The sequence below is a fragment of the Phaeobacter sp. G2 genome (genome assembly GCA_025163595.1).
Lineage (GTDB): Bacteria > Pseudomonadota > Alphaproteobacteria > Rhodobacterales > Rhodobacteraceae > Pseudophaeobacter.
In genome coordinates this window covers 1,657,200-1,714,870 of record CP104100.1, presented here as the reverse complement: position 1 = coordinate 1,714,870, position 57,671 = coordinate 1,657,200, and the positions used below count along the sequence as shown (strand labels likewise).

General features: G+C 58.3%; 49 protein-coding genes and 1 tRNA gene (2 of these 50 cut by a window edge). 24 read left to right on the top strand and 26 right to left on the bottom strand.

What is annotated here, in order from left to right; translation table 11 throughout:
* From dnaG to N1037_08085, 7 genes are all read right to left on the bottom strand, one after another.
* A protein-coding gene (dnaG, locus tag N1037_08115) for a DNA primase (protein UWS80964.1) crosses the window boundary here: on the bottom strand, positions 1 to 1,014 show its 5' portion. The gene continues 1,017 nt to the left of window position 1, outside the view; 1,014 of the gene's 2,031 nt are visible here — the first part of the coding sequence; it begins with the start codon at positions 1,012 to 1,014; the stop codon falls past the left edge of the window.
* A gap of 1 nt (position 1,015) precedes the next feature.
* On the bottom strand, positions 1,016 to 1,354 hold the full coding sequence (locus N1037_08110) for a hypothetical protein (protein ID UWS80963.1): 339 nt from the start codon (positions 1,352 to 1,354) through the stop codon (positions 1,016 to 1,018).
* Between the two features lie 36 nt (positions 1,355 to 1,390).
* Positions 1,391 to 1,927 carry a sarcosine oxidase subunit gamma gene (locus N1037_08105; protein ID UWS80962.1) on the bottom strand — a complete coding sequence of 179 codons (537 nt, stop codon included), beginning with the start codon at positions 1,925 to 1,927 and terminating at the stop codon, positions 1,391 to 1,393.
* Positions 1,920 to 4,865, bottom strand: a complete 2,946-nt coding sequence (locus tag N1037_08100) for a sarcosine oxidase subunit alpha family protein (GenBank protein ID UWS80961.1) — start codon at positions 4,863 to 4,865, stop codon at positions 1,920 to 1,922. The genes N1037_08105 and N1037_08100 overlap by 8 nt, the downstream gene beginning before the upstream one ends.
* The gene (locus N1037_08095; GenBank protein ID UWS80960.1) at positions 4,862 to 5,131 is read right to left on the bottom strand and encodes a sarcosine oxidase subunit delta; all 270 of its coding nucleotides are present in this window, start codon (positions 5,129 to 5,131) and stop codon (positions 4,862 to 4,864) included. The genes N1037_08100 and N1037_08095 overlap by 4 nt, the downstream gene beginning before the upstream one ends.
* Positions 5,132 to 5,200: 69 nt before the next feature.
* Positions 5,201 to 6,454, bottom strand: coding sequence for a sarcosine oxidase subunit beta family protein (locus N1037_08090; GenBank protein UWS80959.1), 1,254 nt, complete (start codon positions 6,452 to 6,454; stop codon positions 5,201 to 5,203).
* Positions 6,455 to 6,789: 335 nt separating this feature from the next.
* Positions 6,790 to 8,220, bottom strand: a complete 1,431-nt coding sequence (locus N1037_08085; GenBank protein ID UWS80958.1) for a Glu/Leu/Phe/Val dehydrogenase — start codon at positions 8,218 to 8,220, stop codon at positions 6,790 to 6,792.
* 345 nt (positions 8,221 to 8,565) lie between these two features.
* On the opposite strand from N1037_08085, the gene N1037_08080 reads away from it, so the two are divergent.
* The 3 genes from N1037_08080 to N1037_08070 are packed head-to-tail and all read left to right on the top strand — an operon-like array spanning position 8,566 to position 11,513.
* A complete protein-coding gene (locus tag N1037_08080) occupies positions 8,566 to 10,368 on the top strand; it encodes a Tad domain-containing protein (protein UWS80957.1) in 1,803 nt (600 codons plus the stop codon).
* Entirely contained in the window at positions 10,365 to 10,910 is a 546-nt protein-coding gene (locus N1037_08075; GenBank protein ID UWS80956.1) for a pilus assembly protein, read from the top strand. The genes N1037_08080 and N1037_08075 overlap by 4 nt, the downstream gene beginning before the upstream one ends.
* Before the next feature lie 3 nt (positions 10,911 to 10,913).
* Positions 10,914 to 11,513, top strand: coding sequence for a pilus assembly protein (locus N1037_08070; GenBank protein UWS80955.1), 600 nt, complete (start codon positions 10,914 to 10,916; stop codon positions 11,511 to 11,513).
* Positions 11,514 to 11,517: 4 nt separating this feature from the next.
* Here N1037_08070 and N1037_08065 read toward each other — a convergent pair whose 3' ends face one another.
* A complete protein-coding gene (locus tag N1037_08065; GenBank protein ID UWS80954.1) occupies positions 11,518 to 11,997 on the bottom strand; it encodes a hypothetical protein in 480 nt (159 codons plus the stop codon).
* Between the two features lie 166 nt (positions 11,998 to 12,163).
* Between N1037_08065 and N1037_08060 the strand changes: the two genes are divergently transcribed.
* Positions 12,164 to 13,351 carry a 4Fe-4S dicluster domain-containing protein gene (locus N1037_08060; GenBank protein UWS80953.1) on the top strand — a complete coding sequence of 396 codons (1,188 nt, stop codon included), beginning with the start codon at positions 12,164 to 12,166 and terminating at the stop codon, positions 13,349 to 13,351.
* Positions 13,352 to 13,503: 152 nt separating this feature from the next.
* Positions 13,504 to 14,430, top strand: coding sequence for a pirin family protein (locus tag N1037_08055; protein UWS80952.1), 927 nt, complete (start codon positions 13,504 to 13,506; stop codon positions 14,428 to 14,430).
* A gap of 245 nt (positions 14,431 to 14,675) precedes the next feature.
* Here N1037_08055 and N1037_08050 read toward each other — a convergent pair whose 3' ends face one another.
* Complete coding sequence (locus tag N1037_08050; protein ID UWS80951.1) at positions 14,676 to 15,263, bottom strand: TetR/AcrR family transcriptional regulator; 588 nt, start codon at positions 15,261 to 15,263, stop codon at positions 14,676 to 14,678.
* A 186-nt stretch (positions 15,264 to 15,449) separates the two neighbouring features.
* On the opposite strand from N1037_08050, the gene N1037_08045 reads away from it, so the two are divergent.
* The 6 genes from N1037_08045 to N1037_08020 all read left to right on the top strand — a co-directional run bounded on the left by N1037_08045 (position 15,450) and on the right by N1037_08020 (position 23,711).
* Positions 15,450 to 15,713, top strand: coding sequence for a hypothetical protein (locus N1037_08045; GenBank protein UWS80950.1), 264 nt, complete (start codon positions 15,450 to 15,452; stop codon positions 15,711 to 15,713).
* A 272-nt stretch (positions 15,714 to 15,985) separates the two neighbouring features.
* Positions 15,986 to 17,272, top strand: coding sequence for a homoserine dehydrogenase (locus N1037_08040; GenBank protein ID UWS80949.1), 1,287 nt, complete (start codon positions 15,986 to 15,988; stop codon positions 17,270 to 17,272).
* 154 nt (positions 17,273 to 17,426) lie between these two features.
* Entirely contained in the window at positions 17,427 to 18,398 is a 972-nt protein-coding gene (gene glpX, locus N1037_08035; GenBank protein ID UWS80948.1) for a class II fructose-bisphosphatase, read from the top strand.
* 135 nt (positions 18,399 to 18,533) lie between these two features.
* Positions 18,534 to 20,279, top strand: a complete 1,746-nt coding sequence (gene recJ, locus N1037_08030; GenBank protein UWS80947.1) for a single-stranded-DNA-specific exonuclease RecJ — start codon at positions 18,534 to 18,536, stop codon at positions 20,277 to 20,279.
* 119 nt (positions 20,280 to 20,398) lie between these two features.
* Positions 20,399 to 20,473 (top strand) — tRNA-Glu (locus tag N1037_08025).
* Positions 20,474 to 20,819: 346 nt separating this feature from the next.
* Positions 20,820 to 23,711, top strand: coding sequence for a Hint domain-containing protein (locus tag N1037_08020; protein UWS80946.1), 2,892 nt, complete (start codon positions 20,820 to 20,822; stop codon positions 23,709 to 23,711).
* A gap of 159 nt (positions 23,712 to 23,870) precedes the next feature.
* Here the strand turns inward: N1037_08020 and N1037_08015 are convergent, their stop codons facing one another.
* The 7 genes from N1037_08015 to N1037_07985 form a co-directional block, all read right to left on the bottom strand.
* Complete coding sequence (locus tag N1037_08015) at positions 23,871 to 24,731, bottom strand: TauD/TfdA family dioxygenase (protein ID UWS80945.1); 861 nt, start codon at positions 24,729 to 24,731, stop codon at positions 23,871 to 23,873.
* Between the two features lie 33 nt (positions 24,732 to 24,764).
* The gene (locus N1037_08010) at positions 24,765 to 25,556 is read right to left on the bottom strand and encodes an SDR family NAD(P)-dependent oxidoreductase (protein UWS80944.1); all 792 of its coding nucleotides are present in this window, start codon (positions 25,554 to 25,556) and stop codon (positions 24,765 to 24,767) included.
* A complete protein-coding gene (locus tag N1037_08005; protein ID UWS80943.1) occupies positions 25,553 to 27,007 on the bottom strand; it encodes an AMP-binding protein in 1,455 nt (484 codons plus the stop codon). The genes N1037_08010 and N1037_08005 overlap by 4 nt, the downstream gene beginning before the upstream one ends.
* Entirely contained in the window at positions 27,007 to 27,594 is a 588-nt protein-coding gene (locus N1037_08000) for a thermostable hemolysin (GenBank protein ID UWS80942.1), read from the bottom strand. The genes N1037_08005 and N1037_08000 overlap by 1 nt, the downstream gene beginning before the upstream one ends.
* A 95-nt stretch (positions 27,595 to 27,689) precedes the next feature.
* Complete coding sequence (locus N1037_07995; GenBank protein ID UWS80941.1) at positions 27,690 to 29,054, bottom strand: ATP-binding protein; 1,365 nt, start codon at positions 29,052 to 29,054, stop codon at positions 27,690 to 27,692.
* Positions 29,051 to 29,728, bottom strand: a complete 678-nt coding sequence (locus tag N1037_07990) for a response regulator transcription factor (protein UWS80940.1) — start codon at positions 29,726 to 29,728, stop codon at positions 29,051 to 29,053. Before N1037_07990 ends, N1037_07995 begins: the two co-directional genes overlap by 4 nt.
* A 13-nt stretch (positions 29,729 to 29,741) precedes the next feature.
* Entirely contained in the window at positions 29,742 to 30,335 is a 594-nt protein-coding gene (locus N1037_07985; protein ID UWS80939.1) for a DUF6134 family protein, read from the bottom strand.
* Between the two features lie 403 nt (positions 30,336 to 30,738).
* On the opposite strand from N1037_07985, the gene N1037_07980 reads away from it, so the two are divergent.
* The 6 genes from N1037_07980 to N1037_07955 are packed head-to-tail and all read left to right on the top strand — an operon-like array spanning position 30,739 to position 37,390.
* Positions 30,739 to 32,439 carry an AMP-binding protein gene (locus tag N1037_07980; protein UWS80938.1) on the top strand — a complete coding sequence of 567 codons (1,701 nt, stop codon included), beginning with the start codon at positions 30,739 to 30,741 and terminating at the stop codon, positions 32,437 to 32,439.
* Between the two features lie 3 nt (positions 32,440 to 32,442).
* Complete coding sequence (locus tag N1037_07975; protein ID UWS80937.1) at positions 32,443 to 33,735, top strand: 3-hydroxyacyl-CoA dehydrogenase; 1,293 nt, start codon at positions 32,443 to 32,445, stop codon at positions 33,733 to 33,735.
* Complete coding sequence (locus N1037_07970) at positions 33,732 to 34,511, top strand: enoyl-CoA hydratase-related protein (GenBank protein ID UWS80936.1); 780 nt, start codon at positions 33,732 to 33,734, stop codon at positions 34,509 to 34,511. Before N1037_07975 ends, N1037_07970 begins: the two co-directional genes overlap by 4 nt.
* Before the next feature lie 23 nt (positions 34,512 to 34,534).
* Positions 34,535 to 35,851, top strand: a complete 1,317-nt coding sequence (locus N1037_07965; GenBank protein UWS80935.1) for an acyl-CoA dehydrogenase family protein — start codon at positions 34,535 to 34,537, stop codon at positions 35,849 to 35,851.
* Positions 35,848 to 36,615: an SDR family oxidoreductase gene (locus tag N1037_07960; protein UWS80934.1), complete on the top strand. Its 768-nt coding sequence runs from the start codon at positions 35,848 to 35,850 to the stop codon at positions 36,613 to 36,615. Before N1037_07965 ends, N1037_07960 begins: the two co-directional genes overlap by 4 nt.
* A gap of 1 nt (position 36,616) precedes the next feature.
* On the top strand, positions 36,617 to 37,390 hold the full coding sequence (locus tag N1037_07955) for an SDR family oxidoreductase (protein UWS80933.1): 774 nt from the start codon (positions 36,617 to 36,619) through the stop codon (positions 37,388 to 37,390).
* 326 nt (positions 37,391 to 37,716) lie between these two features.
* Here N1037_07955 and N1037_07950 read toward each other — a convergent pair whose 3' ends face one another.
* The 7 genes from N1037_07950 to N1037_07920 all read right to left on the bottom strand — a co-directional run bounded on the left by N1037_07950 (position 37,717) and on the right by N1037_07920 (position 45,103).
* On the bottom strand, positions 37,717 to 38,418 hold the full coding sequence (locus N1037_07950; protein ID UWS80932.1) for an ABC transporter ATP-binding protein: 702 nt from the start codon (positions 38,416 to 38,418) through the stop codon (positions 37,717 to 37,719).
* The gene (locus tag N1037_07945) at positions 38,415 to 39,176 is read right to left on the bottom strand and encodes an ABC transporter ATP-binding protein (protein ID UWS80931.1); all 762 of its coding nucleotides are present in this window, start codon (positions 39,174 to 39,176) and stop codon (positions 38,415 to 38,417) included. Before N1037_07945 ends, N1037_07950 begins: the two co-directional genes overlap by 4 nt.
* Complete coding sequence (locus N1037_07940; GenBank protein UWS80930.1) at positions 39,173 to 40,408, bottom strand: branched-chain amino acid ABC transporter permease; 1,236 nt, start codon at positions 40,406 to 40,408, stop codon at positions 39,173 to 39,175. Before N1037_07940 ends, N1037_07945 begins: the two co-directional genes overlap by 4 nt.
* Before the next feature lie 56 nt (positions 40,409 to 40,464).
* Entirely contained in the window at positions 40,465 to 41,421 is a 957-nt protein-coding gene (locus tag N1037_07935; GenBank protein ID UWS80929.1) for a branched-chain amino acid ABC transporter permease, read from the bottom strand.
* Positions 41,422 to 41,496: 75 nt separating this feature from the next.
* On the bottom strand, positions 41,497 to 42,741 hold the full coding sequence (locus N1037_07930) for a branched-chain amino acid ABC transporter substrate-binding protein (GenBank protein ID UWS80928.1): 1,245 nt from the start codon (positions 42,739 to 42,741) through the stop codon (positions 41,497 to 41,499).
* 322 nt (positions 42,742 to 43,063) lie between these two features.
* On the bottom strand, positions 43,064 to 43,903 hold the full coding sequence (locus tag N1037_07925) for an IclR family transcriptional regulator (GenBank protein ID UWS80927.1): 840 nt from the start codon (positions 43,901 to 43,903) through the stop codon (positions 43,064 to 43,066).
* Between the two features lie 294 nt (positions 43,904 to 44,197).
* Complete coding sequence (locus N1037_07920; GenBank protein UWS80926.1) at positions 44,198 to 45,103, bottom strand: LysR family transcriptional regulator; 906 nt, start codon at positions 45,101 to 45,103, stop codon at positions 44,198 to 44,200.
* Between the two features lie 142 nt (positions 45,104 to 45,245).
* Here N1037_07920 and N1037_07915 point away from each other — a divergent pair, with 142 nt between their 5' ends.
* The 7 genes from N1037_07915 (at position 45,246) to N1037_07885 (ending at position 53,602) form a co-directional block, all read left to right on the top strand.
* A complete protein-coding gene (locus N1037_07915; protein UWS80925.1) occupies positions 45,246 to 46,301 on the top strand; it encodes a C4-dicarboxylate TRAP transporter substrate-binding protein in 1,056 nt (351 codons plus the stop codon).
* Positions 46,302 to 46,817 (top strand): TRAP transporter small permease, encoded by a 516-nt coding sequence (locus N1037_07910; protein ID UWS80924.1) that lies wholly within the window; start codon positions 46,302 to 46,304, stop codon positions 46,815 to 46,817.
* A complete protein-coding gene (locus N1037_07905) occupies positions 46,814 to 48,124 on the top strand; it encodes a TRAP transporter large permease (GenBank protein UWS80923.1) in 1,311 nt (436 codons plus the stop codon). The genes N1037_07910 and N1037_07905 overlap by 4 nt, the downstream gene beginning before the upstream one ends.
* Before the next feature lie 18 nt (positions 48,125 to 48,142).
* Positions 48,143 to 48,913, top strand: a complete 771-nt coding sequence (locus N1037_07900; protein ID UWS80922.1) for a cyclase family protein — start codon at positions 48,143 to 48,145, stop codon at positions 48,911 to 48,913.
* Positions 48,914 to 49,152: 239 nt separating this feature from the next.
* Complete coding sequence (locus tag N1037_07895) at positions 49,153 to 50,130, top strand: fumarylacetoacetate hydrolase family protein (GenBank protein ID UWS80921.1); 978 nt, start codon at positions 49,153 to 49,155, stop codon at positions 50,128 to 50,130.
* Positions 50,131 to 50,681: 551 nt separating this feature from the next.
* Positions 50,682 to 53,153 carry an ATP-binding protein gene (locus tag N1037_07890; GenBank protein ID UWS80920.1) on the top strand — a complete coding sequence of 824 codons (2,472 nt, stop codon included), beginning with the start codon at positions 50,682 to 50,684 and terminating at the stop codon, positions 53,151 to 53,153.
* Positions 53,154 to 53,185: 32 nt separating this feature from the next.
* Positions 53,186 to 53,602: a hypothetical protein gene (locus N1037_07885; protein ID UWS80919.1), complete on the top strand. Its 417-nt coding sequence runs from the start codon at positions 53,186 to 53,188 to the stop codon at positions 53,600 to 53,602.
* Between the two features lie 369 nt (positions 53,603 to 53,971).
* On the opposite strand, the gene N1037_07880 is transcribed toward N1037_07885, so the two are convergent.
* From N1037_07880 to N1037_07870, 3 genes are all read right to left on the bottom strand, one after another.
* Positions 53,972 to 54,487 (bottom strand): DUF2478 domain-containing protein, encoded by a 516-nt coding sequence (locus N1037_07880; GenBank protein UWS80918.1) that lies wholly within the window; start codon positions 54,485 to 54,487, stop codon positions 53,972 to 53,974.
* A gap of 111 nt (positions 54,488 to 54,598) precedes the next feature.
* Positions 54,599 to 56,650 (bottom strand): ABC transporter permease subunit, encoded by a 2,052-nt coding sequence (locus N1037_07875; protein UWS80917.1) that lies wholly within the window; start codon positions 56,648 to 56,650, stop codon positions 54,599 to 54,601.
* Positions 56,647 to 57,671 carry the 3' portion of a betaine/proline/choline family ABC transporter ATP-binding protein gene (locus N1037_07870; protein ID UWS80916.1) on the bottom strand. Its footprint extends 58 nt past the window's final position, so 1,025 of the gene's 1,083 nt are visible here — the last part of the coding sequence; its start codon lies beyond the right edge, outside the window — the gene reads right to left on this strand; its stop codon occupies positions 56,647 to 56,649. Before N1037_07870 ends, N1037_07875 begins: the two co-directional genes overlap by 4 nt.

Sequence of the window (57,671 nt, the reverse complement as noted above, 5' to 3'; positions counted from 1 at the left end):
CAGGGATTTACCTGCCTGCAACAGTGGCAGGGCCAGATCAATCACCCGCATGGCGGCGCGCAGACCGGCGGTGTCGCCATCCAGCGCGATGATTGGCTCATCCGCCATCCGCCACATCAGCTGCAGCTGGGTCTCCGTCACCGCCGTACCCAAAGGCGCGACGGCGGACGGGAAGCCTGCCTCGGACAGGGCAATCACATCCATATAGCCCTCAGCCACGATCAGGGGCGTACCGCGACCAGCCGCTGCCCGCGCAGGGGCGTGGTTGTACAGGCTGCGGCCTTTGTCGAACAGCTCGGTCTCGGGCGAGTTCAGGTATTTGGCATTGTCGTTGGGATCCATGGCGCGGCCGCCAAAGGCAATGGCGCGGCCACGGGCGTCGCGGATCGGAAACATGATCCGGTTGCGAAAGGTATCATAGGACCGCCCGCCCTTGGTCGAGGGCTTGGCCAGACCGGCGGCCATGATCAGCTCTTCGGGCACGTTTTTGCCACGCAGGTGATCCCAGAGGTTCTGCCAGCCATCCGGCGCAAAACCGATCTCCCACCGATCCAGGGCCGGTGGGGTGAGGCCACGGCGCTGCAAATAGCTACGGGCCATTGCGGCGTTATTGGTTTTCAGCTGCAGGCGGAAGAACTGCACCGCCTGCTCCATCACCTCGATCAGCTGCGTGCGACGGTCCTGTTTCTGCTGCGCCTTGGGATCGCGGGCTGGCATCTCCATTCCCGCCTCCCGCGCGAGGATTTCCACCGCCTCCATAAAGCCGACATTTTCGGTTTCCTGGACAAATTTCAGCGCATCGCCTTTGGCCTGACAGCCAAAGCAATAGTAGTAACCTTTGCGGTCATCCACATGAAAGGACGCGCTTTTTTCATGGTGAAAGGGGCAAGGTGCCCACAGATCGCCCTTGCCGGTATTTGACTTGCGCTGGTCCCACATGACTTTGCGCCCGACAACATCAGAGATGCTGATCCGGCTGCGCAATTCATCCATGAATCCAGGTGTCAAAGACATATCAGTTTGATTTCAACTGTCGTTTCATTTCCTGAATCTGATCCCAGTTTTCCAGGCATTGCTGTTCCAGCAGCGGGCCAAATTCCGTCGCCTTCAGGTCCCGGCGCTTCATGGCATAGATGTGCTCGGCCAGCTGCGGGATCGCCTTGGAATATTGTTCTGGCCAGTCGGGTTCACTGTCAAGAATGACCTGTTCGACATCTGCCTTGCTGACACGGTCCAGACGGGCGGCCTGAACCGCGGCCATGACCTGGCCCTGATATTTACAGCTGTCTTCTTTTCTGTCGGCAGCAGAGGCAGGCGCTGCCAAGAGAACGGCGGCAAGGGTGATGCGGATCATGGATCGCTCCCGGAATCAGTTGAAGATCCCGGCAGATTACCTCCGCGCCGCCCAAGCTTCCATCGCTGTTTTAAGATCATGGTGCAATGTCTGCGCCATGGATCGGAACACCATGATCTGAAACCGATCTTTATCAAGACGACAAAGGGAAGCCATCATGTGTTTGGCCTCGGTGCGCACAGATGCCCCAACCGCAAACCGCAGATCCACCGGGCAGAGCCGCGCCAGGACATCCTCAGCCCCAGGCCCCGCCAGCTCCATCACCGCCCAGCCAGCACTTTGGTCCGTAAGGGCCGCATGTCTGGCCAGGCTTGGGTCCGGCTGTGGCCCCATCAATAGCGCCAGGTCGCGGCCAAACCACAAGACCCGCGCCCCCTTGCCAGAGGTCGAGTCATTCACTCCCGGAAAGCCAACCCCATGCGCCTTCGTCAGGGCCTTGTCGAGCGCCTGCTGCTCGCCTTGGTAGGGGGCCAGCGTGGTCAGGGTCTGTGGCTTGCTTTCGGTCAGGGTAAGCAAGCCGATCTTGAGCGATTCGAGGCCATCACAAGCGGTTTTGACAAGCAGTTCAGCCACGGGTCCGTTCTCCTTCTGGGTCGTAAAACACCGGCTCAACCACTTCGCAGAGCGTATCAATGCCGCGCATATGGTCCACCAGGCGGATCTCATCCCCGATCCGGCTTGCACCCCGTTTCAAAAAGCCAAGCGCAATCATATGTCCCAGCTCAGGTGAGAACCCGGCTGAAGTCACATAGCCCTGATCATGCACCCGCTCCACCGGGTCCTCAGGCGCAAAGAGATGCGCCCCAGCACTCAGCTCTTTTACCGCGCCAAGGGGTTTCAGCCCGATCATCTGCATACGGTCCGCATCAACCAACCCCGGACGATGGGCCATGGCCTTGCCGATAAAGTCCTTCTTCTTGGACAACATGCCCGCCAGCCCCAGGTCATGGGCCGTCACCGTGCCATTGATTTCGGCATGGGTGATAAACCCCTTTTCAATCCTCAGCACATTCAGCGCCTCCATGCCGTAGGCGCCACCACCCAGGGCTTCGGCGCGCGACAACAGGGTGCGGAACAAGCTGTCACCGTACCCCGCAGGCAGGGCCAGCTCATAGGCCTCCTCCCCAGAGAAGGAGATCCGGAACAGGCGCCCCTTTACCCCCATGACTGAGACCTCACCACAGGCCATAAAGGGCCAGCTGTCACCATCGATTGGAGCATCCAGCAAGCCATTCAGCAGCTCACGCGATTTGGGGCCTGCAACGGCAAACTGCGCCCAGTGCTCTGTGACGGAGGTAAAGCGCACATCCCACTGCGGGCGTAGCACCTGGGCGATAAATTCCAGATGCGCCATCACCTCACCCGCCGCTGCGGTGGTGGTGGTCATCACATAATGGGTCTCGCCCAGCCGCGCGCAGGTGCCGTCATCCATGACAAAGCCGTCTTCGCGCAACATCAGCCCATAGCGCACACGCCCCTGCTTCAGCGTGCTGAATGTATTGGTATAGACAAAATCCAGCAGCTTGGCCGCGTCCGGCCCCTGAATATCGATCTTGCCCAGCGTTGACACATCGCAAACCCCAACGGCGCGGCGCACCCACATGGTCTCACGATCACAGGACTGCCGCCAGTTGCTCTCGCCCTGCTTGGGAAAATAGGCCGCCCGGTACCACAGCCCAACCTCCAGCTGGCTGGCCCCGCGCTCCTCCGAAGCGTTGTGCGATGTCAAAAAGCGCTTCGGTTTGAAGCCCTGATCCGCCGCCCCGGCCCCCATGGCGCCAATCGACACCGGTACAAACGGCGGCCTAAAGGTGGTCGTCCCTGTTTCGGGGATCGAGCGCCCGGTCACATCTGCCAGCACCGCCAAGGCTGCCACGTTGGAATTCTTACCCTGATCCGTCGCCATGCCTTGGGTGGTGTAGCGCTTCATATGCTCGACCGAACGGAAATTCTCTCCTGCCGCCTGGGTGACATCCTTCACGGTGACATCGTTCTGAAAATCAAGCCAGGCACGGCCCTTCCCGGGCACCGCCCAAAGCGGCGCAATTTGATAGGCCGCATCCTCGGCAACAGGCACATCAGCCCGCGCGCCCGCCACGCCCAGCGCGTCCAGCACTTGACCGGCAGCCTCAGCCCCTTCGTTCAGCGCACCTTGGGTCGAGAACGTTCCGTTGCAAGCCCCCACAGCCCGCAACCCCGGCACCGCACCAGGGGCGGGCACAAAGGCCAGCACCTCGCGGCGCCAGACAGGCCGCGCATTCAGATGGCAGGTCAAATGCACCGAGGGGTTCCACCCCCCCGACATCGCCAGGCAATCTGTCTGGATCCGTTCTTCACCACGTACCGACCGCACCGTGATGCTTTCCAGCCGTCTGCCACCACTGGTATTGCAGATCTGCGCCCCCTTCATCACCGGGTACAGATCACTGTCTGGCGCGTCATGGCGACTGTCGATCACCGCCGCAACATGCACGCCAGCCTGTGCCAGATCACGGGCCGTCCGATGGGCATCATTGTTATTGGCAAACAGCGTCACCCGCTCTCCTGGCGCTACCCCCCAACGGTTCAGGTAGGCGCGCACCGCGCTGGCCATCATCACCCCGGGCCGGTCATTGTTGCGAAAGGCCACCGGGCGCTCAATCGCCCCAGCCGCCAGCACACAGTGTTTCGCTGCAATGCGCCAAAAACACTCACGCGGACGATGACACTCCTTCAAGGAGTGCCGCCGCATCTCATGCTGGCTCACCCGTTCCAGCGCCCCATAGGTGCCCTGATCATAGGCGCCCGTGACCGTCGTGCGCGCCATCAGGCGCACATTCGGCATCGCGCCCAGCTCTGCCAGCACTTCCTGCAACCAGACACCTGCGGGCTGGCCATCGATCTCTTCCTGCTCAACCAAAAGACGCCCGCCCAGACGGCTGTCCTCTTCCAGCAGCAAAACATCCGCCCCCGCGCGCCCCGCCGTCAGGGCCGCCATCAGCCCCGCAGGACCAGAGCCAACCACCAGAAGATCACAAAAGGCATAGGCCTTCTCGTAACAATCAGGATCTGCCTCTCCGGATAATGCCCCAAGCCCCGCCGCGCGACGGATCATCGGCTCATACAGCTTTTCCCAGAAGGCCGCGGGCCACATGAAGGTCTTATAATAAAACCCGGCCCCAAAGAACGGCGCCGCCAGATTGTTGACCGCCAGAATATCGTGCTCCACCGAAGGCCAACAGTTCTGACTGCGCGCCTCAAGCCCCTCATAAAGCTCCTGCGTGGTGGCGCGAATATTGGGGTCCTGTCCGGGGCCATGCCCCAGAGTAACCAGCGCATTGGGCTCCTCGCTGCCTGCCGTCAGAATGCCACGCGGACGGTGATATTTAAACGACCGTCCCACCAGATGAATATCATTGGCCAACAAGGCAGAGGCCAGCGTATCCCCCTCCAGCCCCATCAGATGCCGCCCGTTGAAGGTAAAATTGACGGTCTTGCCTTCAGCGCTGAACCCTTTCCCCGCGATCCTCATTCTGTCCCTCCCAATCCCGCAGCAGAGGCCAGCTCCACCTTCAGAATCTCATGTGTCGCAGTGTTGCGCGTCACACTGAGCCAGGCGCCACAGCCCATCTCGTGATACCACAGCTCCGCCAAAACCCCGGCAGGGTTCTTTCGCAGGTTCACATATGCATGCCAGTCGTCCAACTCGGCATCCAGCCCAGGGCGTTCCAACGCCGCGCCCTTGACATAAAACTCACGTCGGTCGCGTTCGCCACAATGGGGACAGTGGATCCTCATGCCTGACACTCCTGCTTCATCTTACCCAAAATACCTCCGCCGGAGGCATCCAGCCAGAGCCCCAAGGACCTAGTGGAGATTATGTTGCGCACCGGTTCCCTCCTCATCCATCATCCCGTAGCCACTGCGAAAGCGGTCCAGCTTGAACCGGGTCGCAGCCCCGTGGGGGCGATCCGTGGCAATCAGATGGGCATAGGCATTCCCCGACCCCGGCGTCGCCTTGAAGCCGCCATAACACCAGCCGCAATTCAGATAGAGACCCTCAATGGGAGAGTGATCAATAATCGGCGATCCATCCGGGGTCATATCCATAATGCCACCCCAGCTGCGCAGCAGTCGCGCCTTGCTGACGGCAGGCACCATGGCAACGCAGGTCTCCATGGTATGTTCCGCCATCGGCAGATTACCCCGCGCCGCATATGAGCTGTAAAAATCCAGATAGCTGCCAAAGACCAAACCGCCCTTGTCAGACTGGCTGATATAAAGGTGCCCCTCGGCAAAGGTGATCACCTGATCAACCAGCGGCTTCACCCCTTCGGACACAAAGGCCTGCAAGACGTGGCTCTCAATCGGCAGGGTCAGCCCTGCCATGGCCGCCACCTGACCGCTGCGTCCGGCTGCTGCCAGGGCGACCTTCTTGGCCCGGATCGGGCCGCGCGCAGTCTGCACCCCGGTCACCTTGCCGCCCTCCACGTCGATGCCGGTAACCTCGCAGTTTTGGATCAGATCCACCCCACGCCGATCCGCGCCCCGGGCAAAGCCCCAGGCCACGGCGTCATGGCGCGCAGTCCCGGCCCGGCGCTGCATCAGCGCGCCCATGATCGGAAAGCGGTTGTTGTCAAAATTCAGATAGGGGGCCAGCCTGCGCACCGCCTCACGATCCAGCAGCTCGGCGTCATCCCCCTGATTGATGATCGAATTCCCCCGCCGCACCGCCGCGTCCCGCTGACCGTCATTGTGATAGAGATTGAGCACACTGCGCTGGGACATCATCACATTGTAGTTCAGCTCCTGCTCCAGCCCCTCCCAGAGCCGCAGCGAGTGTGAATAAAATTCAGAGTTGCCCGGCAGGTAATAATTGGCCCGCACAATGGTGGTATTGCGCCCGACATTGCCACCACCGAGATAGCCTTTCTCCAGAACCGCAATATTGGTGATCCCATGTTCGGCAGCAAGATAGTATGCGGTGGCCAGCCCATGGCCGCCGCCGCCAATGATCACCACATCATATTCGCGCTTTGGGTCCGGATCGCGCCAATGCGGCCCCCAGCCCTTGTTGCCGGTCAGCCCTTCCTTAAGCACCCGCCATCCCGAAAAACCCATTGCAGCCCTCCCGCGTTTCATCCTGCCCGACACCCCCAGCTGCGGGGTGGTAAACCTGTGATATTGCTAGCGGCTTTGCCGCAGGACGCCTAGCCCCAGAGGGGAAAATTCCTGAGACAAGCGTGCTCTTGCCAGTCTTTGCACAGGAAATGTACACATATGTCTAGGCCATTTTGCGACTTTCCCTGCCGCTTCTGGGCCTTTGTGGTGCGCCCCCAGCGTGAATTGGGCCGCCTGCCCCGCAAGCCCGGTCCCTGCATGGAGCGCCATAAAAAATGGCGGGCACCAGGCCCGCCATCAAGATCAGAAAACCGATCCGTGCTTTGATTACACCCTCAAAGCCCCTTGGCCCGGTAGCTGGCAGCTACTTTGCCGATAGAGACCAGATAGGCAGCGGTGCGCAGATCGGTGACATCATCGCGGCTGTGCCAGACTTCACGCATGGACTGATAGGCAATCCGCATGGTGTCATCCAGCCCCGAGCGTACCAGCTCCAGCTCATCAGCGCCGCGCAGATACTTCTCTTTGAAGCCCTCGGTCAGCGTCCAGGTTTTCCCCATGCTGTCTGACAGGCCTTCCAACTCATCGACCACCAGCTGGTGGCGTGCCTCTTCCTGGCGACGCTGCATCCGGCCAAAGCGGATATGGCTCAGGTTCTTGACCCACTCAAAGTAAGAGACCGTCACACCACCAGCATTGGCATACATATCCGGGATGATAACGGTGCCTTTGTTGCGCAGGATCTCATCCGCACCCGCCGTCACCGGACCATTGGCGGCCTCGATGATCAGTGGCGCCTTGATGCGATCCGCGTTGGAGAGGTTAATCACCCCCTCCAGCGCCGCCGGGATCAGGATATCGCACTCCTTCTCCAACAGCTCCGCGCCATTTTCCAGCAAAGTCGCATCCGGGTAACCGGAAATGCCGCCATGTTTGACGATCCAATTGTGCACCGCCTCCACGTCCAGACCTTCGCTCCGGTACAGGGCACCATCGCGCTCGATCACACCGGTGATCAGCGCGCCATCTTCCTGGCTGAGGAATTTGGCAGCGTGGTAACCCACATTGCCAAGCCCCTGCACAATAATGCGCTTATCTTTCAGCTTCCCGCCAAGACCCGCTTTGGCCATGTCTTCGGGATGACGGAAAAATTCACGCAGCGCATATTGCACCCCACGCCCCGTCGCCTCGACCCGGCCGGCAATGCCACCGGCATTCAGCGGCTTGCCAGTGACACAGGCACGGGCATTGATATCGGTGGTGTTCATCCGCGCGTATTGATCCGCGATCCAGGCCATCTCGCGCTCGCCGGTGCCCATATCAGGCGCCGGCACGTTCTGGCTGGGGTGAATCAGGTCGCGTTTTGCCAATTCATAGGCAAAACGGCGGGTGATCAGTTCCAGTTCATGTTCTTCATATTTGCGCGGATCAATGCACAAACCGCCCTTGGATCCGCCAAAGGGGGCTTCGACCAGGGCACATTTATAGGTCATGAGCGCGGCCAGGGCCTCGACCTCATCCTGATGCACATTGATCGCATAGCGAATGCCGCCTTTGACCGGTTCCATGTGCTCGGAATGGACTGAGCGATAGCCTGTGAAGGTCACCATTTCACCACGCAGCCGCACCCCAAACCGCACCGTATAGGTGGCGTTGCAGACGCGAATTTTCTCCTCCAACCCAGGCGGCAGGTCCATCAAAGCGACTGCTCTGTTGAACATCAGATCAACACTCTCGCGGAAGCTGGGTTCTTGGGGGCTGCTCATTGGCGGTTCTCCGTGCTCTGTCAACGACTGATTCCTATCGTTAGAGCAACTCTATGCACGGAAGTTTAAAGAGTGCGACCTTTTTAACCATTCCATTTCGAAATTCACTAAAAACTGATCCTTACTCCGATTCGACTTTACCAAAGTCCCGCACCCCGCATTTTGGCAAGAAACCGTAAACAATCGCCCCGTTTGGCACTCAATTGCCTTTGTATTAAGAAAATTGAAACTAAATGGACTTGCGGCCGCCCCATTTCCGCCATCTTCCCAAATCAAATATGAATGAGACCAAAACCCGTTTCACTCCTATGCCCCCTCTGTGAGGGGCCGAAGAGGCTGTTGTTCATGACACTGCGCCACACGACCGTCACGGCTCTCCCCCTTAGCGTCCTGCACCAAGGCGTTAACCGGCTGCGAGCATTCCGCCGCGACGAAAGCGGCGTCATGGCCTATCCGACGGTTGCCTTTTTCCTGGCGATGCTGGCGGTTGGCGGCCTGGGTGTGGACCTGATGCGGATGGAGCGCGACCGGACAATGCTGCAATACACCCTGGACCGTGCGGTTCTGGCTGCTGCAGATCTGGACCAGACCCAACCCCCGGCTGTTGTGGTAAAGGACTACCTGAACAAGGCGGGCCTGGGCGAGCACTACACGCCACCAGTTGTGGAAACCGGGTTAGGCTATAAGCGGGTGCAGGCGACCATCAACTCCACCTTCGAGGCCCATCTGATGCGGTTCTCTGGCGGTACGGATCTGCCGATCTATGCCACGTCCAAAGCAGAGGAAAGCATCGACGGATTGGAGATTTCGCTGGTTCTGGATGTGTCCGGTTCAATGAACTCAAACAGCCGCCTGACCAACCTCAAGGTGGCAGCAAAAGATTTTATCGACACCATGGTGGCCAACACCACCGAGGGAAAGATGTCGATCTCGGTGGTGCCTTATGCGACGCAGGTCTCCATGCCGGAAAACCTGATGCTGCAGTATAACACCGAAGGCAACAACGACTATTCGTACTGCATCAACTTTGAAGGAGATCGGTTCAATACCACATCTCTGCCGACTAAAACGCCGCTCCCCACATGGGACATGATCCTGAAGCGCACGATGCATTTCACCCCTTGGGGATACAGCAATCGGGATATGCGGACCTATTACAACAGCCCCCGCCTGATCCAAGACCCGGTTTGTGACCCGCGGCAGTCGCGGCAAATCCTGCCGCTTCAGCAGGATGCGAACACGCTCAAAAACTTCATTCAAAACCTGTCCGCCGGGGGTAATACCTCGATTGATATTGGCATGAAATGGGGGACCGTCCTGCTTGATCCCTCCACGCGCCCAGCCATTTCTGCGCTGGCCTCCGGGACGGCTGCGGGCGCTGGTCCAAGTGTCCCGAACGGTTTTTCTGCCCGCCCGGCCGACTACACCGATGCTGATACCATTAAAATCATTGTTTTGATGACCGATGGGCAGAACACCTCGCAATATTATGTAAATGACGACCATCGTGACGGCCCCTCAGGGGCGCATTTTGCCATTCTCGAAGGACGCGATGACACAAGATACAACACCGGGACTGCCTCACTAAAGGTCTACTCCACCTATGATGCCTATAATGATCGCTATTACTGGCACCTTCCCTATTATCCAAAATGGTCTGACCACCCGATTGGCACAGGTAACAGCTCCTTTAAAGACTGCGATCGCTACGGAAATAACTGCCAATGGATTTCAGAACAGACCGCCGCAAACCACCCAGACGCCACTGTCTTTGACGACACTGGCAACGTCATCTCAGGGCTGAGCTATAATGAACTGTTTGCACGGACCTCGTTGAAGTACCTGTATCGCTACATCTTTGATGACTGGATGGATTTCTATCAAGCGCGAAATACCTGGTATTATGGGATCTATTCCAGCTACGGCAATGGGACCAAGAACAATCGCACACGCAGCGTCTGCGCGGCGGCCAAGGCCAAGGGCATTGTTGTCTACACCATCGGCTTTGAAGCCCCCAGCAACGGGGTCGCGGTTCTGCGCGACTGCGCCAGCACCGATTCCCATTACTTTGATGTGAACGGACTAGAAATCAAAGACGCCTTTGCCTCGATCGCCACATCGATCCGCCAGCTGAGGTTGACCCAATGATTTTATCCTCTGCAAAACGCCTGTTCCGGCGCTTTCGCGGCGACACAAAGGCCACCGTGACCGTCGAATTTGCAATTCTGATGCCGCTGTTCTTTATGCTGCTGACCTCGACCGTCGAGCTGGGCATGGTTGTCCTGCGCCAATCCCAGTTGGAACGCGCTTTGGACATCGCGGTGCGCAACATTCGCCTAACCACCGGGTCAGCCCCGCAACACGATGTCGTAAGGGATCAAATCTGTGACCTCTCAGGCTTCATCGACAATTGCTCGACCTCATTGCGACTGGAAATGGTGCAGCTCGACCCCTTTGCCTGGGTGGACGTCAATGAACAGGTCGACTGCATCAGCAAACCAGAAGAAGTGTTGCCGGTGCGTGGCTTTTCTAACACCGGCAGGTCTAACGACCTGATGCTGATTCGCGCCTGCATGCGTTTTAAGCCCTTGTTCTCAGGCTGGGGGTTTGGCGAAAGTCTCTCCACTGCCGACCCCGAAGGGCTGGTCAGCCTGGTGGCCGTGTCCGCCTTTGTGCAGGAGCCGAAGTAAACCATGTTTTCCCCACTGATCAAATGTCTGCGCGGCTTTTCCCGCAACACCAAAGGGACGGTAACGGTCGAATTTGCGATCTATATGCCGCTGCTTTTGTGGCTGTTTGTCGCCATCTACACTTACTTTGACGCCTTCCGTCAGGAAACCGTCAACCTGAAAGCCGCCTATACCATCTCGGATTTGATCTCTCGCGAGACCACAACGCTGAACGACACCTACATCGACAGCATGTACAAGATGAGCCAGCTGCTGATCCGCTCGGACTCGGCAATAACCCTGCGCATTTCTGTGGTGCGCTGGGACGAAGACAGCAACCGCTACTACGTGGACTGGTCAAAAGTTCGCGGCGGATCCTTGGTCGCCTGGACCAATGCAACCATCGGCGCAGTCGAAAGCGACCTGCCGACCATGCCGGATGAAGAACGGGTTATTCTGGTTGAGACCCGCAACGAAATGAGCCCTGCATTTAACGTCGGGCTGCCACAGCTGGACATCAACAACTTTGTCTTCACCCGGCCCCGTTTTGCGCCGCTGGTGCGTTTCGAAGGCGACCTCGGCAGCGGTGGCGGCCATGACGATGGCGCAGGATCCACGGATTAAGCCACTAGGAGCCCATGCTGCGTTGCGCAATCATCGCAGCCAGGATCTCTGACATGGTCTTGCTTTGCGACCCCGGTGTAACACCGCCAATGCCAATGCGGCGCCCAGCGCGCCACCACAGGCCCGGCAGCCAGACCCGCGCGCCCGGTGTCGCGGTGCGGATCAAAAAACCGTTGGACGGTTTAAACGCAAAGAAACCGCGATCAATGGCCTCAATATCACAAACCTGCGCAATCACAGTGCCATCGGTGCAGCGCAGGACCTTCTCTGTCAGCTCGATCTTATGGCTGGTCGCCTGCCACATGCGGACCGACAACCACAAGGCGCCAAGCCCGATCCCCAGCAAAAACGCCAGCCAGGCCAACGATGGCGGCTTTGACGCCGCAACATACAGCAGCAGCACGCCAATCACCGCAAGCATGGCCACCCCCATGACACGCCGCAGCCCCGAGGCCTCCACTGTAACCAAGACTTCGTCAGTCATTTGTCGCTCTCCTGCCATCCTCTGAGCCCCGCGCGGAGCCTACGTTGCGCCGGGACATAGCCTGATTTTGGCACCACGAACAGCCCCGGCAACACCAGCCGCCAAAACGCGCGACCTCCCGGAACCGCCCCTTGCCTGTCCCCACAGGAGCCAATACCGTCTTGCCATGCGTTGGCCCCAGAACACCCCACCCCGCCAGGACAGCGATGCCGCAGCCGGTATCGAGATTTCAGACGCGTTTGAACGGTTCAGCCAACGCAACGATATCTTCACCCGCGCCTTTTGGGATCCCAGGGTCAAATCAAAACACACCGAAAAATTCTTTGCCTCCTACCGGATGGAAGCAGCCCCGCGCCGTGGTGACGGCTTCACCCAACGCGACTTTGCCCTGCGCAATGCCGCCTGGCTGGTCTCGGATGTAATCGCCAACCGCCGGGGCGAGGACGGCATCCGCGAAGGTTTCCAAGCGGCTATTGAAAACGACACCCCCGTGGCGCCAGACCCTATCGCGATTGAGGACCCCGGCCAAATGAGCGCCGAAATCAAGCGTATTTCAAAATTCTTTGGCGCCGATCTCTGTGGTATTACCGATCTGGACGAGCGTTGGCTTTATAGCGCCCGCGTCGATACCCGTGACTTTTCCGAAGCGCCCCATCCGCTGCCCCAGGGGCTGAACAGCGTCATTGTTCTGGGCCACGAGATGGAGGCGGATCTGGTCGCCACCTATCCATCTGCGCTGGCCGGTGCTGCGACTGGACGGGAATACAGCCACGAGACCTCTGTGGTGATGCAGCTGGCCGCCTATATCCGCAATCTCGGCTACGAGGCGGTGGCCTCGATGAATGACACCGGGCTGGTGATCCCCTATGCGGTGAAGGCCGGACTGGGCGAATATGCCCGCAATCAAATGGTGATCACGCCGGAATTTGGCCCCCGCCTGCGGTTCTCAAAGATCTTTACCAACCTGCCCCTCACCCATGATGCCCCCAAACCCCAGGGCGTGCGCGCCTTTTGCGATATCTGCACCAAATGCGCCGATGCCTGCCCGGTCAAAGCCCTGCCCTTTGGCGCGCCACAAGAAGGCGGCAGCAATATCTCTGCCATCAAAGGCGTGCGCAAATGGACCTCTGACGCGGAGAAATGCTTCTCTTTCTGGGCCAAACTGGCCACGGACTGCGCCATTTGCATGCGGGTCTGCCCATTTAACCGCGACTACACCAAGGCGCAAAACCGTGTCTGGCTGCGCCTGGCGCTGTCCCGGTTTCGCAAACTTGCCCTGCTGCTGGCCAAGGATCACGGCACCCGCGTCAAGCCCGGCACCTGGTGGGCACAGGACAGCAACACAGACACCTGAAGATGGGCACCTAAAGACAGACACCTAAAGACGGGCACCTGGGAAAAGCGCTCTGTGCACCTGCGCACAGAAGCGGTGATCTCTTGGGGATTTTGCACTCTTTGAATGCGCCCTAACTATTAGAACACACCGCCACTCACAGGACGTCTCCCATGTCGCTTAGCCCCTCCTCTGCCAGATCCATTATGGAAACCCGCCAGGCCCGCCCAACTCTGGAAGGCGCCGGTGTCAAACTGCACCGCGCCTTTGGATTTCAGGATCCCAGCGAGCTGGACCCGTTTCTGCTGTTCGACGATTTCCGCAATGAAATCCCCGCCGACTACCTGCAGGGCTTTCCCTGGCACCCGCACCGCGGCATCGAGACCATCACCTATGTGCTCTCCGGCGAGGTCGAACACAGCGATTCCCTTGGCAACACTGGCAGCCTCGGCGCCGGCGATGTACAGTGGATGACCGCCGGATCCGGCATCCTGCATCAGGAAATGCCCCGCGGCAATGCCTCTGGGCAGATGCACGGGTTCCAGCTCTGGGGCAATCTGCCAGCGGATCAAAAGATGTGCGCGCCACGCTATCAGGACGTCGCCGCCCGCGAAATCCCCGAGATCACCGATGATGACGGCACCCATGTCCGGGTGATCACCGGAGAGTTCTGGGGCAAACGCGGCCCGGTGGATGGGATCGCTGCGGATCCACAGTATCTGGACATCTCGATCCCCGCCGGGGTCACCAAGCGGATCAAGATCGACACCTACAGACGCGCTTTTGCCTATATTTTTGAAGGCGCCGGCGCCTTTGTCGATGCCTCCGCCCCACAAGGTGTACTGCTGGAAAAAGAGGTGGCAGGCCAAGAGGTCAATATCCGCGACCTTTCCGGCAACCGTACTCTGGTGCGCTTTGGCACCGGGGATGAGATCACCGTGCAGGCCGGCCCCGAAGGTCTGCGGTTTCTGCTCATTTCCGGCGCGCCGATCCAGGAACCGGTGGCCTGGCACGGCCCCATTGTGATGAATACAAAGGCAGAGCTGCAGCAGGCCTTCAAGGATCTGCGCAACGGCACCTTTATCGCACCGGCCCACTGATCTGGCCCACTGAACCAGCGCGGGTCAAGGAGGCCGCAGGCCCCGCCTGAAAGGCGGCTTGTCCTTGACGCGCAAACCTTAGCATACTTGCAATCGGCTTTGAGGGGCGGACCCGCCCGTCAAAGCCATCTCAGCGCCTGTACCGCCCTATCCCCAAACAATGAAATCGCCCTTTGGCGTCACCCTGCCACTTGCAGAATAGCCGTGCGCGGTAGCGCTCCTTTTGGTCAGACCCCAGCCGGATCTCAGGCGGTGACAGATTTGCGCACCATATCCCAATAGACACTTTCCACCTCGTCGAGCGACAGGCGCCCGCCGCTGCGATACCAGGTCATCACACCGTTCAGCATGGCAATCACCGCCAGCGTGGCGATCTTGGTATCCGGCAGGGTGAACTGCCCCGCCTCGACGCCCTGTTTCAACACCGCCTCCAGCGCGTCCTCATAGGCCCGCCGCAGAGCTTCGATGGTTGCAAAATTCTCATCGCTCAGGTTGCGCAACTCCATATAGGCGATAAAAACCTCATCAGATCGCTGCATATGAAAGCCGATGTGAAAGCGCACAAACTGCTCCAGCAGCGCCAGGGCGTCCTGCGGTTTTTCCTGGGCTTGCCAAGCCGCCAACAGCTCACGCATGTGGCCCTGCATCAAGGAGTGCAGCAGGCTCTGCTTGTCCGGGATGTAATTATATAGGGCGCCGGCCTGAACGCCGACCTCTTTGGCAATCTGGCGCATCGAAACCGCCGCATAGCCATGCTGCGCAAACAGCCGCAGCGCCGCGCTGCGAATGCGCGGGCCGGTAATATCAGAATGTGAACCTTGTGTGCGTGCCATGTGGTCACGGTAACTGAACATTCGTTCAGAAAAAAGACCCTGCCGTAAGATACATGCGTCCAATCCTCCACCCGGTCTGCAACCGGTGCAAAATGAGGCAGATCGAAATTCTGCACCCACAGGGCTGCACTGCCTTGTACCGCGCCCGATGATTGTGCATCAAGGGGCAGGCCAAAGGAAAACCATATGACCCGCTCCCTGCCTCTGACCCTACTCTGCGCCAGCTTTGCCGTTGCGGCTCTTGCCGGGTGCAGCAATGACCCCGAGCTCAGGAATCAACTGACGCCAGAGCTGCGCAATGCCGACTACCCGCCGCTGTTGCCGATCGAGGATCTGGTGCCCCTGCAGCCTGCCCCCGAACAGCAAAGCACGCAACTGGAGCAAAACCTGAATGCGCGCAGCAACACTCTGCAACGCCGGGCCGATGCGCTGCGCCGCGCCACAAACTGATCACCCGCAGCCGCCCCCCTTGTATTGCGCAGGCCTGCTGTGACAGCCGTTGCTGTTAAACGGTGTGGCGCGCCGCATTTGGTTGCCCCGTATTCCCCTTTGACAGCCACCTCTCACAGCCTGCTCTAACAGGCACCTCTCACAGGCAAAAGAGCAGCATTCACGGCTCTTTCACTCGGGAATGTCCCTCCCCCTATACCACCGCCGTTGCACCCTTTCTCTGAACCCGCTAAGGCGGGACAACACAGATGGAACAAAAAGGATCTCCGGCTATGACAAAACCGCTTCGTCTTGGGATTGCAGGTTTGGGCACGGTAGGCGTCGGCGTGGTAAAAATCATCCGCCGCCAGGCAGAAATGCTGGAGATGCGCACAGGACGCCCGGTGGTGATCACTGCGGTATCCGCCCGCGATGCCAGCAAAGACCGCGGCGTCGCCCTCACAGGCTATGCCTGGGAGACTGACCCGGTGGCCTTGGCCAAACGCGACGACGTGGACGTTTTTGTCGAACTCATGGGCGGTCATGACGGTGCCGCCAAGGACGCAACTGAGGCGGCATTGGCTTCGGGCAAGGATGTGGTCACCGCCAATAAGGCGCTGCTGGCCATCCATGGTCAGGCCCTGGCCGAACAGGCCGAAGCTGCAGGACAGGTGATCCGCTTTGAAGCAGCCGTGGCCGGCGGTATCCCTGTGATCAAATCCCTGACCGAAGGCCTGGCCGGCAATCAGGTCACTCGGATCATGGGGGTGATGAACGGCACCTGCAACTATATCCTCACCCGGATGGAGGCCACCGGCGAGGGCTACAATACCCTGTTCGACGAATGTGGCCGACTGGGCTATCTCGAAGCCGATCCCAATCTGGACGTTGGCGGCATTGATGCCGGCCACAAACTGGCGCTGCTGTCCTCGATTGCCTTTGGCAGCAAGCCCGCCTTTGACGACGTGGTGCTGCAAGGCATCCAGCGCATTGCCATCGACGATATTCGCCACGCCGCCGATATGGGCTACCGGATCAAACTGCTTGGCGTGGCACAACGCACAGCGCGCGGGCTAGAGCAGCGGATGACCCCCTGCCTGGTGCCGGCGAATTCGCCCCTGGGCCAGCTGGAAGGCGGCACCAATATGGTGGTGATCGAAGGCGACGCGGTGGAACAGGTTGTGCTGCGCGGCCCTGGTGCCGGCGAAGGCCCCACCGCCAGCGCGGTGCTTGGCGATATCTGCGATCTGGCACGCGGCCTGCGCATTGCCACCTTTGGTCAGCCCGCCACCAGCCTACAAGAAATCCCCGCCGCCCAGACCGGCCTGCCTGCGCCTTATTATCTGCGTCTGGCCTTGCAGGACAAACCCGGCGCCCTGGCCAAAGTGGCCACCGCTCTGGGCGATGCCGGCATCTCGATCGACCGGATGCGCCAATACAGCCACTCCGAGCCCACCGCGCCGGTGCTCATTGTAACCCACAAATGCACCTCCGCCGCGCTGGATATCGCCATCGAGGCGCTGGACCAGGCCAGTGTTGTCGACGGCGCCCCCGTCGCCCTGCGTATCGAAGAGCTGTAGCTCTCCCCTAAAACGGCAGCGGCGCGCAAAATCTGCTCCCCTGAGGGCACAGCGCGCGCCTTCCTGCCATAGCTTGCGCTATCATCCCTTGCCCGTCCCCCCTGCAAAAGGCTATTCGACAGGCAGCCCGCCCGGATTAAACAGGATATTGAGTATGACCGAGACCTCCGCCGACGCCCCCTTCCACGACCGCATGCTGTCTCTGGGCCTTGCCCGGGTCGCTGAACAGGCCGCACTGGCCTCTGCCTCGCTGATTGGGCGTGGCGATGAAAAAGCCGCAGATCAGGCGGCGGTGAACGCCATGCGCGAACAGCTGAACCTGCTCGACATCAAAGGTGTCGTAGTCATTGGCGAAGGCGAACGCGACGAAGCCCCGATGCTGTACATTGGCGAAGAGGTCGGCACCGGCAATGGCCCCGGCGTTGATATCGCGCTGGACCCGTTGGAAGGCACCACGCTGACCGCCAAGGACATGCCCAACGCCCTGACCGTGATCGCCATGGGGCCGCGCGGCTCGATGCTGCACGCCCCCGACACCTATATGGACAAGCTGGCCGTTGGCCCCGGCTACCCCGATGGTGTTGTCTCGCTGGATATGTCGCCTCGTGAACGGGTTGAGGCCCTGGCCGCTGCAAAGGGCTGCGCCGCCTCTGACATTACCGTCTGCATTCTGGAACGCCCCCGCCACGAGGCAATGATTGCCGAGGTCCGCGAAACTGGCGCGGCCATTCGCCTGATCACCGATGGCGACGTTGCCGGGGTGATGCATTGCGCCGAATCTGAGACCACCGGCATCGACATGTACATGGGCCAGGGCGGCGCACCTGAGGGTGTTCTTGCCGCTGCGGCGCTGAAATGTATGGGCGGTCAGATTTTTGGTCGCCTGTTGTTCCGCAATGACGACGAAAAGGGCCGTGCCGCCAAAGCCGGCATCACCGATCTTGACCGGATTTATACCCGCGATGAAATGGTGACCCAGGATGTGATCTTTGCCGCCACCGGCGTCACCGGCGGCTCGCTGCTGCCCGAAATCAAGCGCCAGCCAGGCTGGGTTGAGACCACCACACTGCTGATGCGCTCCAAAACCGGATCGGTACGGCGGATGTCCTACCGCACCCCGGTTTAACACTCCGGTTTAAGCGCCCGCCCCCCGCCCCAGGCAAAAGCGGCTTGCGCCGCGGCCGTCGGCGGGGATATTTTAAGCCAAATGAAGGGCTGGATCCATTCGGGTCTGGCCTTTTTCCATAGATGAGGTAGAGCCATGAGCTTTCTTGGGGTTGAAAACTCGCTGACAGGACGCCGCTGGCTGGGGCTTGGCATTGATCTTGAACGCGCCGCCGAACATATGGCGCAGCAGACCGGCTTGCCCATGCCCCTGTGTCAGGTGCTGGCCCGTCGCGGTGTCCCCCCTCATGAGGCCCTTGGGTTCCTCAGCCCACATCTGAAAGACCTGCTGCCGGATCCGCGCCGCATGAAGGATATGGAGCAGGCCGCAGCACGTTTTCTGGACGCGGTTGAGACCCGCCAGCGTATCGCGATTTTTGCCGATTACGATGTGGATGGTGGCAGCTCGGCGGCGCTGCTGCTGGTCTGGCTGCGGGCCATGGGGCTACAGGCGACCCTGTATATTCCCGATCGCATCGACGAGGGCTATGGCCCCAACGACGCGGCCATGGCGGGGCTGGCACAGGCCCATGATCTGATTGTCTGCGTCGACTGTGGCACCCTGTCCCATGGACCTATCGCGGCGGCCAAGGGCGCCGATGTCATCGTGCTGGATCACCACCTGGGCGGTGAGACCCTGCCCGATTGTGTCGCGGTGGTGAACCCCAACCGCCAGGATGAAGACGGTGAACTGGGCTATTTCTGCGCCGCCGGTGTGGTGTTTTTGATGCTCGTCGAGGTCCGCCGTCAGGCCCGGGAAAAGGGTCTGGGCACCGGACCGGATTTGATGAGCCTGCTGGATCTTGTCGCACTTGCAACTGTGGCCGATGTCGCCCCGTTGATTGGGGCAAACCGGGCGCTGGTGCGCCAGGGGCTGAAAGTTCTGGGCGCACGCCAGCGCCCCGGTCTGGTGGCCCTGGCTGATGTTTCGCGCATGGATGCAGCGCCTTCGACCTATCATCTCGGCTTTTTGCTGGGGCCACGGGTCAATGCAGGCGGGCGCATCGGCAAGGCCGATCTGGGGGCTCGCCTGTTGGCAACGGAGAACCCCCATGAGGCCGCCGCGCTGGCAGAACGGCTGGATCAGCTGAACACGGAACGGCGCGACATTGAAAACGCGGTGCGCGCCGCCGCGATGGAACAGGCCGAAGCCCGCGGGTTTGACGCGCCTTTGGTCTGGGCCGCCGGCGAGGGCTGGCATCCCGGCGTGGTTGGCATCGTCGCCTCGCGCCTGAAAGAGGCCGCAGGACGCCCGGCGGTTGTCATCGGGTTGCACAACGGTGAGGGCAAGGGATCGGGACGTTCGGTGAGTGGTATCGACCTTGGTGTTGCCATCCAGCGCGCGGCCGCAGAGGGCCTGCTGATCAAAGGCGGGGGCCACAAGATGGCCGCAGGCCTGACGGTGGCAGAAGACAAGCTGGAGGCCGCCATGCAGCGTCTCAGCGACCTGCTGGCCAAACAGGGTGCGGGAAGCCTGGGACCGGCGGATTTGAAACTGGATGGCATGTTGATGCCGGGCGCTGCCAGCATTGATCTGATCGAACAGATCGAACAGGCAGGCCCCTTTGGTGCCGGAGCCGCAGCGCCGCGCTATGGTTTTCCGGATCTCGCCATCCGCTTTGCCAAACGGATTGGGGAAACCCACCTGAAGCTGTCGTTGACCGACGGGGTTGGCGGTAATCTGGATGCGATCTGCTTTGGCGCCTTTGACACAGCGCTGGGGCCGCGTCTGCTCGAACATGGCGGCGCACGATTCCATTTTGCCGGACGGCTGGAAATCAACAGTTGGGGCGGCCGTCAAAGCCCACAACTGCGATTGGAAGACGCCGCCGAAGCCAGTTGACCCGAGCCAAACCCTTTAAAACACACGCTCTCTGTGCAATCGCAAAAAATTCTCACCAAGAGGCATTTTTTACCTTGCGGCTTTGGCACGGAGAAACTAAACACCGCTCCACAGCAAGTGGCCCGTTCGTCTATCGGTTAGGACGTCAGGTTTTCAACCTGAAAAGAGGGGTTCGACTCCCCTACGGGCTGCCACTTACCCCCTAGCTCCTTTCTATATCGTGCCATTGTTTTCTAACAAATCGGCACCGCTAACCTGTGTCTAGAGAGCAAGACCCTTTCCCTTTTCTTCTGATTTTGCTCTAGCGCCCAGCCCTGCCCTTGAGGCTCCGCATTTGTGAAACCGCCCTGTTCAGGTTTCAATCTTGCTCTGACCGGTTAAACCATTCTGCTGATGTCAGGTTGGCGCAGCTGGACCGTGGTCACGAACACCTTTCGGGCATGACATTCATAACCAATCGCCAGTTTACCCGATTTTATTATGCGCCCTGTATTCTCCCATCTGTTCCGGAATTTTACGACCAATAGTTGGGTGGGCGAGATGGTAATACCAAATTGGGTAGAAGAGCTTGTCGCAGGCAATACAAGCCACAAAGGCAATGCCGACGACAATGCGTTGGATGGCTCCACCGGCGATGACATCATGGACGCGGGTGCGGGTGCCGATACCGTTGCCGGTGAAGAAGGCAACGACATTATTGATGCCGGTGAAGGCAACGATGTCATCTATGGTGACATCGGAGACGGCTTTGATCAGGGCCTAGAGGCCACGCCACTGTCGCTGAAACTCAGCAATATGCAAAGTGTCTCCCACGACGGTCATCTGGGATCTGCGGGTGATTTTGCTGTTTTCAAGGATGTCGCCACCCTGGATGATGGCAGACAAATCTGGGGCAAGTTGGTGTTGGTGGAGAAAACCAACCCGGACATGTGGGTCGAATTTGGCTACGATGAAGGTGCCGAAGTTCTCTTGGATGGTAATGCACCGGGAGATCAGGCGACCTTCCGGTTGGAGTTCTTCGACCCTACAACCGGCGACCCCGTTTACCTGAACTCGACCGCAACCTTCAACGATATCGATGACAACAGCTACACCGGAGATAACGAAGCTGTCATTGTGGACGGCAACAGCTTCACCTCGTTTGGCGTGTCATCCGACTCCTCGCTGACCACGGCTTTGGACGGCAATGTGGTCACCGCGTCAGGCAGCGAAAGAAATGATTACACAGACCAGGACGCCTGGTTCTCGGCCTCTTTTGAGGATCGCTCCTCTATTGAATTTACCCTACAGACGCGGGTCGGTTTTTCGGGCTTCACCCTTTCAGGCAATCTGATCGAAGACCCCGTCACCACGATCATCGAAGAAGGTGCCGACACCATCATGGCGGGCGCAGGGGATGATATCGTTCATGGCCAGGGGGGGGATGACTCTCTCATGGGTGAAGATGGCAACGATATGCTGGATGGCGGTGAAGGCAACGACGTCATGGAGGGGGGTGTTGGCGCGGATACCCTGCTTGGCGGCGCGGGTGGTGACACCTTGTCGGGTGGCGACGGCGACGACTACATCGATGGCGGCGTAGGCGATGACTCTCTCTCGGCAGGGATCGGCAACGATACCGTGCTCGGCGGCGAAGGCAATGATACGATCCACAACTCGGCTGGGGATGACAGTCTTGTCGGCGGGGTCGGAAATGACAGCATTGTCGCAACCGACGGCAATGACACCCTGGAAGGGGGCGATGGCAACGACACCCTTTATGGCGGCAATGACAACGATCTGCTTGTGGGGGGCGGCGATGCCGACCTGATGTACGGCGAACTGGGCGATGACAGCCTGGATGGGGGCACCGGCGATGACATCATGGATGGCGGTGCGGGCAATGACACCCTGATTGGCGGCGACGGCGGCGATACCATCTCTGGCGGTGACGGCGACGACTATATCGAAGGCGGCCTAGGCAACGACAGCCTGTCAACCGGTCTGGGCAATGATACCCTGGTCGGCGGCGAAGGTGATGACACGCTGCACAACTCAGCCGGGGACGACAGTCTGGACGGCGGCGTTGGCAACGACAGCATTGTGGCAACCGACGGCAACGACACTCTGGACGGTGGTGACGGCGACGACACCATGTATGGCGGCAACGACAATGATCTGCTCATCGGTGGCGGCGGTGCCGATCTGATGCACGGCGAAGCCGATGCGGATACATTCCAGATGTCCGACAGCTTTGGCAACGACACCCTGACCGGTGGCGAGGCCGGGAACGACTACGATACGGTAGACATGTCCGGTGTCACCGCTTCGGGCGTATCGGTCACCTACACCGGCGATGAGGCTGGCACCATCTCTGATGGCGCTGACACCATCACCTTCTCCGAAATCGAGGCCCTGACCCTTACCGATCAGGCGGATGTGGTGGATGCCTCCTCAGACACCGCTGGTGTGGTGATTGATGCCGGGGCTGGGGATGACACCATTACATTTGGCGCTGGCGACGATTCGATTTCCGGCGGAACTGGCTACGACCAGTTTGTCCTGACCGCCACCGGCGGCATTGATACGGTGAGTGATTTCAGTATCTCTGATGACGACGACGATGGTTTTTTCAATGACCAGCTTGATGTCTCAGATCTGACCGGAGGGACCGGCTTTGGCGGCAGTATCCGGACCCAGGACGTTACGGTTACAGACGACGGGTTTGGCAACGCTCTGCTTTCATTTCCAGGCGGGGAAAGCCTGGTCCTGGAAGGGGTGGCTCCGGCTCAGATTACCACCGCCTCGCAACTGCATTCCGCAGGTATTCCCTGCTTTACCCCCGAGGTTCAGCTGGCCACCAAACGTGGCGCAGTGCCTGCAGGCGAGATCCAAGTGGGGGACCTTTTGCAAACAGCTGACAATGGATATCAACCCGTCCTATGGGTCGGCAAACGCAGGCTGAACAGGGCTGAGCTGGCCAAACGGCCGCATCTGCGCCCCTATTGCATTCGTCCAGATGGGGTTTTGTCCCCCGACCGGCCCATGCTGTTGTCGCCACAGCATCGCTTGTTGGTCAATAAAAAGACCTTTGAATACAATACGCCGGTCAGCGAAAGCTTTCTGTCCGCCAAGCTGCTGGCCGAAATTGACGAAACCTGTCAGCCGCAGACCGACACCCCCGACGGTGTCACCTATGTTCATCTGATGACCGAACACCATGAGGTGGTTTTTGCCGAAGGGATCGCAACCGAGACCTTCTGGCCCGGCCCAGAGGCTGTTCGCGGGTTGTCAGCCAAAGATCTGCACGAATTGTTTGAACTGTTCCCAGAGCTGATCCCTGTATATGGGCTGGTTGGATCATATGGCCGTCGCCATACCCGGCAGGCCTATGGTGATCTGGCCCGCCGCAGTCTGAAACGGCGGGATCTCTTGCATTTGACCACCGCCTGAGTGTCGCGCCGCGCAGGGGCAAAATGGCCCCCTCATCGCGGTGATGAAGGGCGCAATGGAGTTGCGACAAAACAGGCTCAGGGCCAAAGGGTTAGCCCCGTGTACGTGGCGCAGGCGAACCAGGGGCTTTGTGCCGCCCTCAGTTTGCTGGCAGCAGCGTCACAGGCGGCCCATTCCTATATACAACTGTCGATCCTGGTCCTTGATCGCCCGACGCCCATGCATAACGCGGGTGTTGTCGATCACTGCCACATCGCCGTCCTGCCAGTTGATTTCAGCCGTGCAGGTCTCGGCAATATCGCGCAGCTCTTCAATTTCATCGGAGCTGACAATTGACCCATCCTCAAGGGTATAAACGGGTGGTTCATAGTTATGCGACGGACCCAGAATTGCATTGGCAAACCCCTGCCCCTGGGACACTGACGACGGACGCACCGGAGAGACCTTGATGCGGTACTCAAGCGATCCGTCGGCATTCAACGTGAAGTCCTGATCGGGGATTGCCGCTTTGAATTGCAAGATATGGTCATGGGTGACCTCTGCGGGATCACTGATGGCCGGGTGTTCGTTGGCAAGGTAGCGTTTCCACAGGACCTCAGGCAGGGTGCGCGTCACCATCATACGCTGCAACCAGCGCGCTTTTTGGGCGTCAGAGAAGGCTTCAAAAACCCGGCGACCGTCGCAGATCGTTGTTTGTGACCCTTCAAAAGCAGCTTTTGCACTATAGAAGGCAACCACATCCGGGCACACTGGCGTGTTGCCATTTTCAATATGGAGCCCAATGGGTCCCAGGCCTGCGTCGACCTTTTGGGTATTCTTTTCCGAATATTCACGCGCGGGATCAAAGGTGATGGTTTTGCAAAGCTGTGATGTGATCCCGCTGAAGGCAGGCATATCCATCTTAAAGCCGCGCAGCAGCGTCCAGCCATCGCTGTCCAAATAGTTTTTGACCTCGGATAACACGGCTGGCGTGATAGAAGTATCGCCCGCATCAGAGGCGCGGATTACGTTGTAGCTCATGGCAGATGTCCTGTTGATTTTGGGAGGTGTCGATTAGGAGTGGTGTGAGGTTTTGAGCGCCGCAAGGGTTCTGGGATCACGCGCCTGCGCCCCCACCGATTTGTCGACCAGCGATGGGAACAGCCGTTGCACCTTTACGAAAAACCGCTCTTTGCCTTTGGGGAAGCTCTCACGCTTGCCTTTCAGGATGGCATCCCAGGCCTGTGCGGCCACGGTCTCGGCTGTGTCGAGCGTCATATCCAGAGGCTCAACCAAGGCGCCAAAGGCGCTTTCAGCCGCAGTCTGCGTGGCACGCGGCGCGACATAGGTTACGCCAATGCCTGTCCCGGACAGTTCCCGCCGTATCGCGTCCGAGAACCCGCGCAGGCCAAATTTGGTCGCCGAGTAGCCGGCAAAGAACGGATAGGCGATATCGCCAAAAACCGAACCGATGTTGACGATACGGCCCTTGGCGCTGCGCAGTGCCGGCAGCAGATCACGGCTCAAAGCCATCGGTGCGACAAGGTTGGTCTCTGCCATGCGTTGCAGGTTTTCATCCGTCATATCAGCCAGATGCCCAACGCTTAGAACGCCCGCATTGTTGATCAGAATTTCCAGCCTGCCGCTGACCGCCTGGCAGATCACGGCCCGCCCCTCGGCGCTGGTCACATCGGCCACAATACACCGGGCTTGTGTGGTGCTACATTGGGAGAGCGTCTCATCCAGCGTGCTGGACGTGCGACCAACCAGGATCAGATCAAAGCCCTTCTGTGCTGCCTCAATGGCCAGCGCACGGCCAATGCCGGTCCCTGCCCCTGTGATGAGAACTGTTTTCCTGCTGTTCATGACGCGATGCTTTCTGGGGCTGGGTCCAGCTGCTGGGCAGCCCGGGTGTTGATCAAGCTGGCGGCCACAGCCCTGTTTGGGGTTCCGGCTGGGAACAACAGCCCCTGCTCAGACGGATCAGTGGTGATAAACGCCGAGGGCCGCGCATAAGATGGCAAATCTGACAGGTAGGCCAGAATGTCAGCGGCTGGCACGGCAGCCGCGACAACCAGAAGCAATATCAGCGCCCCGTCAGACTGGCGAAGACCCAAAGCCGAGCTGACAACCCGCGGATCACTGTTGACCCGCTGTTCGACCCATTCCGGTGAAATGTTGCGCCCGGCACTGGTCACCAACAGTGCATCTTTGCGGCCATCAACAACCAGCTGGTCACCGTCAAAATGCCCCAGATCCCCAGTATGCCAGACATCGGGGGCGTCGTCGCCATTCAGATAGCCCGTCATCACTGTCGGGCCTGACACCACGATCTCACCGTTATCGAGCGAAACCGCCAGCCCGTCCAATACTGGTCCCACAGTGCCGGGGTGATTGTCGCCGGGCCGGTTCATGGCCACAACCGCGCAGCATTCAGACAGCCCATAGCCTTCATGGACCGGAATGCCGACCTCTTGCGCGGCCTGGATCAAAGAGGGCGAGCTGGACGCGCCCCCCACAGCCACAAACCGCAGGCTGTCAGGCGCTTCGCGCCCCGCCAGGGCGCTAACCCAGCGGCCCAGCACAGCCGGCGCCAGCAGGCTGGTGGTTGGGCGCAGGGTTTCAAAGGCGGCAACCAGCGGCGCGATCGGCGCCCCAAAGAGAGCCTTGGTTGCTTCAAATCGAAACACCGTTTTGGCCCCCGCGACGATGGGCAGGAAGATCCCGCAGATCTGCTCCAACAGCTGCGCCAGCGGCAGAATGGACAGATGGGTATCAGTTTCATCTGCGGCGATCACCTGGCTCAGGGCACTGATAGAAGCCTGCAACTGGCGATCCCCCAGCACGACCCCTTTGGGGGTGCCGGAGGAGCCAGAGGTATAGATGATCCGCTCGGCGCCACCGTTATAGGCGCGCAGCCCGCGCCCGGTGGTCGGAGCGGCAGCCGGGGCAGCTGGGGCAGCCGGGCTGAGCAAATTAAGACGTGGCAGCGCCGAAAACAGTTCGGGAATGTTTGTGATGACACAGCCAACCTTGGCATCCATCAACACATGGGCATTTTGCGCCGAGCTGAAAAAGAACGGCAAAGGCACCTGCCGTTTGCCACTAAGCGTCGCCGCCAGATCAGCCACGACATAGTCGATGCCACCAGCAAGACCGATAGCAACAGGCCCTGTGATGTCATCCAGTACACAAGCCAAGTTTTCCACACGTTCGGACAACTCCTGCCAGCTGATCTGGCCGCTGTCATCTTCAAAGGCGATGGCATCGGGGCGACTGTGTGCATGGCGTTCAAGCGCGTCAAAGACCTGTTTCATCACGATGCCTCCGCCACATGCCCGGCCCGACGTGCACGGGGCGACAAAACAACCGGCTGCGACAGCACCTCGCTAAACGCGCATACTCTTGGATCGGTATCGTAATAGGATCCCCAGGCCTGTGGGTTTGCGACCTTCGAAATATCCGCCCTGGCGATTTCAGTGTAGCTGAGCGTGGTCCGGGCCAGCAGGCGACGCAGGGGTTTTGTGGCCGTAAACACGCCACAGGTCATCGCGTTCTGACGCCCCCATTCGACCATCTTGTCCAGCATAGGCAGTACCGGAAAGGGGGTTGTCGCGGCCAGAGAAACCACTTCCATGATTTCCGCAGCCGGAACCCGCAAACCGGCTGTCTGATGCAGAGCGGTGGAAAAATCAGTTGTCAGATAGGCATCAGAAAAGAACCCATCCCGCGCCGTCCGAATACCAGCCGCACAAAGCACCTCTCCGTTTACATGTTTTGCAACAACCAAGAGAGGGGCGAATTCGGTGACATCGGCGCCATAGGCACTTTTGTAGACACCCTTGATATGGTCCTGGGCCTGCTGGCGTCCCGGGCAGTTGCCGCTCAAAAACTCGATTTTCATATCCAACCTCAACGCACCTTTATTTGACGTGTTGAGACGGGAATCGCAGGGCAGACTTACAAGAGACTTACAAAGCGCAAAAACCACATGATGTGTTACGCCGAAGCATTGAAAATGAAGGAGAATGCTGTGCCACCCCCCTCCCTGTCCTGAATGATGCTTGTGGCATTGTGGGACTGAGCAACCGACTTGACGATGGCCAATCCTATTCCCGATCCCGTGCTGTTGGAATTGGCCAGCGTTCCGCGATTGAAGCGCTCAAACAATGCTGTTTTCAGATTGTCCGGCACCCCGGCGCCGCGATCAAGCACCCGCCATCCAGCAGGGTTGGCCAGCACCTCGATCTCGACTTCGCTCGCCTCGGGGGTATACTGCAAGGCATTGCGGACAACATTGCTCAGCGCGATGGTCAAGAGCCCCGCGTTGCCTTCAACCAAGACCTTCTTGGCGCCGGTGACCGACAAGCTCCGACCAGACCGTAGGGCCGACTGCGCCAGATCCGTGGCGACCTGGACCGCAACACTGTGCAGGTCCACCGGCTCAAAGCTGGTTTTCAAAGCCGCATCGGCGCGGGACAAATCAATCAGCTGAGCAAAGATACGATCCAGTTGATCAACATCCTGCGTCAGCATTGTTTTCAATTCGGGGTCAGTGATACGGTCGATACTGGACCTGAGCACTGCGATAGGCGTGCGAATTTCATGGGCAACATTGGCGGAAAAATCCCGCTGCGCCTGATAGCCCTGTTCCAGGCGGTCAAACGCCTTGTTCACGTCGCCAATAAGCGGCGCGATCTCAGCCGGCACCTGGGCAACATCGAGACGACGACCCGCCGCAGACGGCCCGATTTGATGCGCCTGATCAGACAGAGATCGCAGCGGCGACAGCGCCTGGCGGGTGGCAAACAGCGTCGAGGTCAGCACCACCACAAGACCCAGGATCACCCACCATATTTCCTCTTCGAGTTCGTGCAGCAGGCTGGCAAAACGCGTCTCGTTATTGCCCTTGGGAAAGGTGGAAACCAGGATCACCACTTCCTGGTCAACAATACGCGCCCTGAGGCCAATTCCCCTACGGTCGCCAAGCAGCGCAATGGGGTGCGGAAGTCCCAGCGTCGTGACCGCCAGTTGCCGCCATATTTCCCCCGAGGTTTCGCCGCCAGCGATGAGATCGCCACCGTCATCAAAGACGGTGTAGCGATAGTTGCCTTCAATCCCCTGGTATCGCAGGGCGCTGGCATCCAAGCCATAGTGCGCACGCGCGGGATCAATCTGGCTGACAATTTCATAGGCCTCATCGGTCAGGGCGTCTTCGATGTTTTCTTCCAGATGCTCGTAGAATTCCTTGATGATGACGGCGCCAGCCAAAAGGATACAAAAACACAGTGCTGCCAGGATGTTTAACAGCAGGCTTCGTTTCAGCGACCGGCGTGGCCCAATGATGCGATGTAAAACCTTCATTCAGCAGGTGCCCGCAAAACGTAGCCAATGCCGCGCAGATTGTGGATTTCAATGCTGGCGCCTTTTTCGATCAGCTTTTTCCGCAGTCGATGGGTCAGCACATCAATGGCATTGGGCGTTGTCGCCTCGTTGAACCCATAGAGCGCATTTTCGATCACATCTTTTGACACCACGCGGTCCGGCCGACGCAGGAACAACTCTAGCAGGGCGAGTTCCCGTTTGGAAAACCGCGCCACGACGCCATCTATTGCGACGGTCCGGTCTGTCGTCTCATAGGAGACATTGCCCAGCGTCAGCGTCATGCCAAGCACCCCACCGGGACGTCGCAAGACGGCGTTCACACGGGCGATGAGTTCGGACACCGCAAAGGGTTTGACGATGTAGTCGTCCGACCCTGCATTCAGGCCTTTGATCCGCTCTTCAAGCGCGTCACGTGCGGTACAGATGAGAATTGGGAGTTGCGGATTGTGGGCTTTGATCCTTGGCAAAATCTCCAGGCCATCCTGATCCGGCAACCCCAGATCCAGAATAAGGGCGTCATATTCATAGCTTTTGACAGAATGCAGCGCATCCTCAGCCGTATGGACGACATCCACCACAAACCCTGCCTCGTGCAAACTGGCGCTTGTGTTCAGCGCCAGTTTCTCGTTGTCTTCAATATAGAGAAGCCGCATTCGGCATGCCGTCCTATTTCCGAATATACATCACTGTGGATCCATCATCGGCCTTGAAAGCCACCTGTGCAAGGTTGCCCGCCGCATCGTACCAAAGATCCCGTGCCAGCCCGCCCGACAGCCGGTAATGATGGGCCGAAATGCTGCCGCGTCTGGTCGTGACCGTTTCCATGCCAAGATCAGCAGCGCGAATGTTCATCAGTGTCCCGTCGATGGTGTTCATCAGTTTGCCGCTGCGCAGGATATCATCATTCCACAGGCTCGCAGGCAAAGCGCCCTTGTTCGCGGTCTGCAATTGATGGGGATCTCCATCATCGTCGGTGGTTGAGCTCAGCTGCATCAATTTGCCGTTCTTCCAGCTCTCAACACTTGCATGTCTGAAACTGTAGGCTGTGGTTCTGATCAAAGGCACCTTCACAACGATGTCTGTGGTCACCTTGACGGTCAGCGCTGCGGTGGTGCCGGAAAACCTGTAGCTGTGATCGCCGATGTCTTTGCCTTTACGAACAACATCAAAATTCAGTTTGCCGTTTGATGGGATCGATAGAGCAGTGACAGGTGCCGCCAAGGCCATAGCAAGGCCAAGGGCCAATCCAAAAATACGCATATCTAGCTCCATTTTTCTTTACGATGGGGGAGCTAATGAGACCCCAGACTTACAAAAATCTTACAAGACAACAGAATGTACCGCTGCCAGGGCTTGGTTATGGCACCCCGCCCCCATCGTCCCCGGCCCCCGCGACATATCAAGGCCTGGGCGCCACGCGGCATTGCTGCCGACCAAGGCCCGCGTCATCATCTGCAGCGGCCAGACCACGCAAGATTCGCAGCGCCATCGCAGCGACTTTGCCCCTGCATCCTGCAAATTTGCGGAATGACGTTCCGTTCTGCGGTATTGGAAGATCCAGATCTACTCCCTAGTCTGGCGGTTAGAACGACAGCTATGATCTGAAAAGAGGCCGTCGGCATTTTTCTTGGGAGGGGAACATGTATCTATTTCCAGAGTTGCAATGACAGCAATGACACCTGAAGAGGCGGTGTGTCATGTCATTACCACGAACCCGACATTTGCGGTGCATGAGGTCGAGGTGCGGGGCGTGACGGTCAAGGCATTCAAATCCATACCTGGCACGGTTCCCGCGCTGCTGGCCTCTGGTTGGGAACAGCACGGTGAGGGAGCCCTTGAATTCCTGGCCTACGAGAGCGAGACCTATACCTACGCCGAATTCACCCAATCCGTGAACCAGCTGGCCCATGCGATGCGCGATGAGCTGGGCTTGGGTCAAGGCGACCGAGTGGCCATTGCAATGCGGAACTACCCCGAACTCTTGATGCTGGTTCTGGCAATTTCCTCCATCGGCGGTGTCGTGGTGTTTCTAAACGCGTGGTGGACAAGCGAGGAACTGGACTATGCCCTCCAGGACAGCAAAGCCCGCGTGATTTTTGCAGATGGGCTGCGTATGGAACGGGTACAACCGCTTCGCGATGCGCTGGACCTGACCCTGATTGGCGTCCGCGATGCGGAGGGACAAACGGCACATGACCTGAGCAGCCTGAAACGCAATGCCCGTTCAGATACGGCTCCGCTGGTCGAAATCGACACGGATGATGACTTTGCCATCATGTATTCCTCTGGCACCACCGGCCATCCCAAAGGCGTTGTGCAAACTCATCGCGGCGCGGTCAATGCGGTGTTCAGCTGGTTGATGCAATCGGTGATCGCGCCGCTGGTTGATCCTCCGGACCCGGACGCGCCAGAGCCGCTGCGCCCTTCGGCGCTGGTCGTCACCCCGCTGTTCCATGTCACGGCAACCCACCCGCTGTTCTTGCTCAGCCTGCCGGCCGGTGCCAAGATTACGCTGATGCACAAGTGGGATCCGGAACAGGCGGTGCGCCTGATACGCGACAATAGCATCACGCGCTTTCTTGGGGTGCCCACCCAATCTGCCGAATTGATGGAGGCCGCCGTCAAGATGGGCGAAACCCTGCCCTCCCTGGATTATCTTGGGGCTGGTGGTGCAAAGCGGCCCGGCGCCCAGGTGGCAAAACTGGCCGAAGCCTTTCCCAACGCCGGTGTTGCAACCGGCTGGGGCATGACCGAAACAAATGCCCTGGGCATTGGCATGATCGGCGACGACTACAAGGCCCGCCCCGATAGCGCAGGCAAACTGCACCCCCCGGTTCAAGAACTCCGAATGCTGGATGACGCAGGCAATGATGTGCCCCTGGGGGCACTGGGCGAAATCACGGTGAAAAGCCCCGCAAACATGCGGTGTTATCTCAACAAGCCAGAGGCAACCGACGAGGTTCTGCAAGATGGCTGGCTGCGCACTGGCGACTTGGGCGTCCTTGACCAGGATGGCTTTGTGACCATCCTGGACCGCAAGAAAAATATCATTATCCGTGGCGGCGAAAATATCGCCTGCCTGGATGTGGAAGGTGCCCTGCACCATCACCCCGACGTTCTGGAAGCCACAGTATTTTCGGTGCCGGACGAGCGTCTGGGAGAAACAGTGGGCGCAGCCGTACAGCTCAAAGCTGGAGCCCAGCTCACCCTTGCAGATATGGCCGCCTTTCTGGACGGGCATCTCGCGAAATTCAAAATTCCCACCGCCCTTTGGACCCAGCACGACATATTGCTGCGCGGTGCAACGGACAAAATTGACCGTCGCGCGATCCGCGAAGCCTGTCTGAACAATAAAGAGACCTAAGAGATGAACACCCCCACAGAAACAGAAATCGGCACCTATATTGCAGCGGCCGGCGCCGCCGCCTGGCAGGTGCCCGGATTAGACGAAACCACCGCCAAGCGACCAATCAAGACCGTTGGCATCATCGGTGCCGGCACCATGGGCGGCGGCATTGCGATGAATTTTGCCAGTGCAGGCTTTTCGGTGCGGATTGTCGAGACAACACAGGAGGCGCTGGACCGCGGCCTGAAAGTTGTGCGCGGCAATTACCAGCGCTCGTCCGACAAAGGACGTTTTCCACAGGACGAGGTCGAGGCGCGTATGGCGCGCTTTGATGGTCGCCTTGCGCTTGCAGACCTTGCGGACTGTGATCTGGTGATCGAGGCCGTGTTCGAAAACATGGACCTCAAGCGGCAGATTTTCACCGAACTGGATCGCGTTATGAAACCGGGTGCCATTCTGGCAACCAACACCTCGGCGCTGGATATCAACGAAATTGCCTCGATGACCCAGCGGCCCCAGGACGTGATCGGGCTGCATTTCTTTTCGCCAGCCAACGTGATGAAATTGCTGGAAATTGTGCGTGCCAAACATACTGCGGATGATGTGGTTGCCACCTGTATGGCGCTGGCCAAAGACATCAACAAAATCGCCACGCTTGTTGGGGTCTGCCCCGGTTTCGTCGGCAACCGCATCCTGTTTGCCCGTCAAATTCAGGCCAACAAACTGGTCTATCAGGGGGTGATGCCCTGGGATGTTGATGCCGCCCTGAATGCCTTTGGCTTTAAGATGGGTCCGTTCCAGATGAGCGACCTTGCAGGACTGGATATTGGCTGGTCCAAAGGTGCCAAAACCGACAATCCAATCCGCGATGCATTATGCGAGCTGGACCGGCGTGGCCAAAAGACCAAGGCCGGATTTTACGACTACGACGAAGCACGCCGCCCCGTTCCCTCGGACATCACCGCCGGGATCATCCAGGATATCACTGGCGCAAAGCCTGCAAAAATGAGCACCGACGAGATCATCGAAAACTGCATCTACCCGATGATCAACGAAGCGGTGAAAATCCTCGAAGAGAACAAGGCGCAGCGCCCCTCCGACGTCGATGTGGTGTGGCTCAACGGCTATGGCTGGCCGGCCGACAAAGGGGGGCCAATGTTTTACGGCGACATGGTTGGCGCCAAAGCGGTTTTGGCCCGGATGGAGAAGCTCGGCGCCGAGGATAGCGACTTTGCACCTGCCGACACATTGCGCAAACTGGCCGCTGACGGTGGCGCTTTCACCAAGATCGACACCGGAGGCCTGATCGTATGAGCTATGACTTCATCAAGACCGAAACCAAGGGACATGTGCTTGTCGTCACAATGAACCGGCCCGAGGTTTATAATGCTGTGCATGTGGATATGCACAACGAAATGGCCGACTGCTGGGATAAATTTGCGGCCGATCCAGACCTGTGGGTTGCGGTACTGACAGGCGCCGGAGACAAGGCGTTCACCGCAGGCAACGACCTGAAGGCAACCGCCACCGGCGGCAGCAAGGCCAAGATGACCGAAACCGGGTTTGCCGGTCTGTCGTCCCGCTTTGATCTGGAAAAGCCCATTATTGCTGCGGTCAATGGGTTTGCGATGGGCGGCGGATTTGAAACGGCGCTATCCTGTGACATCATCCTGGCCTCGGAAAACGCCAAGTTTGCCCTGCCCGAAGTCAAGGTTGGCTTCTTCGCCGCCGCCTCGGGCGTTCAGCGCCTGTCACGCTATATTGGCCGGCTGGCGGCGCAGGAACTCATGTTCACCGGCCGCACCATAACCGCCGCTGAGGCACTGAAACTGGGCTGTCTCAACGAAGTCCATCCCCATGATCAGCTAATGGAAAAAGCCATGGAGAAGGCCGAGCAGCTCTGCACGGTGTCTCCCTCGGCGGTCAAGGCAACCAAACGGGTTCTGAACGACATGGCTCTGCGGGACGGCATGGCCGGCAGCATCGCCTATTCCCGCGAGGTGATCGCGGATCTGGCCAAAACCGAAGACTTCAAAGAAGGCGTCAATGCCTTCGTCGAGAAACGCGCGCCCCAGTGGGTGAACAAATAACTTTGCCAAAAGGAGACATGCAAATGTCCGACACCTCCGCTCCATCCAGCCTGAACAATCTGGAAATGTCCGAGAAAGCCAAGCCGCTTTATGACGCCGTGATCAAACACATCCGTGAGAATGTGGATCCGATGACCGCAGAATATCACCGCCTTGGCGAAGGGCGTGAAAACCGCTGGTCCTATGCGCCGGGTCAATTGGAACTGATGGAAGCCGCCAAACAAAAGGCCCGTGACGCCGGCCTTTGGAACTTCTTTCTGCCCAACGCCGAAACAGGCGAAGGCCTGTCCAATCTCGATTACGCCTACATTGCTGCAGAGCTGGGCAAAAACCCCCTGGCGTCTGAAACCCTGAACTGCTCAGCCCCGGATACAGGCAACATGGAGGTGCTGGAACGCATCGGCACAGAGCAACAAAAGGAGCAATGGCTCAAGCCACTTCTGGCCGGTGAAATTCGCTCTGCCTTTGCGATGACAGAACCGGATCAGGCCTCCTCGGACGCCCGCAACATCTCCACTTCGGCGGTTCTGGAGAACGGCGAATGGGTCATCAACGGCGAGAAATACTATATCTCCGGTGCGGGTGATCCGCGCTGCAAGATCATGATCGTTATGGTAAAAACCTCGCCCGAGGCAGAACCCTTCCGGCAGCAATCGCAAATTCTGGTGCCGATGGATCACCCCGGTGTCGAAATCCTTGGTCCCATGCATGTCTTTGGCCATGACGATGCGCCTCACGGCCATATGCACATCCGGTTCACAGATGTACGCGTGCCCGAAGAAAACATCCTGTGGGGCGAAGGCCGTGGCTTTGAAATCTCGCAGGTCCGCCTTGGGCCAGGTCGCATTCATCACTGCATGCGCTCCATTGGCCAGGCGGAACGCGCGCTGGATCTGATGATTGACCGCGGCCTGAATCGCGTCGCCTTCAAAAAGAAAATCATCGACCTGGGCAAGAACATGGAGACCATTTCCCGCGCCAAGATCGAAATTGAATCCATGCGTCTGCTGGTTTTGAAAGCGGCCAAAGCGATGGATGTGCTTGGCAACAAAGAAGCCCGTATCTGGGTTTCAATGATCAAAGCCAAGGTGCCAGAGCAGGTCTGTGACATCATCGACCAAGCGATGCAGGTTCATGGTGCCACGGGCATCAGCCAGTGGTCCCCCCTTTCCGGTATGTACGCCCAGCAGCGCACATTGCGCTATGCCGATGGCCCGGACGAAGTGCATCACCACGTCATCGCCCGTCACGAGGTCAAGACCTACGCTGACAGCAATTCCCGTCAGGACGCAATCAAGGGCGACACCAAGGCCCGCGGCTCGTATGGGTTTGTAGGATGAGCCTGTTTGACCTGACTGGAAAGGTCGCGCTGCTCACTGGGGCGTCCAAAGGCATGGGATTGGCGATGGCGACAGCCCTCGCCGATCACGGCGCAACGGTGGTGATCTCTGCACGCAAGCAAGAGGCACTGGACACGGCTGCTGCGGGCATCAACGCCCGCGGCAAAGGCACCGCACATGCGGTGTCCTGCAATGTCGGTGACAAGGAACAGCTGCAGGCGCTCGTGGACAAGACCCATGACCTTGCAGGGCCAATCGACATTGTGATCGGCAACGCCGGGGTCAATCCCTACTACGGCAAGACCTCAAAAATCGACGACGAGGCTTACCGCAAAACAATGGACGCCAATGTCCTGTCCAACCTCTGGCTTGCCCAGATGGTGGCCCCTGACATGGTTGCAAAAGGCGCCGGCTCGATGGCGTTCACCTCTTCCATCGGCGCCTTCAAACCTTCGGTCATGCTGGGCACCTATGGGGTCTCAAAACTTGCGCTGATCGGCTTGGTTCGTAACCTCGCAGCCGAATTCGGGCCAAAGGGCATCCGCTTTAATGCGATTTGTCCGGGTCTTGTGAAAACCGAATTTGCGCGGGAGCTTTGGGATAATCCCGAAACCGCAGAGAAATACCAAAACGAAGTGCCTCTGCGCCGTTTTGGGGAGCCCGAAGACTTTGCAGGTCTCGCCGTGTTTCTCGCGTCCGACGCCAGCAAATACATGACCGGGCAGGCGCTTACCGTCTGTGGCGGCTCCAGCATGTGGTCTTGATATGGAACTGAAAAACAAGATCTGCGTCGTCACCGGCGCCGCAAGCGGCATTGGCCGCGCCCTGTGTCAGGCCTTTGCCGCCGAGGGCGCGCGCCATGTGGTTTGCGTTGACATGAATGGCGAAGGGGCGGCGCAAACAGCCAAAGACATCGGCGGCCATGCCTTTACCGTAGATGTGTCCAATGAGGCGCAGATCAGCGCCATGATAGACAGGGTCGAACAAGACATCGGCCCGATAGATCTGTTCTTTTCCAACGCAGGCATTGCCGTGGGCGGGGGCATGGAAACCCCCAGCTGCGAATGGCAACGGTCCTGGGACATCAATGTGATGGCCCATGTCTGGGCCGCGCGCAAACTTGCACCCCTGATGGCGTCTCGTGGCGGTGGATACCTGTTGAACACATCCTCTGCGGCCGGGCTGTTGAACCAGATTGGGTCGGCCTCTTACGGGGTGACCAAACATGCGGCCGTGGGGCTGGCGGAATGGATCGCGATAAGCCATGGCGATGACGGCATCAAAGTGTCTGTGTTGTGTCCACAAGCGGTGCGCACCGAAATGACACGGGGCCACGAAGACCACGTTGCGGCGATCAATGGCATGATGGAGCCGGAACCCGTCGCGCAAATCTGCATCCAAGCCATTCGCGATGAAACCTTCCTGATCCTGCCCCATGCGGAGGTGGGGGACTATATGAAGAAAAAGACCGCTGATTATGACCGGTGGATCGGCGGGATGCGCAAACTGAACCGCCGTTTTGCAGATCACGAGCTTTGAACGGATCCTGAAAACGACATAAGCTGTGTCTCTGGAAGGATTTTCACCTTCTAGGGCCAGTCTTGTAGGGCCAGTCTTGTAGGGTCAAGTTTCCAGGGTCAGGCTTCTAAGGTCAGGAACCGTCTGACAGGGCCGTCTGAGCGGGCGTTAGCCAGGCTATGCAATATTCAGAAAAAACAGCGGGGCTTTGGCAGGGATCCTGCCTATTTGGCGCCCCCTTCCCTCCCCGCGAAAAATCACCACAGGTGGTGCCGTCGTATCGCCCAAGCAATCGGACTTTTTGCAGGGTGTTACGCCGCATCACCGATCGCTTGGGGGATTTGGGGCTAGACCTCCAGCCACTCCTTGCGCACGTCTTCACGCGCTTTCAGCTCTGCCGGCGTGCCCTCAAACACCACCTGGCCATGGCCCATGACATAAACCCGGTGTGCGATGTCCATGGCAATCGACAGTTTTTGCTCGACCAACAGGGTTGAAATGCCCCGGTCCGCGATTTCTTTCAGAACGTCAGCGACCTTTTGCACCATCTGCGGCGAAAGACCTTCTGTCGGCTCATCAATCATCACGAAATCAGGATCCCCCATCAGCGTTCGGCACATTGTCAGCATCTGCTGTTCACCGCCCGACAGCACCGACGCCTCGACATCAGCGCGTTCATTCAGGTTGGAGAACATGTCGAACATCATCTGCATCGACCAGCGACCACTGCCGTCCTTCTGGCCAGGTTTCAATCCCAGCGTCAGGTTTTGGCGGGTGGTCAGTCCGGGAAATATATCCCGGTTTTCCGGCACATAGCCAATCCCCATGTTGGCAATTTCAAACGCTTTGCGGCCAGAAATCTCTTGGCCTTTGAATTTGACCGAGCCCTTAGGGGCGACTTCGCCCATGATTGCTTTGCAGGTGGTCGAGCGCCCAACCCCATTGCGGCCCAGCAGTGCCACGATCTCACCTTCCTGCACGTTCAGCGTAACGCCCTGAAGGATATGTGATTTGCCATAATAGGCGTGCATGTCAGTGACTTCTATCAATGTTCTGCCTCCAGAGCTGCACCAAGATAAGCTTCCTGCACTTTTGGATCTGCCCGCACGTCCGCTGGTTTTCCTGTTGCAATAATTTCTCCGTAGACAAGAACCGAAATGCGATCAGCGAGGCCAAACACAACCCCCATATCATGTTCAACCATGATCAGCGTCTTGCCCTCGGTCACCTTCATAATCAAATCTGTGATGTAGTCGGTTTCCGAATGGCTCATCCCGGCGGTTGGTTCATCCAACATGATGACATCGGCACCGCCAGCGATGGTGATCCCGATTTCAAGCGCCCGCTGTTCAGCATAGCTCAGCGTGCCGGCGGGCAGATTGCGGCGCTCCAAAAGGTTGATCTGTTCAAGAATGGCATCCGCCCCTTCGGTCAGCTGACGCGAGCGGTTGACCAGATTCCAGAACGAATACTTATACCCCTGCGCCCAAAGCAGGGCGCAACGGACGTTCTCGAACACCGTCATTGCAGGAAAGATATTGGTGATCTGAAACGACCGCGACAGGCCCATGCGATTGATCTGGAAAGGCTGCAACCCAAGCAGGTCTTGACCATGCAGCCTGACCGTGCCCGCAGTTGGCGCAAAGCGCGCTGTGATCAAATTGAACAGCGTAGATTTACCCGCCCCATTTGGCCCGATGATCGCATGGCGTTCCGCTTTGCCAATCGAAAGATCGATGCCGCGAATGATCTTAGCCTGGCCAAAACTCTTCTTCAGGCCCGAAAGCTCCAGTGCTGGTACGCTCATGACACATCTCCTGCCGAATTGGCTTCGCTCCAGGCCTCTTTCAGCGCAGGTGAAGTCCGCTTTGCGATACCAATCCCAACCACAGTGACCGCGATAGCAATCAGCCATGGCATCAAGGTGTGGCTGTCAAAGGTTGTCCAGAACAACGTCATTTCATTGTCTCCCTGCGCGGCATGACGAACGTGAAAGGTCATTTCAACCAGGGCGCAAAGTCCCAGTATTCCGATGGCTGCGGGGAGCAGTGTTTTTATGTAGGGCCTGACCAATAGTCTGGCCTTTCCAAGCTTGAATGCCGGGACATGCATCATCAACAACCCGGCCAATCCCCCAGGGAAGAACATCACAGTCGCCAGGAAAAGCGAGCCTGCGTAAAACGCCCATAGCTCTGTCTGAAGGCTGAGAACCGTCTGGACCAGCGTGAATACAATCGCGCCGATGATCGGACCAAAGAAGAAGCCAACCCCACCCAAAAAGGTCACCAGAAGGATGATACCAGAGGAGGTTGTATTCAGGTTTTCCTCGGTCAGGATTTCATAGTTGATGGCAAACAGCCCGCCAGCAATGCCGGCAAAAAACCCGGATGCCACAAAGCTGTAAAAGCGGACCCAACGGGCAGAATAGCCAAGGAACTCAGCACGTTCCGGGTTGTCGCGCACCGCATTGGCCATGCGCCCGACCGGGGTACGAGACCAGAGATACATCAACGCAGCCGACAGCAGCACCCAAAAGGATGTCAGGTAATAGACATTGATCTGCTGCAAAAACTCGTTGCCAAAGAACGGCATCGCATAGGTACGATCGCCCGAGATGCCCTCTTCGCCGCCAAAAAACGCAACAATGATCACGGAGCTGGCGGCGATCAGCTCACCCACCCCCAAAGAGATCATTGCGAATACTGTACCGGCACTGCGGGTCGAAAATGACCCAACTATCATCGCAAGCCCGGCGCCAAAAAGCCCACCAAAGACAGGCAGTACAGGCAGCGGAAAGCTCGCAAAGAAGTCAGAGGCATTCATGATATGCATGCAGGCAAATCCACCGACACCGGCATATACCGCATGTCCAAAGGACAGCATTCCGCCCTGCCCGAGCAACATATTGTAGGCAAGCGCAAAAATCACCGTGATCCACATTTGGTTCATGATCGTCAGCGCGGAATTGGAAGTGAAAATATAGGGCATGATCATCAGCGCCACAGCCGCCAGGATCCAGGGCGCAAGAGTAAGTGTCATGGATCCTGCACGCATGCGCTGCATTGGTTTGCTAGGGTCTGTTGTCAATTCATCGGTCATGATTCACGCTTTCCGAAGAGGCCTGCAGGTCGGAAGATCAGGATCAAGACCATCAAGACATAGGGCAAAATATCTGCGATCTGAGGGCTGGTAACGGTCCACAGATCACGCAGGGCGTGGTCGCTCAAATTTTCAGGGGTGGATATGCCAATGGCATTCAGCACGTCGGACATGGCAAGATTGTAAGACTTGGCAAAGGTGGTAATCCACCCGATCAGCAATGAGGCCACAAGTGCGCCCCAAAGCGACCCCAAGCCGCCAATCACGATGGTCACAAAAACGATGGATCCCAGAACAAAGGCCATACCGGGAAAGGTCCCCAGAACCGGCCCTGCAATCACACCTGCGACACCTGCCAGGGCTGTTCCCACGCCAAACACCCCCATAAAGATCAATGGCACGTTGTGACCCAAAGACTCGACCGTGCGGGGATAGCTCAGGGCGGCCTGAATGATCATGCCAACGCGTGTCTTGGTCAAAACAAACAGCAACCCAATAAAGATCGCGACAGAGATAAAGATCATAAAGATCTTATACGCAGGGATCGAGTTTCCAGCGATGGAAAATGCCGTGAAATTAAGGACTTCGGGAATATTGTATGGCATCTGGTTTTTGCCCCAGACGAACTGCACCAATTCCTCGATCAAAAGCGCCAGACCGAATGTAAAAATCAATTCCGGCACATGGCCATATTGGTGGACACGCCGCAGACCGTATCTTTCAACCCCTGCGCCAAGAACGCCAACAATGAGCGGAGCAATAAGCAAACCCACCCAAAACCCTAGCGCAATACTGATTTGATAGGCAAAGTACGCGCCCAGCATATAAAAACTAGCGTGGGCAAAATTCAAAACACCCATCATAGAGAAAATGAGCGTCAGGCCAGCCGAAAGCATGAATAAAAGCAATCCGGTGACAAGCCCGTCGATTAAGTTGACGAGGATGAGTTCCATCGGTCCCCCAAAGGGTTGATATTGATCAGAGACAAAGGGCCCGCCCTGCAATTGCAGGGCGGGATGAAGTCGGCCTTAGGGGCGCTTCATTTTACAGGTTGTCGGGCTGTCCATGGACGCCATTTCAACCGTCGATTCTGTCACAATGCCAAAGCCGGAATTGTCATAATCGAATTCAACGTTGTCATTCGTGTGAACGCCAACATTCAGGTTTTGGATGACCTGGTGATCCTGTGGGCGCATGAACAATTTTGTGCCCCACATGGAATCGTATTCCATTCCTTCCAACTGGTTCGCAACCGCCACAACATCATCCGCAGTGCCTGCAGCCTCGATGGCGGTGGACAACATGCCGATCACGTTGAAGATACGGCTCTGGTCGATGTTGCCATCCGGGTACTTTTCTTTGAACGCGTTGTAGGTTTCGCGCGCTTCCTCAGAGCCAATCGGGTTGATGTTACCCTGGGAAATCAACCGGATACGGCCTTTTGCTGTTTCCCCAAAGGCGGCAGTGATGCCGGAACCCGCTGCGTAGTAGGTATAGATGGGGCCATCATAGCCATTCTCGATCAGCGACTTACCCAGGCCCAGCATATCCGCACCCCAGTTGCCCGTGATGACGGCATCCGCCTCTGAGGCAATGATTTTGCGCGAATAGGGGGTGAAGTCCTTCACCTTGCCAATTGGATGCAGCTCATTGCCGACGATCTCAACATCAGGCCGTTTTTCGGTCAGATTGGCGACAGCTGCTGCGGCAACGGCTTTGCCGAAGGAATAGTCCTGGCCGATGATGTAGACGTTTTTCAGGCTTTCATCCGCGGACATGACATCTGTAAGCGCATCCATTTTGATGTCTGCATTGGCGTCAAAGCGGAAATGCCAGAAATTACATTTGTCGTTTGTCAAAGCGGGATCAACAGCCGCATAATTCAGGAAAAGAACCCGGCTATCAGGGTTGCGCCGGTTATGCTTTGCAATGGCTTCTGTCAGCGCATTGGCAACGCCGGAAGAGTTCCCCTGCACAATGTAGCGAATACCCTGGTCAATCGCCACCTGCAGCTGGATCAGGGACTCTTTTGGGCTGATCTTGTTGTCAAAGGCAACAATTTCAAAATTGGTGCCCCCAAGAACGCCGCCCTGGTCGTTTACCATATGCTGGGCTGCAAATTCAAACTGGTGCAACCCGTTAGTCCCCGTGCTCGCGAACGGGCCGGACAAAGGATCAATAAATGCAATTTTGACATTTTCAGCAAAGGCAGCGGATGCACCAACTACCAATGAAAGCGTTGAAACAACGCCAAGCTTAACCATTTTCTTCATGTTTTCCTCCCAAAAAACCAACTCGTCCCTCATCCACCCTGTGAGGTCCGCATCAATAGTCAGGCAAGACTTACACAGTGTCGGTTTAAGTCAAGATGCAGGGTTGCACGTTTCGGCTCTCCCAAAATTCTGGCAAATAGAAATCAAGCTGAAAAAACACCAGTAATATCAAAGAACGACGTCGGGTAAATCACCGTTAGCTGCTGTTTTTTATGAAATTTTCCAAACCACCCCTGGCAACGCTACTGGTGTGGGCAAGCAAAATATCAACATTTATGCGGCGTAAGTTACGCTCCGTATCTTCGAAAGTGCTTTGGCAAGATCAACTGATTCTGCCCGACAGCTTTCCGCGAAACCGACCGCCCCAACGCAACCTTTGGTTGGGTTCCTGAATGCTGATCTGTCTCGCTGCCTGAATGAGCAAGGGCGCATGGACGGTTTCAAGCGCTTTGGGCTCCACAAGAAAAGAAGGCCCCCCAACATTCAGCCCATACACGCGGGCGCCATTCATCGAAAACACCGGAACCGCTATACCGTTAACGTCTTTGCGCCATTCACCATACCCGGTGCAAAACCCCTTAACTTCAAAAAACGATTTGGCTTCGGCATAGTGCAACCGCCCCTGCGCTTCGAGGTCTGGGTCCCTGCGGCCGGCCAACTCAAACGCGGCTTCGCGGGCATCGTCCTGCTGGCCCACCAGAATGGCGCGCCCGATTGCCGAGGTAAACAGCGGCAAACGCACACCGACGTTGGCAACCAGCGCAACGCGTTCGCGGGATCTCAGATATGAAATATACACCACGTCCAGCTGATGGAGTTCCCCCAACGCGACAGATATATACGAGTTAGGTCCGTCGCGCAGCCGCTGCATCTCTTGTTGTGCGAGGTCTTGAATATCAATCCCCGTCAAAACGCTGAACCCCAGATTCAAGGCGTCAGCCCCAAGTCGATAGGTGCCGCTTGACGGATCGGCAACCAGATAGCCCAACTCGCAGAGCGTGTAAGTTAACCTAGAAATCGTCGCCTTGGGCAAATTGGTCCGCTCAGAGAACTCGGCGTTTGTCAGAGTGATCTCGTCGTCGCGAAAACAGCTCAATAGCTCTAATCCACGCGCCAATGCGGTAACAAAATTTCGGTCTTTCTCCGTATCGCTGTTACCCATTTCACCCACCATCCACCCCTTTAGGTTACGCCATCGAGGCCACAGTCCGCAAGGCAGGCCCCTGCCCTTCAACGCCCGCGAAAGCTTGGACACATGTCCCAGCAGTTTTTGCTTCAAAACGTGCTGGGGGCTCCCTGCCACGGGGAAGAAACAAAACACAAGGCAGCAACCGCAGGTTCGCAGGCCCGGGCCATGGCAATTTCAGCCGACATCACAACGCCATAGTCGATGCCGCTCTTGGCCTTGGGCGGGATGGCGACACCTCAAACAGGCATACCGTTGGCCCAGCCTCGGCTATAGATCGGCCCCGGTTTCAAGCATCATCTCACGGATCAGCGTCGCTTGAGGGTCGTATTGATGGTGATCTTTCCAAATCAGATATTCGGTCAAATCGGGCACTTCACGCGGCGGCGCAAGCGCGGTCAGATCATCCAGTTTTCCGAACTGTTTCAACAGTCTCTTGTGAATAGTCGCGATGTTGCGGGTGCCGGAAATATAGTAGGGCAACACCACAAAACTGGGTAACGAGGCGGCAATCCTGATGTCTATGTCTTCCTGTTTCAGCCAGTTTTCAAAATGGCTTTTGCCATCGCCGACAAAAAAGTTAGTGACCACATGCGGCGCATCCAGATAGCTTTGCAAGCTAAGGCCCGTCTGAGCCAAGGGATTGTCTTTACAGACCACGCATTGAAACCCGTCCTTAAACAGTGGGGCACGGTGCAGCGTGTCGTCTATCCAGAAATCGGGCGCGACAAGGAAATCAACCTTGCCACGTTGGAAATTGCCCATCGCGTCCTCGCTAAAGGGGACCACCGCCAAAGACACCTTGGGGGCACAGATCGACAGACGCTTTGACAGCACCGACAAAAACACCATCGCCACATAGTCAGAGGCAATCACGGTGAATTGTCGTTCCAGCGTATGCAGCTCAGCGCTGGCCCGCATCCGCGACAGGCTGCGCAGGCGGTTGATCAGATCAGGCACCACATCAGCAATAGATTGGCCAAACGGGCTGTGGCGCATTTTTTGCCCGTCGTAATAGAACAGTTCGTCCTGAAAATGTGCCCGTGCACGGTTCAGCGCACTGCTCACCGCAGATTGGGTCAGATTCAGCTCAGCCGCCGCTGCAGTCACGCTTTGCGTCCGCGACAGGGCGTCGATGGCCACCAGCAGGTTCAGGTCCAGTTTCTCAAGATGCATAGGTATTCATAGAATGAATGACCACTACCATCAACATTAACTTCCTTACTTGCCCCTCATCGGCCTAATCTCGCGATACCATCGCCGTCAGCGCCTTTGCTTGGGCCTGGGCGGCTGCAAATAAATGTTTGGGAGGACAATTATGAAGTTTCTGAAAACCAGCGCGATCGCTCTTTGTCTGTTGTCGTCAACAGCTGCGGTTGCCGACAGTTATAACGTCACCATCGCTGCAGGCCATCCGCCGGTTTTCCGCTGGGTCAAAATGTTTCCCGAAGCTTTCATTCCCACAGCCAATGAAAAACTAGCAGCCCTTGGGCATAGCGTCTCTTTCTCAGAGCAATATGGCGGCGCAATTGCCGGTGTGGGCGAAGAGCTGGAAACCGTCGAGGCAGGGCTGTCAGAACTCGGCGCCTGCTCAAGCCTGTTTGATCCGGGCAAACTGGCCGTTCAGAACGTCACCTATTACACTCCGTTTGTGTCCGATGACGTCCAGCTGGTGAGCGAAACGCTGCACAATCTGCACCTGAGCGACCCGCGCATGCAGCAGGCCTATACAGACAATGGCGTTGTCTACCTTGGGGCGCCAACGGCGATTGATGACTATGTGCTGATGACGAATTTCCCGGTCACCTCGCTGGCGGATCTGGAAGGGCGCAAGATTGCAGCCCCCGGCGCCTCGATTAACTGGCTGGCCGGAACCGGCGCTGTGGGGGTGCAGGGCAACCTGACCACCTACTACAACGAGCTGCAAACTGGCGTCTATGACGGTGTGCTGGTCTTCGCCTCTGCCGCTTTCCCCGGTAAACTGTTCGAGGTTGCCCCCAACATCACCAAAGTGGGTCTTGGGGCGCAGTTTGCAGGGTCGATCTGCGCCAACAAAGACTGGTGGGATGGCCTGCCCGAAGATGTGCAAGAGGCCTTTCGCGCCGCCGCTGACGCGGCCGCAAGCTGGTATATCGAAGATCTCGAGAACTTTGTCACCATCGCCTACAAGGGAATGGAAGCCGGCGGTGCAACCATAAGTGACGCCAGCGACGAGATGCGCGCACAGTGGGCTGCCGGCATGGAGAATGCGGCCAAAGTCTGGGCGGAAGGGCTGGATGCACAGGGCAAAGACGCCTCGGGGGTGCTGACCACCTATATGGACCAGATGCGGGCCGGTGGTGCCACGCCACTGCGTGACTGGGACAAAGAATAAATGTCAGTCGCCTCTCTCCCCCTGCGCGCGCTCAATATCGCGACGCAGGGGGCCAATATTCTTGGGACACTGCTGATTGTTGGGCTGGTGGTTATCATTTGCACCGATGTGCTGGGGCGGAATCTGTTTGACGCCCCGCTGTCCGGCGTGCCCGAAATGATATCACTGTCGATCGTGGCAATTGTATTCCTGCAGGTGCCGCAAGCGCTCAGGGCTGGTCGGCTCACCCGCTCTGACGGGCTGATCGACAGCCTGCACCGCAGCAGACCGCGCCTGGCGTCAGGAATGGAGCTCATCTTTGACCTGCTTGGGTGTCTCGTGGTTTCGGCAATTATCTATGCCCATTGGCCAATCCTGATAAAGTCGATCACCCGCAATGAATTTGTCGGGGCAGTTGGCAATTTTACCATGCCCACATGGCCCGCAAAGCTGATGATCCTGATCGGAGCCACCCTGCTGGCGCTGCAATTTATAGCCCGCATCATCCAGCGGTTGAAAAAAGGGCATATCCAATGACAGATTTTGCCATCGGTATCCTGAGCCTGTTTTTCATGGGCGGGCTGGTTCTGGGCGGGCTTTATGTCCCCATCGCGCTGATCCTGTGCTCCTTTGTCGGTGTTTGGGCGATCAAAGGCACGCCTTTGCTGGCGGCCAAGATGCTGGGCCTTGCGGCAAACGATGCGATCTCCAGCTACTTTTTCGGCGTCGTGCCGGTGTTTGTTCTGATGGGGTTTCTCGTGTCAGAAAGCGGCATGGGGCGCGATGCCTTTGACGTTGCCAATGCCATGTTCAAACGCATCAAAGGCGGCCTTGGCATCGGCACCATCGCCGCCAATACCATCTTTGCAGCAATCACCGGCATTTCCATCGCTTCTGCTGCCGTGTTCACCAAAATCGCGGTGCCGGAACTGCGGCGGCACGGCTATAGCACTCGGTTTTCCGTTGGCGTGGTCGCGGGGAGTTCGGTGTTGGGAATGTTGATCCCGCCCTCGCTGTTGATGATCCTTTATGGGCTGCTCACCGAGCAATCTATCGGAGATCTGTTCCTTGCCGGTCTGGGGCCGGGGCTGCTGTTGGCCTGTTTGTTTGCAGCAGGCACAATCCTGATGGCCTATTTTGCCCCCGGGTTCATCGGCAAAAACCTCAGTGCGGACAGTGGCCATATGCCCGCCTCCGAGGTTCTTGCCAAAGGGATGCCCATCGCCCTGTTGATCAGCCTCGTTCTGGGCGGGCTGTATGGCGGCATGTTCACCCCCGTCGAAGCAGGCGCTGTGGGCGTCGCGGGGGCGCTTATCATCGGTGTTGCAAAACGCCGCCTGTCCCTTGATGCCCTGTGGCGGGTGCTGGTGGAAACGGGGCTGATTACCGCCGCCATCTCTTTTCTGATCATTGCGGCACAAATGTACTCCCGCATGCTGGCCTTCTCTGGCGTGCCGCGCACCTTTGGCACCATGGTGGCCACCGCCGAGGTCAGCCTGCTGGCGATCATCTTGCTCTATGTGGTGGTGGTGATCCTGTTTGGAATGATCCTCGACAGCGGATCAATCATGTTGATCCTTGTACCGCTGATGCTGCCAGTGATGGTGAGCATGAATGTGGATCTGGTCTGGTTCGGGGTGATCACCGTGATCGCGGTAGAGATCGGGCTGCTGACGCCGCCCTTTGGCATATCGGTCTATGTGATCAAATCCAGCCTCAATGACCCCAATATCAGCCTCAAGGACATCTTCATCGGCGCCGCCCCTTTTGCAGCGATGATGCTGATCTGCCTCGCGCTTGTCATCGCCTTTCCCATCATCGCAACCGGCCTGTTAGGGCGCTAAATTTTACCGGAGACCTTTATGAAACTCATCGACCTGTCGCGCCCTTTGGAAAACACCGACTATGCCGACCCCCCCGGATTGGGGCCAAAGATCAATTACATCGGCCACAATGACTCGGCCGACCAGGTGCTCCAGTTCTTTCCCGGGGTAAACCGCGATCAACTGCCGGGCGGCGAGGGCTGGGCCGTGGAAGAGGTCACCCTCAGCACCCACAATGGCACCCATCTGGACGCGCCCTATCACTTTCACTCGACCATGGACCAGGGCGCGCGGGCGATCACCATCGACGAGATCCCGCTGGACTGGTGCATGGGTCCTGGGGTCAAACTGGATTTCCGCCATTTTGCCAACGGCTATGTGGCCACGGCTGCGGATGTGGCGGCAGAGCTGAGCCGCATTGGCCACCAGCTAAGCCCCGGCGATATTGTGCTGGTGAACACCTCAGCCGCAGAGGCCTATGGCACGCCGGCCTATGTGGGCACCGGCTGCGGCATGGGGCGTGAAGCCACGGTTTATCTCACCAGTCGTGGCGTGCGGGTGACTGGCACCGACGCCTGGAGCTGGGACGCACCCTTTACCGAAACGGCCAAGAAAGTGGCCGAAACCGGTGACGCCTCGCTGATCTGGGAGGGGCACCGCGCCGGCATGGTTCACGGCTATTGTCACATGGAAAAGATGGCCGCCCTGGACACGCTGCCTGCCACCGGGTTTGACGTCATCTGCTTTCCCGTAAAGGTCAAAGGCGCCAGCGCCGGATGGTGCCGCCCCGTGGCCACCATCAAAGACTAGCCAGGCTCGCACAGCGTCACGGCCCCCATGTTGGCACCCCGCCCCCTAGGGGTTAGCGCGCCGCCGACAGCTATCTTACGACTGGTATCAAACAACTGGTGGGCATCTACTGCTGCCCCTGCACAGCGCTGCGCACAGGCGCGACCGGCGTGCAGGCCTGCACCAAAAATAATCATAAACGGCGCAACAGTGGGCCACATGGGCTCACGCCGCCCCCGACCCCAAGAGGATATGACCGCATGAAATTTGTCACCCTTGCCGATGGCAGCCCAGATGGGCACCTTCATATTGTATCGCAGGACGGCAGACGTGCCATTGCTGCCGACACAGCACGCACCTTGCAGCAGGCGCTTGAAACCTGGGCGGACAATGCCAGCCAGTGGCGCACCCAATACGCCGCACTTGAGGCAGGCACCCTTGCTGGCGCGATTGATCTTGACCCGGCAGAGGCCCTGTCGCCTCTGCCGCGCGCCTGGCAGTGGCTCGACGGGTCCGCCTTTGAAACACATGCGTTTTTGATCCAGAAAGCATGGGGCCACCCCGAAGTCGGCCTGAACGAGCGCCCGCTGATGTACCAGGGCATGTCGGACCGCTTTTTGGCGCCAACTGCCGCCGCGCTGTTTCCGTCAGCCGATGATGGCATTGATTTTGAAGGCGAATACGGCGTCATCCTGGACGCTGTGCCCATGGGCACCAAAGCCAAAGACGCGGCACAATACATCCGTCTGATCGTGCTGATCAACGACTGGAGCCTGCGGGCCATCGGCCCCACAGAAATGGCCACCGGCTTTGGCTGGCTGCACTGCAAACCCGCCTGCGCCATGGCGCCTTTTGCGGTGACCCCGGATGAATTGGGCGATGCCTGGCGCGATTGCCGGGTCTGTCTGCCTTTGCAGGTAGAGCGCAACGGCGTCGCCTTTGGCCGCACAAACGGCGATGAAATGAAGTTTGGTTTTGACGAATTGATCGCCCATGCCGCCTATTCCCGCGACCTGCCCGCAGGCACGATCATCGGGTCGGGAACTGTGTCAAACAAGGACTATGAAAGCGTCGGGTCAAGCTGCATCGCTGAAAAGCGCGCCATCGAAACCATCGCCCAGGGCGCGGGAAACACGCCCTTTATGCAGCACGGCGACACGGTGGTGATGCGGGTGGAGATGGACAGCGGTGACAGTTTGTTTGGCGAGATCGCGCAATCCGTGCAGATCGTCACCTAAACGACGGGCCTACCAAACGGGCCTACCAGATGGGCCTACCAGATGGGCCTACCTGTGGGGCAAGATGGGCCATCTTGCCCCCCTTCAACAGACGCGTTTCCTGCACAAACACGCATCGTTGTACAAATCAGTTAGCCCAAAACGCCTCCTCCCTCTTGGGGAGGGGGCGTTTGTTTCAGGCTGAGGGCCAGACATGCCCAAAACGCTGTGACGCCTGAGACCGGCGCGGCAGCATGATCCACAGGGGGTTGCATTTAACGCGGCTCAGATCACGATCACCGCGCCTTTGGTCTCTTTCACCGTTTTTAGACGCAGGCCTATGCTTTTTGAAAACCGGGTACCGCTCCGCAAATACGCTCAATTTGGTTCCGGCCGGGACATCAATTTTCCCGTAAAAATGGGAAGACACAGATTATGCCCGCAAAACAAAGCAGGCCCCAACGGGGTCAGATTGATCCGGGGCGCAATGACGCATCTATTGAAGTTTCTTAAAGAACCTGCCGCATATAGTCTGCGAAGCTAAATGGTTCCCCGGATCTGAATGGACAAATATGATCACCCCCAAGTTTCTCGATGATAGGGTGCGGCTGCAATCTATTGCCAATTTACGCATTGATTTTCGTGACCATTTTCCGGAAATTCAGGGTCTTTGTGACCTGGCCGCACAGGTCGCAGGGACCGAAGCAGCTCTTATCTCGATCGTGGGGGAACGCGAACAGGTCTTCCTGGCAAAGACCGGACTGGGGCCCATGCGCAAAATCACACGCCAGGACTCCATGTCTGTGCATGCGGTCAACAGCGGCTCCACATTGGTCGTGCCAGACGCATGCCAGGATGAACGGTTCGCTGAAAATCCATTCGTTTTGGGGCCTCCCTACATCCGATCTTATGTCGGGGTTCTTCTGGAAACCGAACCAGGCCTTCCAATTGGGACAGTCTGTGCGATGGGACAGGAGCCCAACAGCTTTTCGCCCAAAGTTATCTCTGATCTGGAAAAGATCAGTGCAGCAGTAACTGCGCTGTTGAAAGCAAATCGTGACAAACAAACACTTGCAGAGACGGTTTCTAAAAATACCCGGATCGCGTTTTGGTCGGGCATCTTGGAGGAGAGCCCGGAGGAGATCTATGTCATAGACCCCAACAATTGGAAATTTGTTTTGGCCAACAAGGCAGCGCGGAAAAACATCGGGTATTCGATGAACCGCCTGACCCATATGACGCCGCTGGAACTAAATCCGCTGCTCACTGTGGAACGCTTTGAAAAGGCCGTCCAAAACCTGATGCACAACAAGCCGACCTTTGGCAAAACAAACACCTGGTTGCAGCGGGCAGACGGGTCAAAGTACCCGGTGGACATCACATTGCATAAAGTGTTCAACGCCTCGCCGATGATTGTGGCCTATGTGCAGGATACCACCGAACGCGCCGCCGCCGAAATCGCAGCCCAGGACGCCCATGCCAGGTTGCAGGCGGCGATCGAAGCCTTGACCGATGGCTTTGTTTACTTCGACGCCGACGAACGCTTGGTTCTCTCCAACAGCCGCTATGTCGAGATGTTCTCGAAACAAACCGCCCCTTTGGTGAAGCCAGGTGCAGACTTTGCCGCCATTTTACGCCAGGCCGCATCTGAGGGGTTTTACGCCGGAACCGAAGGGCGTGAAGAAGAGTTTGTGCAAGAGCGCTTGCAGGCCTTTCGCAACCCTTCGGGATCCAATCTCGTCACTTTGCAAGACGGGCGCGCCTTTCGGGTCTTTGAACAGCGCACCCCGGACGGTGGCTGTGTCGGGCTGCGGGTGGATGTCACGGAGCTCAATCAGGCGCGGGCGCAGGCAGAGGCCGCCAATGCGGCCAAGTCGGCATTCCTGGCCAATATGAGCCATGAAATCCGAACGCCAATGAACGGCATACTCGGGCTGATACAGATGATATCGCAAACCGAACTCGATTCCAGCCAGCGCGAAATGGTTGAAGCTGTGCATGGCTCTGCCGAAGGGTTGCTGAGTATTCTCAACGACATCCTGGATCTGGCGCGTATCGAATCCGGCAAGGAAACCTATGACGCAGCCCCCTTCACCCCCGCGAAGGTGTTGCGGGACGTGGCACGTATTCACCAAATCGTCGCCCAGCAGAAAGGGCTCGAGCTGCAGCTGGATCTGTCACCCGCGCTGGACGGGCAATGGATCGGTGATGCACGACGCATTGGCCAGGTGCTGCATAACCTGTGTGGAAACGCGCTGAAATTCACCACCCAGGGGCGCGTCACCCTGTCGGGGCAAGTGACGGCGCAGGGCGGTATTCGCTTAGGCATCAGTGACACGGGGATCGGCATGACGCCGGAGCAGCTGCGGCGGGTAAGCAACAAGTTCGAGCAGGCGGACAATTCCATTACCCGCACCTTTGGCGGAACTGGGCTGGGACTGGCCATCGTCTCTGAGCTGGTCAGGAAAATGGGCGGTGACTTTCACATGGACTCACAGCACGGCCTGGGCACCAAAGCGCAAGTCATCCTGCCGTTGGCCCCTATCCTGCAGACCAAAGACCGCGATAAAACAAACAGCAATAAAACAGGCGCTGATGCCACAGAACAGACCTGCACGCCGGAGGCGCCCCTGCGTATTCTGGTGGCAGAAGACAACGCCACCAACCGTCTCATCCTGCGCAAGATGCTGTCAAAGCTGAACCACACCCTGATCATGTGCTCTGACGGGCAGGAGGCCGTGGAAGCCTGGCGCGACCACGCGGCGGAGTGTCTGTTGTTTGATATTTCGATGCCAAACATGAGCGGCTTAGAAGCCCTTGCAGCAATCCGACGCCAGGTATCACAAACAAACGCGCCCATGCCCCCCGCAATAGCCTGTACTGCCAATGCCTTGCCCGACCAGATTGACGGGCTTTTCGCGGCGGGTTTTGATGAGGTGTTGACCAAACCGATCCGATTTCAAGACCTGTCAGCCTGCCTGGCACGTCTACGGGCAAAGATGCCGCCCCAGCACGCCCCGCTGATCCTACAGCACCCCGACTAAGCCATTGGCCCATATGGACCTTGATTGGCCATGTGGACCTTGGGCTGCTCCAGGCGCTCGTTCAGGCGTTATTTCAGGCGCTCCTGCGTTCAAGGCCGACAGGTCACTGCAATGTTCCAATTGTGGTCAGCAGTGTAGACGTCACGAATGTCTTCAGCACGGTCTTATCGCGCGTGTTTCAAGCGTTTGCTGAACGTTCTTTCAATGACTTCCCGATCAACAGGTTCGCCAATAAATTCAAACAAATCATTCAGTTGCGAATGGTCTTTTGTATAATCGCCATAGTGCATCAAGATGCCGCGCTCAGGATAGGTGGCAACACCGATTGCGTAAAAAGACGCGCCAAGTCTCTACCAAAAGAATCGAAGCCAATCTTCTCGGAAGCCATACCAAGGATGGTCTGGTGCGGGCTCTTCCCCTTTGGTGCGCAGGCCGTCCAGCGGCACTGAATCCTTTACGGCGGCCCAGGCGCACTAGAGATGAAACAGGGTGTTGTTGTTCTCCCCGCGCCGTTGAAACCCGTCAATTCTATTCAATAGAGATTGCAGCAAAGTGGAGCCCGACCGCCCATATGTAACGATAAAAACAAATCCGTCCTCTGGGTGTTTGAACTCGGTTATAAAGGTCACTTCTGATACAGGTTTTCGACGGATTTATTTGAAGTTCATCGCCCATGTTAGCTTGAAGACATCCCCGCGCGACCTGGGGGGGTGTACCTGGTGGTGATCATAGACACGGACCAAGGATCGCAGTTCACGGGGGCCGCATGGGCCTCCACTCTGGCTGTGCCCCCTTGTCAGTCTGCGTTCAAAAGACGCTCAGGACTGGGCCAGAGACTCCTCGACCCAGGCAACCAGATCGTCAAGCGCACTGCCCCCCTGAACCGCCATCCCGTCAGAGAAGGCCTTGAAGGCTTCGACATTCATGCGATTGACGCCCGACACCACAACCAGCCCCTGGGCCAGAGCCTCGCCGATGACCGGGCGCATGCCACGGCCGTCGGCTTCGTGTTTGCCGAATTTATTGACGATCAAAACCTGTGGGCGGGGCTCTGCCTGCAGGCTGCTGCTCACCTGCCCCACCGCCTGCTCCAGCGCCTCCGGGTTCAGCCGGCACCCACGGGCGCCAGCGCCCAGGGATTGCGAGATGCGAATGGTCTCGCCCTCGGGCAACACTCGCACATCCATGTCACACAGGGCGTCATCGCTGCATTCGGTATTGGTTTGTACAATCCCCGCCAGCGCAATGCCTTTGGCGTGCAACGCCTCTGCCAGGCTGCTCAGCAGCCGGTCGGTGCCGCCACGGGTTTCGGTCATGACATAGGCCAGATGCATCAAATGCCCTCTCATCAGTGGTTTGGAATTTCGCCTCAAGTGCTATCCGCAATTTGTCCCTGACGCCAGCGCGGTTTTCCCGCGCCCCAATTCAGGGCGCGGGAAACGCTGTTAAAGGCCCAGCGCCCTTTTGCGTTCTTCGGCAAAGCCCTGAACGATACGGTCGGCGATCAAGGCCAGAATGGCCATGGCCGCCCCGGCTGATATGCCCAGCCCCACATCCGCCTGCCCCAGCGCCAGATAGATCGACTGGCCCAGGCCGGTGGTGCCGATCAGCGCCGCGATCACCAGCATGGCAAAGGCATAGAGAATGGTCTGGTTCAGCCCCAGCAGGATAGTTGGCGCCGCATAGGGCGCCCGCACATCCCGCATCATCTGCCAGCGCGTCGCCCCCGAGGCGGTGGCCGCCTCGATCATCTCGTCCGGCGTCGCGATCAGCCCCTGCCGGGTGTAGCGGATCATCGGCACCACCGCATAGGCGATGATCGCCAGAAAGGCCGAGAATTCACCAATCTGGAACACCATCAGCACCGGGATCAGGAAGACAAACAGCGGGATGGTCTGCAACATGTCACAAATCGGCCGCACCAGCCGCCAGGCCATGGGAGAAACCGCGCTGAGCAGGCCGAGACCGCCGCCCAGCACCGCGCAGGCAAAAACCGCTGCCCCCGACAGATAGAGCGACAACAAGGCGCGCTCCCACAGGCCCGAGAGCAAAATAGTGGCAAGCAAGATCACCGACAGCAGCGCCAGACGCGGCCCCCCGGCCACCCAGGACAACGCGCCAACAGCGATGATGACAAAGGGCCAGGGCAGTTGTGACACGCCCGTTTCCAGAATTCCGGCAGCAATCAGCAGCACAAGCCCAAGGGTCACCTGACCGCGCAGCGCCAACAGCCCGCCCAAAACAGCCGCGCCAGCATAGAACCAGAGACTCATCGCTGCGGTCCACTGAAAGCCCCAGGTAAAGGGCAGGATCGCCTGATCCAAACCAATGCGCAGCGGCAGCAGCACATAGAACATGATGCCGTTTTTGAAACTGGTCAGCGCCTCAGCATTGGAGCGGGTGACATCGGTCAGCCAGCTGTCCAGCCCATCGGCCACCGGGTCCAGCAGCTGATAGCTGTCGGGGTCGCCAATGCGGCTCCAGAAGAGCAGGGTGGCAATCACGCCCAGCGCCAGAATACCGAGGGACACACGGCCATCCCAAAGCTGGCGCCGCTCCTGCGCCAGTGTGCCGCTCATCCGGTCGATCAGGATGGCAAACACCACAATGACCGACCCCGCCAGCATCGCCGGACCAAACTGTGCCTTGCGCATGGTCAGCAGAACTTCCCAGCCGATGTCATTAAAGCCGCCGATGACGGCGGCGATGATCACCATCGACAGGGCCGCCATCAGACATTGGTTGACCCCCACCATGATCTGCACCTTGGCGGCTGGGATCTCGACCTGAAACAGCTGCTGCATCCGGGTGCCACCGGCCATGACTGCGGCCTCTTTCACCTCAGATTCAACCCGTTGCAACCCCAAGAGCACATTGCGCGCCATCGGCGGTGCCGCATAGATCGCCGAGGCAATGAGCCCCACAACAGGGCCAAAGCCAAACAGCACCAATAGCGGCGTCAGATAGGCAAAGGTCGGCACCGTCTGCATGACATCCAGCAAGGCCTGAACCGGTTCGCGAAAGCGGGGAAACTCATTGGCCAGAATGCCAATTCCGGCCCCCACCAGCAGGGCCAAAGGCACCGAGACCGCAACCAGTGCCAGGGTATTCATCCCCTGCACCCAATAGCCAGAGGCCACCACCAGGCCCAACCCGATCGCCGCCATTGACGCCATCTTGATGCCACCCAGACGCCAGCCCAGGGCCACGGTGGCCGCGATCAGCAGCGGCCAGGGCACCACTGCCAGCACATAGTTGGTGGCCGCCATGGGATAGGCCATCAAGGCAGAAAACATCCGCGCGGCAGGTTTCAGATAGGTCAGCGTCCCCTTGACGCCGGTGCCGACGCCTTCGGTGGCGGGGAGCACCCAGTCTTTGGGGAAGGTTGTCACCCCAGGCATCAGCCCTTCGAGCAGCAGACAGAGCGCCCCGGCACTCACCGCAATCAGCGCCGCCAGACTGCCCGCGCCCAGGTTTCCAATTCTGAGGCGGCTCATTGGTCGGTTTCCACCTGCAACGCCGCCGCCAGATCCGCCGGGTTGATGACCCCAACCAGGGTGCCATCTTTGTCCCGCACCGGCACCGGGTCATACAGATCCATGCAGCGCGCCAGCGCCGCATCCAGCGTCATATCCCGGCGCAGCCCCGGATCATCCGCACCATAGCTGTTGCCCTCGGGGTTTTGCATCACCGAGCCCACTCTGGCATGGCGCCCCCTGGCCACGTCTTTGGAGAATTCGCGCACATAATCATCCACCGGGTTCAACACGATATCCGCCGGAGTACCGATCTGCACGATCTTGCCATCGCGCATAATGGCGATGCGGTCCGCCAATTTCAGCGCCTCGTTGATGTCATGGGTGATAAAGACAATGGTGGTCTTCAGCTTTTCCTGAATATCCAGGAACTCATCCTGCAGCTGGCGACGGATCAGCGGATCCAGCGCCGAAAACGGCTCATCCAGGAACCAGACCGAACAATCGGCCACCAGCGAGCGGGCAATACCAACCCGTTGGCGTTGACCACCGGACAGCTCTCGCGGGAAACGGTCTTCGCGCCCCTCAAGCCCCACCAGATTGATCACCTCTTGTGCCTTGGCGCGCCGTTGCTTGCGCTTTACCCCCTGCACCTTCAGCGGATAGGCCACATTGTCGATCACGGTCATATGGGGGAACAGGCCAAAGTGCTGGAACACCATGCCCAGGGTTTTGCGGCGCAGCTCGATCAAACGCGCCTTGCTGGCCGAAACGATATCCTCGCCTTCAATCCGGATCTCCCCGTATGAGCCCGGCAGCAGCTGCGAAATACAGCGGATCAAAGTGGACTTGCCAGAGCCCGACAGGCCCATGATGACAAACAGCTCGCCCTCTTTGACGTCAAAATTGGCATCCTGTACAGCAGGGACCAACCCCTGGGCGCGCAGCGCCGCAGAGACCTCATCCGCAGTTGAGTGCTGTGACAGCGCCCGTTTCAAGGCGCTGTCTGCATTGACACCAAAGACCTGCCAGACGTTCTGGC

Bases quoted from the DNA above. Each gene is read 5' to 3' on its own strand.
- N1037_08020 (UWS80946.1), top strand. From the start codon at position 20,820: ATGGTAATACCAAATTGGGTAGAAGAGCTTGTCGCAGGCAATACAAGC.
- glpX (UWS80948.1), top strand. From the start codon at position 17,427: ATGACCGAGACCTCCGCCGACGCCCCCTTCCACGACCGCATGCTGTCT.
- N1037_07930 (UWS80928.1), bottom strand. From the start codon at position 42,741: ATGAAGAAAATGGTTAAGCTTGGCGTTGTTTCAACGCTTTCATTGGTA.
- N1037_07895 (UWS80921.1), top strand. From the start codon at position 49,153: ATGAAATTTGTCACCCTTGCCGATGGCAGCCCAGATGGGCACCTTCAT.
- N1037_08015 (UWS80945.1), bottom strand. From the start codon at position 24,731: ATGAGCTACAACGTAATCCGCGCCTCTGATGCGGGCGATACTTCTATC.
- N1037_07875 (UWS80917.1), bottom strand. From the start codon at position 56,650: ATGAGCCGCCTCAGAATTGGAAACCTGGGCGCGGGCAGTCTGGCGGCG.
- N1037_07945 (UWS80931.1), bottom strand. From the start codon at position 39,176: ATGAGCGTACCAGCACTGGAGCTTTCGGGCCTGAAGAAGAGTTTTGGC.
- N1037_07960 (UWS80934.1), top strand. From the start codon at position 35,848: ATGAGCCTGTTTGACCTGACTGGAAAGGTCGCGCTGCTCACTGGGGCG.
- N1037_08075 (UWS80956.1), top strand. From the start codon at position 10,365: ATGATTTTATCCTCTGCAAAACGCCTGTTCCGGCGCTTTCGCGGCGAC.
- N1037_08045 (UWS80950.1), top strand. From the start codon at position 15,450: ATGACCCGCTCCCTGCCTCTGACCCTACTCTGCGCCAGCTTTGCCGTT.
- N1037_07975 (UWS80937.1), top strand. From the start codon at position 32,443: ATGAACACCCCCACAGAAACAGAAATCGGCACCTATATTGCAGCGGCC.
- N1037_08005 (UWS80943.1), bottom strand. From the start codon at position 27,007: ATGAAACAGGTCTTTGACGCGCTTGAACGCCATGCACACAGTCGCCCC.
- N1037_08040 (UWS80949.1), top strand. From the start codon at position 15,986: ATGACAAAACCGCTTCGTCTTGGGATTGCAGGTTTGGGCACGGTAGGC.
- N1037_07925 (UWS80927.1), bottom strand. From the start codon at position 43,903: ATGGGTAACAGCGATACGGAGAAAGACCGAAATTTTGTTACCGCATTG.
- N1037_07990 (UWS80940.1), bottom strand. From the start codon at position 29,728: ATGCGGCTTCTCTATATTGAAGACAACGAGAAACTGGCGCTGAACACA.
- recJ (UWS80947.1), top strand. From the start codon at position 18,534: ATGAGCTTTCTTGGGGTTGAAAACTCGCTGACAGGACGCCGCTGGCTG.
- N1037_07985 (UWS80939.1), bottom strand. From the start codon at position 30,335: ATGCGTATTTTTGGATTGGCCCTTGGCCTTGCTATGGCCTTGGCGGCA.
- N1037_08055 (UWS80952.1), top strand. From the start codon at position 13,504: ATGTCGCTTAGCCCCTCCTCTGCCAGATCCATTATGGAAACCCGCCAG.
- N1037_07980 (UWS80938.1), top strand. From the start codon at position 30,739: ATGACAGCAATGACACCTGAAGAGGCGGTGTGTCATGTCATTACCACG.
- N1037_07965 (UWS80935.1), top strand. From the start codon at position 34,535: ATGTCCGACACCTCCGCTCCATCCAGCCTGAACAATCTGGAAATGTCC.
- N1037_07955 (UWS80933.1), top strand. From the start codon at position 36,617: ATGGAACTGAAAAACAAGATCTGCGTCGTCACCGGCGCCGCAAGCGGC.
- N1037_07890 (UWS80920.1), top strand. From the start codon at position 50,682: ATGATCACCCCCAAGTTTCTCGATGATAGGGTGCGGCTGCAATCTATT.
- N1037_07920 (UWS80926.1), bottom strand. From the start codon at position 45,103: ATGCATCTTGAGAAACTGGACCTGAACCTGCTGGTGGCCATCGACGCC.
- N1037_08110 (UWS80963.1), bottom strand. From the start codon at position 1,354: ATGATCCGCATCACCCTTGCCGCCGTTCTCTTGGCAGCGCCTGCCTCT.
- N1037_08080 (UWS80957.1), top strand. From the start codon at position 8,566: ATGACACTGCGCCACACGACCGTCACGGCTCTCCCCCTTAGCGTCCTG.
- N1037_08000 (UWS80942.1), bottom strand. From the start codon at position 27,594: ATGAAAATCGAGTTTTTGAGCGGCAACTGCCCGGGACGCCAGCAGGCC.
- N1037_07900 (UWS80922.1), top strand. From the start codon at position 48,143: ATGAAACTCATCGACCTGTCGCGCCCTTTGGAAAACACCGACTATGCC.
- N1037_08085 (UWS80958.1), bottom strand. From the start codon at position 8,220: ATGAGCAGCCCCCAAGAACCCAGCTTCCGCGAGAGTGTTGATCTGATG.
- N1037_08095 (UWS80960.1), bottom strand. From the start codon at position 5,131: ATGAGGATCCACTGTCCCCATTGTGGCGAACGCGACCGACGTGAGTTT.
- N1037_07915 (UWS80925.1), top strand. From the start codon at position 45,246: ATGAAGTTTCTGAAAACCAGCGCGATCGCTCTTTGTCTGTTGTCGTCA.
- N1037_07970 (UWS80936.1), top strand. From the start codon at position 33,732: ATGAGCTATGACTTCATCAAGACCGAAACCAAGGGACATGTGCTTGTC.
- N1037_07940 (UWS80930.1), bottom strand. From the start codon at position 40,408: ATGACACTTACTCTTGCGCCCTGGATCCTGGCGGCTGTGGCGCTGATG.
- N1037_07935 (UWS80929.1), bottom strand. From the start codon at position 41,421: ATGGAACTCATCCTCGTCAACTTAATCGACGGGCTTGTCACCGGATTG.
- N1037_08100 (UWS80961.1), bottom strand. From the start codon at position 4,865: ATGAGGATCGCGGGGAAAGGGTTCAGCGCTGAAGGCAAGACCGTCAAT.
- N1037_07880 (UWS80918.1), bottom strand. From the start codon at position 54,487: ATGCATCTGGCCTATGTCATGACCGAAACCCGTGGCGGCACCGACCGG.
- N1037_08050 (UWS80951.1), bottom strand. From the start codon at position 15,263: ATGGCACGCACACAAGGTTCACATTCTGATATTACCGGCCCGCGCATT.
- N1037_08070 (UWS80955.1), top strand. From the start codon at position 10,914: ATGTTTTCCCCACTGATCAAATGTCTGCGCGGCTTTTCCCGCAACACC.
- N1037_07905 (UWS80923.1), top strand. From the start codon at position 46,814: ATGACAGATTTTGCCATCGGTATCCTGAGCCTGTTTTTCATGGGCGGG.
- N1037_08060 (UWS80953.1), top strand. From the start codon at position 12,164: ATGCGTTGGCCCCAGAACACCCCACCCCGCCAGGACAGCGATGCCGCA.
- N1037_08065 (UWS80954.1), bottom strand. From the start codon at position 11,997: ATGACTGACGAAGTCTTGGTTACAGTGGAGGCCTCGGGGCTGCGGCGT.
- N1037_07910 (UWS80924.1), top strand. From the start codon at position 46,302: ATGTCAGTCGCCTCTCTCCCCCTGCGCGCGCTCAATATCGCGACGCAG.
- N1037_08090 (UWS80959.1), bottom strand. From the start codon at position 6,454: ATGGGTTTTTCGGGATGGCGGGTGCTTAAGGAAGGGCTGACCGGCAAC.
- N1037_08010 (UWS80944.1), bottom strand. From the start codon at position 25,556: ATGAACAGCAGGAAAACAGTTCTCATCACAGGGGCAGGGACCGGCATT.
- N1037_07995 (UWS80941.1), bottom strand. From the start codon at position 29,054: ATGAAGGTTTTACATCGCATCATTGGGCCACGCCGGTCGCTGAAACGA.